Source organism: Pseudomonas sp. NPDC087598, assembly GCF_044743525.1.
Taxonomy (GTDB): Bacteria; Pseudomonadota; Gammaproteobacteria; order Pseudomonadales; family Pseudomonadaceae; genus Aquipseudomonas.
On record NZ_JBIUWQ010000015.1, the window covers coordinates 1 to 56,027 of the forward strand.

At 60.2% G+C, this 56,027-nt stretch carries 54 protein-coding genes (1 of these 54 running past the window's edge); 25 read left to right on the forward strand and 29 right to left on the reverse strand.

Annotated features, from left to right (window positions below; translation table 11 throughout):
• From ACIOWE_RS10995 to bfr, 3 genes are all read left to right on the forward strand, one after another.
• On the forward strand, positions 1-142 hold a 142-nt coding region (locus ACIOWE_RS10995; protein ID WP_397504654.1), incomplete at its 5' end, for a bL17 family ribosomal protein.
• A 240-nt stretch (positions 143-382) separates the two neighbouring features.
• The gene (locus tag ACIOWE_RS11000) at positions 383-1,837 is read left to right on the forward strand and encodes a catalase (RefSeq protein WP_401390904.1); all 1,455 of its coding nucleotides are present in this window, start codon (positions 383-385) and stop codon (positions 1,835-1,837) included.
• Positions 1,838-1,986: 149 nt separating this feature from the next.
• Positions 1,987-2,451, forward strand: coding sequence for a bacterioferritin (bfr, locus tag ACIOWE_RS11005; protein ID WP_103303763.1), 465 nt, complete (start codon positions 1,987-1,989; stop codon positions 2,449-2,451).
• A 65-nt stretch (positions 2,452-2,516) separates the two neighbouring features.
• Here bfr and uvrA read toward each other — a convergent pair whose 3' ends face one another.
• Positions 2,517-5,351 carry an excinuclease ABC subunit UvrA gene (gene uvrA / locus ACIOWE_RS11010; RefSeq protein WP_401390907.1) on the reverse strand — a complete coding sequence of 945 codons (2,835 nt, stop codon included), beginning with the start codon at positions 5,349-5,351 and terminating at the stop codon, positions 2,517-2,519.
• A gap of 191 nt (positions 5,352-5,542) precedes the next feature.
• Between uvrA and ACIOWE_RS11015 the strand changes: the two genes are divergently transcribed.
• The 3 genes from ACIOWE_RS11015 (at position 5,543) to ACIOWE_RS11025 (ending at position 8,960) form a co-directional block, all read left to right on the forward strand.
• Positions 5,543-6,940, forward strand: a complete 1,398-nt coding sequence (locus ACIOWE_RS11015) for an MFS transporter (protein WP_401390910.1) — start codon at positions 5,543-5,545, stop codon at positions 6,938-6,940.
• Between the two features lie 9 nt (positions 6,941-6,949).
• On the forward strand, positions 6,950-7,477 hold the full coding sequence (locus ACIOWE_RS11020) for a single-stranded DNA-binding protein (RefSeq protein ID WP_201236607.1): 528 nt from the start codon (positions 6,950-6,952) through the stop codon (positions 7,475-7,477).
• A 277-nt stretch (positions 7,478-7,754) separates the two neighbouring features.
• Positions 7,755-8,960, forward strand: coding sequence for an acyltransferase family protein (locus tag ACIOWE_RS11025; protein WP_401390914.1), 1,206 nt, complete (start codon positions 7,755-7,757; stop codon positions 8,958-8,960).
• A gap of 76 nt (positions 8,961-9,036) precedes the next feature.
• On the opposite strand, the gene ACIOWE_RS11030 is transcribed toward ACIOWE_RS11025, so the two are convergent.
• The 6 genes from ACIOWE_RS11030 to ACIOWE_RS11055 form a co-directional block, all read right to left on the reverse strand.
• Complete coding sequence (locus ACIOWE_RS11030) at positions 9,037-10,194, reverse strand: glutathionylspermidine synthase family protein (RefSeq protein WP_401390915.1); 1,158 nt, start codon at positions 10,192-10,194, stop codon at positions 9,037-9,039.
• 2 nt (positions 10,195-10,196) lie between these two features.
• Entirely contained in the window at positions 10,197-10,892 is a 696-nt protein-coding gene (locus tag ACIOWE_RS11035; RefSeq protein ID WP_401390917.1) for a DUF1190 domain-containing protein, read from the reverse strand.
• 17 nt (positions 10,893-10,909) lie between these two features.
• Complete coding sequence (locus tag ACIOWE_RS11040; protein ID WP_103303757.1) at positions 10,910-11,335, reverse strand: DUF350 domain-containing protein; 426 nt, start codon at positions 11,333-11,335, stop codon at positions 10,910-10,912.
• Between the two features lie 15 nt (positions 11,336-11,350).
• Positions 11,351-11,989 (reverse strand): DUF2491 family protein, encoded by a 639-nt coding sequence (locus ACIOWE_RS11045; protein ID WP_401390920.1) that lies wholly within the window; start codon positions 11,987-11,989, stop codon positions 11,351-11,353.
• A 207-nt stretch (positions 11,990-12,196) separates the two neighbouring features.
• On the reverse strand, positions 12,197-12,895 hold the full coding sequence (locus ACIOWE_RS11050; protein ID WP_401390923.1) for a PspA/IM30 family protein: 699 nt from the start codon (positions 12,893-12,895) through the stop codon (positions 12,197-12,199).
• Between the two features lie 17 nt (positions 12,896-12,912).
• A complete protein-coding gene (locus ACIOWE_RS11055) occupies positions 12,913-13,494 on the reverse strand; it encodes a YjfI family protein (protein WP_401390926.1) in 582 nt (193 codons plus the stop codon).
• Positions 13,495-13,984: 490 nt separating this feature from the next.
• Here ACIOWE_RS11055 and ACIOWE_RS11060 point away from each other — a divergent pair, with 490 nt between their 5' ends.
• Both ACIOWE_RS11060 and ACIOWE_RS11065 read left to right on the forward strand, forming a co-directional pair.
• A complete protein-coding gene (locus ACIOWE_RS11060; protein ID WP_401390929.1) occupies positions 13,985-15,094 on the forward strand; it encodes a DUF3182 family protein in 1,110 nt (369 codons plus the stop codon).
• On the forward strand, positions 15,084-15,842 hold the full coding sequence (locus ACIOWE_RS11065) for an alpha/beta hydrolase family protein (protein ID WP_401390932.1): 759 nt from the start codon (positions 15,084-15,086) through the stop codon (positions 15,840-15,842). Before ACIOWE_RS11060 ends, ACIOWE_RS11065 begins: the two co-directional genes overlap by 11 nt.
• A gap of 219 nt (positions 15,843-16,061) precedes the next feature.
• Here ACIOWE_RS11065 and ACIOWE_RS11070 read toward each other — a convergent pair whose 3' ends face one another.
• The 5 genes from ACIOWE_RS11070 to ACIOWE_RS11090 all read right to left on the reverse strand — a co-directional run bounded on the left by ACIOWE_RS11070 (position 16,062) and on the right by ACIOWE_RS11090 (position 21,416).
• Positions 16,062-17,048, reverse strand: a complete 987-nt coding sequence (locus ACIOWE_RS11070; protein WP_401390935.1) for a lysylphosphatidylglycerol synthase domain-containing protein — start codon at positions 17,046-17,048, stop codon at positions 16,062-16,064.
• Positions 17,045-18,319, reverse strand: a complete 1,275-nt coding sequence (clsB, locus tag ACIOWE_RS11075; protein WP_401390938.1) for a cardiolipin synthase ClsB — start codon at positions 18,317-18,319, stop codon at positions 17,045-17,047. The genes ACIOWE_RS11070 and clsB overlap by 4 nt, the downstream gene beginning before the upstream one ends.
• On the reverse strand, positions 18,316-19,113 hold the full coding sequence (locus tag ACIOWE_RS11080; protein WP_401390940.1) for an endonuclease/exonuclease/phosphatase family protein: 798 nt from the start codon (positions 19,111-19,113) through the stop codon (positions 18,316-18,318). The genes clsB and ACIOWE_RS11080 overlap by 4 nt, the downstream gene beginning before the upstream one ends.
• Positions 19,110-20,036, reverse strand: coding sequence for a DUF72 domain-containing protein (locus tag ACIOWE_RS11085; protein ID WP_401390943.1), 927 nt, complete (start codon positions 20,034-20,036; stop codon positions 19,110-19,112). The genes ACIOWE_RS11080 and ACIOWE_RS11085 overlap by 4 nt, the downstream gene beginning before the upstream one ends.
• Positions 20,037-20,213: 177 nt before the next feature.
• The gene (locus tag ACIOWE_RS11090; RefSeq protein WP_401390946.1) at positions 20,214-21,416 is read right to left on the reverse strand and encodes an MFS transporter; all 1,203 of its coding nucleotides are present in this window, start codon (positions 21,414-21,416) and stop codon (positions 20,214-20,216) included.
• A 358-nt stretch (positions 21,417-21,774) separates the two neighbouring features.
• On the opposite strand from ACIOWE_RS11090, the gene ACIOWE_RS11095 reads away from it, so the two are divergent.
• Positions 21,775-23,874 (forward strand): mechanosensitive ion channel family protein, encoded by a 2,100-nt coding sequence (locus ACIOWE_RS11095; RefSeq protein WP_401390949.1) that lies wholly within the window; start codon positions 21,775-21,777, stop codon positions 23,872-23,874.
• 115 nt (positions 23,875-23,989) lie between these two features.
• Here ACIOWE_RS11095 and ACIOWE_RS11100 read toward each other — a convergent pair whose 3' ends face one another.
• On the reverse strand, positions 23,990-28,420 hold the full coding sequence (locus ACIOWE_RS11100) for a DEAD/DEAH box helicase (protein WP_401390951.1): 4,431 nt from the start codon (positions 28,418-28,420) through the stop codon (positions 23,990-23,992).
• 344 nt (positions 28,421-28,764) lie between these two features.
• Between ACIOWE_RS11100 and ACIOWE_RS11105 the strand changes: the two genes are divergently transcribed.
• Together ACIOWE_RS11105 and ACIOWE_RS11110 are read left to right on the forward strand one after the other, a co-directional pair.
• Positions 28,765-29,649 (forward strand): sugar nucleotide-binding protein, encoded by an 885-nt coding sequence (locus tag ACIOWE_RS11105; protein ID WP_137216613.1) that lies wholly within the window; start codon positions 28,765-28,767, stop codon positions 29,647-29,649.
• Positions 29,642-30,571: an NAD-dependent epimerase/dehydratase family protein gene (locus ACIOWE_RS11110; protein WP_401390955.1), complete on the forward strand. Its 930-nt coding sequence runs from the start codon at positions 29,642-29,644 to the stop codon at positions 30,569-30,571. Before ACIOWE_RS11105 ends, ACIOWE_RS11110 begins: the two co-directional genes overlap by 8 nt.
• A 242-nt stretch (positions 30,572-30,813) precedes the next feature.
• Here ACIOWE_RS11110 and ACIOWE_RS11115 read toward each other — a convergent pair whose 3' ends face one another.
• The 8 genes from ACIOWE_RS11115 to ACIOWE_RS11150 all read right to left on the reverse strand — a co-directional run bounded on the left by ACIOWE_RS11115 (position 30,814) and on the right by ACIOWE_RS11150 (position 37,223).
• Entirely contained in the window at positions 30,814-31,512 is a 699-nt protein-coding gene (locus ACIOWE_RS11115; protein ID WP_201236624.1) for an OmpW family protein, read from the reverse strand.
• Positions 31,513-31,736: 224 nt separating this feature from the next.
• A complete protein-coding gene (locus tag ACIOWE_RS11120) occupies positions 31,737-32,255 on the reverse strand; it encodes a DUF3299 domain-containing protein (protein WP_401390958.1) in 519 nt (172 codons plus the stop codon).
• An 11-nt stretch (positions 32,256-32,266) separates the two neighbouring features.
• Positions 32,267-33,532: an ABC transporter permease gene (locus ACIOWE_RS11125; protein ID WP_401390961.1), complete on the reverse strand. Its 1,266-nt coding sequence runs from the start codon at positions 33,530-33,532 to the stop codon at positions 32,267-32,269.
• Between the two features lies 1 nt (position 33,533).
• Positions 33,534-34,244 (reverse strand): ABC transporter ATP-binding protein, encoded by a 711-nt coding sequence (locus ACIOWE_RS11130; RefSeq protein ID WP_201236627.1) that lies wholly within the window; start codon positions 34,242-34,244, stop codon positions 33,534-33,536.
• Positions 34,245-34,382: 138 nt separating this feature from the next.
• Complete coding sequence (locus ACIOWE_RS11135) at positions 34,383-34,976, reverse strand: DUF2796 domain-containing protein (protein ID WP_401390965.1); 594 nt, start codon at positions 34,974-34,976, stop codon at positions 34,383-34,385.
• Between the two features lie 158 nt (positions 34,977-35,134).
• Positions 35,135-35,701 (reverse strand): hypothetical protein, encoded by a 567-nt coding sequence (locus ACIOWE_RS11140; RefSeq protein WP_401390968.1) that lies wholly within the window; start codon positions 35,699-35,701, stop codon positions 35,135-35,137.
• On the reverse strand, positions 35,698-36,645 hold the full coding sequence (locus ACIOWE_RS11145) for a CHAP domain-containing protein (protein ID WP_401390971.1): 948 nt from the start codon (positions 36,643-36,645) through the stop codon (positions 35,698-35,700). The genes ACIOWE_RS11140 and ACIOWE_RS11145 overlap by 4 nt, the downstream gene beginning before the upstream one ends.
• The gene (locus tag ACIOWE_RS11150; RefSeq protein ID WP_401390974.1) at positions 36,642-37,223 is read right to left on the reverse strand and encodes a PAAR domain-containing protein; all 582 of its coding nucleotides are present in this window, start codon (positions 37,221-37,223) and stop codon (positions 36,642-36,644) included. Before ACIOWE_RS11150 ends, ACIOWE_RS11145 begins: the two co-directional genes overlap by 4 nt.
• 134 nt (positions 37,224-37,357) lie before the next feature.
• On the opposite strand from ACIOWE_RS11150, the gene ACIOWE_RS11155 reads away from it, so the two are divergent.
• Entirely contained in the window at positions 37,358-37,714 is a 357-nt protein-coding gene (locus ACIOWE_RS11155) for a hypothetical protein (protein WP_401390977.1), read from the forward strand.
• Positions 37,715-37,754: 40 nt separating this feature from the next.
• Here the strand turns inward: ACIOWE_RS11155 and trxA are convergent, their stop codons facing one another.
• The 3 genes from trxA to ACIOWE_RS11170 all read right to left on the reverse strand — a co-directional run bounded on the left by trxA (position 37,755) and on the right by ACIOWE_RS11170 (position 39,930).
• The gene (gene trxA, locus ACIOWE_RS11160; RefSeq protein ID WP_401390980.1) at positions 37,755-38,627 is read right to left on the reverse strand and encodes a thioredoxin; all 873 of its coding nucleotides are present in this window, start codon (positions 38,625-38,627) and stop codon (positions 37,755-37,757) included.
• 188 nt (positions 38,628-38,815) lie between these two features.
• On the reverse strand, positions 38,816-39,469 hold the full coding sequence (locus ACIOWE_RS11165) for a class I SAM-dependent methyltransferase (RefSeq protein ID WP_401390983.1): 654 nt from the start codon (positions 39,467-39,469) through the stop codon (positions 38,816-38,818).
• Complete coding sequence (locus ACIOWE_RS11170) at positions 39,466-39,930, reverse strand: YbaY family lipoprotein (RefSeq protein WP_103303777.1); 465 nt, start codon at positions 39,928-39,930, stop codon at positions 39,466-39,468. Before ACIOWE_RS11170 ends, ACIOWE_RS11165 begins: the two co-directional genes overlap by 4 nt.
• Before the next feature lie 128 nt (positions 39,931-40,058).
• On the opposite strand from ACIOWE_RS11170, the gene nrdR reads away from it, so the two are divergent.
• The 12 genes from nrdR to ACIOWE_RS11230 all read left to right on the forward strand — a co-directional run bounded on the left by nrdR (position 40,059) and on the right by ACIOWE_RS11230 (position 49,036).
• The gene (gene nrdR / locus ACIOWE_RS11175) at positions 40,059-40,523 is read left to right on the forward strand and encodes a transcriptional regulator NrdR (RefSeq protein ID WP_401390986.1); all 465 of its coding nucleotides are present in this window, start codon (positions 40,059-40,061) and stop codon (positions 40,521-40,523) included.
• Positions 40,520-41,653: a bifunctional diaminohydroxyphosphoribosylaminopyrimidine deaminase/5-amino-6-(5-phosphoribosylamino)uracil reductase RibD gene (ribD, locus tag ACIOWE_RS11180; RefSeq protein WP_401390989.1), complete on the forward strand. Its 1,134-nt coding sequence runs from the start codon at positions 40,520-40,522 to the stop codon at positions 41,651-41,653. The genes nrdR and ribD overlap by 4 nt, the downstream gene beginning before the upstream one ends.
• 47 nt (positions 41,654-41,700) lie before the next feature.
• Positions 41,701-42,366 (forward strand): riboflavin synthase, encoded by a 666-nt coding sequence (locus tag ACIOWE_RS11185; RefSeq protein ID WP_201236634.1) that lies wholly within the window; start codon positions 41,701-41,703, stop codon positions 42,364-42,366.
• A 31-nt stretch (positions 42,367-42,397) separates the two neighbouring features.
• Complete coding sequence (gene ribBA / locus ACIOWE_RS11190; RefSeq protein WP_065259547.1) at positions 42,398-43,489, forward strand: bifunctional 3,4-dihydroxy-2-butanone-4-phosphate synthase/GTP cyclohydrolase II; 1,092 nt, start codon at positions 42,398-42,400, stop codon at positions 43,487-43,489.
• A 226-nt stretch (positions 43,490-43,715) separates the two neighbouring features.
• A complete protein-coding gene (ribE, locus tag ACIOWE_RS11195; RefSeq protein ID WP_003228649.1) occupies positions 43,716-44,192 on the forward strand; it encodes a 6,7-dimethyl-8-ribityllumazine synthase in 477 nt (158 codons plus the stop codon).
• Complete coding sequence (gene nusB, locus ACIOWE_RS11200) at positions 44,189-44,689, forward strand: transcription antitermination factor NusB (RefSeq protein WP_201236635.1); 501 nt, start codon at positions 44,189-44,191, stop codon at positions 44,687-44,689. The genes ribE and nusB overlap by 4 nt, the downstream gene beginning before the upstream one ends.
• A gap of 18 nt (positions 44,690-44,707) precedes the next feature.
• Positions 44,708-45,673, forward strand: a complete 966-nt coding sequence (gene thiL / locus ACIOWE_RS11205; RefSeq protein WP_401390993.1) for a thiamine-phosphate kinase — start codon at positions 44,708-44,710, stop codon at positions 45,671-45,673.
• Entirely contained in the window at positions 45,670-46,173 is a 504-nt protein-coding gene (locus ACIOWE_RS11210; RefSeq protein ID WP_201236637.1) for a phosphatidylglycerophosphatase A, read from the forward strand. Before thiL ends, ACIOWE_RS11210 begins: the two co-directional genes overlap by 4 nt.
• 37 nt (positions 46,174-46,210) lie before the next feature.
• Positions 46,211-46,948 carry a substrate-binding periplasmic protein gene (locus ACIOWE_RS11215; RefSeq protein WP_401390997.1) on the forward strand — a complete coding sequence of 246 codons (738 nt, stop codon included), beginning with the start codon at positions 46,211-46,213 and terminating at the stop codon, positions 46,946-46,948.
• Positions 46,949-47,202: 254 nt separating this feature from the next.
• Complete coding sequence (gene ribA, locus ACIOWE_RS11220) at positions 47,203-47,820, forward strand: GTP cyclohydrolase II (RefSeq protein WP_103303726.1); 618 nt, start codon at positions 47,203-47,205, stop codon at positions 47,818-47,820.
• Positions 47,817-48,236, forward strand: a complete 420-nt coding sequence (locus ACIOWE_RS11225) for an MFS transporter (protein WP_201236639.1) — start codon at positions 47,817-47,819, stop codon at positions 48,234-48,236. The genes ribA and ACIOWE_RS11225 overlap by 4 nt, the downstream gene beginning before the upstream one ends.
• Positions 48,236-49,036, forward strand: a complete 801-nt coding sequence (locus tag ACIOWE_RS11230) for a cobalamin-binding protein (protein WP_401391000.1) — start codon at positions 48,236-48,238, stop codon at positions 49,034-49,036. The genes ACIOWE_RS11225 and ACIOWE_RS11230 overlap by 1 nt, the downstream gene beginning before the upstream one ends.
• Positions 49,037-49,186: 150 nt before the next feature.
• On the opposite strand, the gene ACIOWE_RS11235 is transcribed toward ACIOWE_RS11230, so the two are convergent.
• The 5 genes from ACIOWE_RS11235 to ACIOWE_RS11255 all read right to left on the reverse strand — a co-directional run bounded on the left by ACIOWE_RS11235 (position 49,187) and on the right by ACIOWE_RS11255 (position 55,456).
• Positions 49,187-51,070 carry a TonB-dependent receptor domain-containing protein gene (locus ACIOWE_RS11235; RefSeq protein ID WP_401391003.1) on the reverse strand — a complete coding sequence of 628 codons (1,884 nt, stop codon included), beginning with the start codon at positions 51,068-51,070 and terminating at the stop codon, positions 49,187-49,189.
• Between the two features lie 138 nt (positions 51,071-51,208).
• The gene (gene dxs, locus ACIOWE_RS11240) at positions 51,209-52,876 is read right to left on the reverse strand and encodes a 1-deoxy-D-xylulose-5-phosphate synthase (protein WP_401391006.1); all 1,668 of its coding nucleotides are present in this window, start codon (positions 52,874-52,876) and stop codon (positions 51,209-51,211) included.
• A gap of 91 nt (positions 52,877-52,967) precedes the next feature.
• On the reverse strand, positions 52,968-53,855 hold the full coding sequence (gene ispA / locus ACIOWE_RS11245) for a (2E,6E)-farnesyl diphosphate synthase (protein ID WP_401391009.1): 888 nt from the start codon (positions 53,853-53,855) through the stop codon (positions 52,968-52,970).
• Positions 53,852-54,094, reverse strand: a complete 243-nt coding sequence (locus tag ACIOWE_RS11250) for an exodeoxyribonuclease VII small subunit (protein WP_003228627.1) — start codon at positions 54,092-54,094, stop codon at positions 53,852-53,854. The genes ispA and ACIOWE_RS11250 overlap by 4 nt, the downstream gene beginning before the upstream one ends.
• A gap of 228 nt (positions 54,095-54,322) precedes the next feature.
• Entirely contained in the window at positions 54,323-55,456 is a 1,134-nt protein-coding gene (locus tag ACIOWE_RS11255) for a Fic family protein (protein ID WP_401391012.1), read from the reverse strand.
• A 277-nt stretch (positions 55,457-55,733) separates the two neighbouring features.
• On the opposite strand from ACIOWE_RS11255, the gene ACIOWE_RS11260 reads away from it, so the two are divergent.
• On the forward strand, positions 55,734-56,027 hold the start of the coding sequence (locus ACIOWE_RS11260) for a YfaP family protein (RefSeq protein WP_201236645.1). The gene runs 498 nt beyond the window's last position; the window shows 294 of its 792 coding nt (coding positions 1-294); the start codon lies at positions 55,734-55,736; its stop codon lies off the right edge, out of view.

Below are 56,027 nucleotides of genomic sequence, written 5' to 3' on the forward strand. Positions count from 1 at the left end.
CCTGGGCAAGCGTTATGCTACCCGTGAGGGTGGCTACCTGCGCATCCTCAAGTGCGGTTTCCGCGCTGGCGACAACGCGCCTATGGCGTACGTCGAGTTGGTTGATCGTGCTACTGCTGGCGAAGCTGTATCCGCCGAGTAAGACGTCAGTCTGAAACAAAGAACCGGGCCTAGTGCCCGGTTTTTTGTGTCTGCAAGAAAATGCGCTGTTCGTACAAGCTTCCGACACCTTTCTGTTGTCACTATGTGCTGGGAAACATAATTAGTAATTATCTATCGATGTCTGCAAGTTAATGAATTTGTGGCTGTCACATGGATGATCAATACTTCCCAGCAAGCCGATTAGCCGGCAGTTTCAAGACTGACAGAGGAAGAAGAACGTATGAGCCAGATCAAAACGCTTACGACCGCCAGTGGCGCACCTGTCGCTGATAACCAGAATTCTCGCTCCGCCGGCCCTCGTGGCCCGTTGCTGCTCGATGACTTTCATCTTATCGAGAAGCTTGCTCACTTCAACCGTGAAAACATCCCTGAGCGTCGTGTACACGCTAAAGGCTCGGGTGCTTACGGTACTTTCACTGTCACTCAGGACATCACCCAATACACCAGCGCCAAGCTGTTCGAATCCGTCGGTAAGCAGACTCCGACGTTCCTGCGGTTCTCCACCGTGGGTGGTGAGCGTGGTTCCGCTGATACCGAGCGCGATCCACGTGGCTTCGCATTGAAGTTCTATACCGAAGAAGGCAACTGGGACATCGTCGGCAACAACACGCCGGTGTTCTTTATCCGTGATCCGCTGAAATTCCCGGACTTCATCCATACACAGAAACGCCTCCCACAGAGCAATCTGAAAAGTGCGCAAATGATGTGGGATTTCTGGTCGCATTCGCCTGAAGCATTACACCAGGTGACCATTCTGTTCTCCGATCGCGGCATCCCGGACGGCTACCGTCACATGCACGGCTTTGGCAGTCACACTTACAGCCTGATCAGTGCTCAAGGCGAGCGTCATTGGGTCAAGTGGCACTACAAGACTAAGCAAGGGATCAAGAATCTCGCGCCAGCCGACGCAGCACGCTTGGCGGGCATCGATCCTGATTACGCACAACGCGATCTTTTCGAAGCCATTGAGCGCGGGGACTTCCCAAAATGGCGCGTGTGCATCCAGATCATGACCGAAGCCCAAGCGGCGGCGCACTACGAGAACCCGTTCGACGTAACCAAGACCTGGTCGCAGAAAGAATTTCCGCTGATTGAAGTCGGTGAGCTTGAACTGAACCGTAATCCGCTCAACTACTTCGCCGAAGTCGAGCAAGCCGCATTCGGCCCAAGCAACATGGTGCCGGGCGTCGGTCTGTCGCCAGATCGCATGCTTCAGGGCCGCGTGTTCGCTTACGCCGATGCGCACCGCTACCGTGTCGGTACCAATCACCAGCAACTTCCGGTCAACGCACCACGCAGTCCGGTGAATACCTACCAGCGCGATGGCTCGATGGCTTTCGGCAGCAACGGTGGTGCAGCGCCTAACTACGAGCCGAACAGCTATATCGAATCGCCGAAGCAAGCGCCGCATTACGCTGAACCGGCGTTGGCGCTGAGCGGTGCGGCGGATCGTTACGATCACCGTGAAGATACCGATTACTACAGCCATGCCGGCGCGCTGTTCCGTCTCATGAGCGACGATCAAAAAGCGCTGTTGGTGAGCAACATCGCTGGTGCGATGGGCGGTGTTTCCAGTGATGTCGTCGATCGCCAGTTGCAGCATTTCTACAAGGCCGATCCGGCGTATGGAGAAGCAATCGCAAAGCTGCTCAACGTACAGCTTAACGAAGTCTAAACGAGAAGCAGAACCGCCCTCATTTGGGCGGTTTTTGCGTTATTTAGGCTGCTTTTCTAAGAATATCTTCGCTTTTATTGCGCTAAGTGAGTGACCTTCCAGTCATGTTGGTTCAAACTACAGACTTTCAAGCAGGGAGATGTAGGGCGATGCAAGGCCACCCAGACGTTATCGATTACCTCAACACGTTGCTGACCGGCGAACTGGCCGCGCGTGACCAATATTTCGTTCATTCGCGGATGTATGAGGACTGGGGGTTCACCAAGCTCTACGAGCGAATCAACCATGAAATGGAAGAAGAGGCCGGTCACGCTGATGCGTTGATGCGCCGCATTCTGATGCTTGAAGGCACGCCACGCATGCGTCCGGACGATCTGGATGTCGGCACTACCGTGCCGGAGATGCTCGAAGCGGATCTGCGCCTCGAATACAAAGTTCGCGCCGCGCTGTGCAAAGGCATTGAACTGTGCGAACTGCACAAAGACTACGTCAGCCGTGAGATCTTGCGGGTTCAGCTCAACGACACTGAAGAAGATCATACCTACTGGCTGGAAAAGCAGTTGGGCCTGATCAAGCTGATCGGTCTCGAGAACTACCTGCAATCCCATACCTGATTGCTGCAGTTACAAAAAAGCCCCTGTTACTGATGAAGTGACAGGGGCTTTTTCATGGCCGGCGTTTAAGCCCGATCGCGGATCAGCAACGGCTTGAGGTAATGGCCGGTGTGAGATTGCTTCATCTCGGCCACTTGCTCTGGCGTGCCGGTGGCAATGATCTGCCCACCTTTTGAGCCACCCTCCGGACCAAGATCCACCAGCCAGTCGGCGGTCTTGATCACGTCCAGGTTGTGCTCGATCACCACCACGGTGTTGCCGTGATCGCGCAGGCGGTGCAGCACATCGAGCAATTGCTGGATGTCGGCGAAGTGCAAACCGGTGGTCGGCTCATCGAGGATGTACAGGGTCTTGCCGGTGTCGCGTTTGGACAGCTCTCGAGACAGCTTGACCCGCTGCGCTTCACCGCCAGATAGAGTCGTGGCCGACTGCCCGAGCTTGATGTACGACAGGCCGACATCCATCAGCGTTTGCAGCTTACGCGCCAGCGCCGGCACCGCGTCAAAGAACACCCGGGCTTCCTCGATGGTCATCTCGAGGGTTTCGTGGATGCTCTTGCCCTTGTATTTGATCTCAAGGGTTTCGCGGTTGTAGCGCTTGCTCTTGCACACGTCGCACGGCACGTAGATGTCCGGCAGGAAATGCATTTCCACTTTGATCAGGCCATCGCCCTGGCATGCTTCGCAACGACCACCCTTGACGTTGAACGAGAAACGCCCCGGGCCGTAACCACGGGAGCGCGACTCAGGCACGCCAGCAAACAACTCACGGATCGGCGTGAACAGCCCGGTGTAAGTCGCCGGGTTGGAGCGCGGGGTACGACCAATCGGGCTCTGGTCGATATCGACGACTTTATCGAGATGCTCCAGACCTTTGATGCTGTCGTGCGCCGCCGCTTCCAGCGTAGTCGCGCCATTGAGTGCAGTGGCGCTCAGCGGGAACAGCGTGTTGTTGATCAGCGTCGATTTGCCCGAACCGGATACGCCAGTCACGCAAGTGAGCAAGCCGATCGGGATCTCGAGATCGACGTTGCGCAAGTTGTTGCCGCGCGCGCCCTTGAGGGCCAGAACCTGCTTCTTGTTGCGCGGTGTGCGCTTGGCCGGCACTTCGATCTTCACCCGGCCCGACAGGTATTTGCCGGTGAGGGAGTCCGGATGGGCCATGACTTCGGCCGGCGTACCTTCGGCAACGATCTGACCACCATGCACACCGGCGCCCGGTCCGATATCCACGACATAGTCAGCCAGACGAATCGCATCTTCGTCATGCTCGACAACGATCACCGTGTTGCCGATGTCGCGCAGATGTTTGAGCGTGCCGAGCAGTCGGTCGTTATCGCGCTGATGCAGACCAATGGACGGTTCGTCGAGAATGTACAGAACACCTACCAGGCCGGCACCGATCTGGCTGGCCAGGCGAATCCGTTGTGCCTCGCCCCCGGACAGCGTGTCAGCACTGCGATCCAGCGACAGATAATCGAGCCCGACGTTGACCAGGAACTGCAAACGCTCGCGGATTTCCTTGAGGATCTTGTCGGCGATCTCGCCGCGACGGCCAGTCATCTTCAGCTCGGCGAAGTACTCACAGGCATCGCCGATCGGCAGGTTGGTGACCGCCGGCAGCGTTTTCTCGCCCACCCAAACATGCCGTGCTTCACGACGCAGACGGGTGCCACGGCAATCCGGGCAGGATTGGGTGCTGAGGAACTTGGCCAGTTCTTCACGCACGCTCGCCGATTCGGTTTCGCGGTAGCGGCGCTCAAGGTTGGGCACAATGCCTTCGAACGGATGCGAGCGTTTGACGATATCGCCACGGTCGTTCAGGTATTTGAAGTCGACGTTCTGCGAGCCGCTGCCGTGCAGGATGAACTTTTGCTGATCGGCAGGCAGTTCGTTGAACGGCACCTCCAGACTGAAGCCGTAATGAGAGGCCAGTGAGCCCAGCATCTGGAAGTAATAGACGTTGCGCCTGTCCCAGCCGCGAATCGCGCCTTCGGCCAGCGTCAGGTCACCATTGACCAGTCGTTTGATATCGAAGAACTGTTTAACGCCGAGGCCATCGCAAGTCGGGCAGGCGCCGGCCGGGTTGTTGAAGGAGAACAGCTTCGGTTCCAGCTCGCTGATCGCATGACCGCAGATCGGACAGGCGAAACGCGCAGAGAAGATCATTTCTTCGCCCGGCTCGTCGTCCATCGGTGCCACCAAGGCGATACCGTCGGCCAGTTTCAGTGCGGTCTCGAAGGACTCGGCCAGACGTTGCTGCAAGTCGGCGCGGACCTTGAAACGGTCAACGATCACATCAATCGAATGCTTCTTCTGCTTATCCAGTTTCGGCAGCTCGTCGAGCTCGCAGATCCGGCCGTTGACCCGGGCGCGGACGAAGCCCTGCGCACGCAGCTCTTCAAACACCGACAGATGCTCGCCTTTACGCTCGCGAATCACCGGGGCGAGCAGCATCAGTTTGCTGCCTTCCGGTTGGGCCAGCACCAGGTCGACCATCTGGCTGACGGTCTGCGCTTCCAGCGGAATGTCGTGGTCCGGGCAGCGCGGCGTACCGACGCGAGCATAGAGCAAGCGCAGATAATCGTAGATTTCGGTGATGGTGCCGACCGTGGAGCGCGGGTTGTGCGAGGTCGACTTCTGTTCGATGGAGATTGCCGGCGACAGCCCTTCGATGGTGTCGACGTCGGGTTTTTCCATCATCGACAGGAACTGCCGGGCGTAGGCCGACAGCGATTCGACATAGCGGCGCTGGCCTTCGGCGTAAAGCGTGTCGAACGCCAGGGACGACTTGCCGGATCCGGACAAGCCGGTGATGACGATCAGTTTGTCCCGTGGCAGGGTCAGGTCGATGTTCTTCAGGTTGTGGGTACGGGCCCCACGTATCAGGATCTTGTCCAAAGTGGCCTCGCTCGGCGGGCGTCGAAAACGTAGGAGTATACGGGCAAATACTGGATGGATGCACACTATCAAGCGCAGCGTTTTTTGCGCTGCATGAATAGAGTTTCATCTATGCGTGGCAAAGCGTCGCGATATACCCCGTCTTTCGATGGGACTGGTAGAATCGCCGCCGGTTCACACGAGGTTTTTCCATGCACGATCCCCACAGCGAACGCATGAGTGGCAGCGAGACCCGCGCGGCGAGCGGTCTGGCCCTGGTGTTCGCCTTCCGTATGCTGGGCATGTTCATGGTGTTGCCGGTATTGGCAACCTATGGGATGGATCTGGCGGGCGCGACCCCGGCCCTGATCGGGTTGGCCATTGGTGCTTACGGCCTGACCCAGGCGATTTTTCAGATACCGTTCGGGATCATTTCCGACCGTATCGGCCGCCGCCCGGTGATTTACTTGGGGCTGATCGTTTTCGCCCTCGGCAGTGTGCTGGCCTCCCAGGCCGACTCTATCTGGGGCGTGATCGCCGGCCGGATCCTGCAAGGCGCCGGAGCGATTTCTGCGGCGGTTATGGCGCTGCTCTCCGACCTGACTCGTGAACAGCACCGCACCAAAGCGATGGCGATGATCGGCATGACCATTGGCCTGTCGTTCGCGGTGGCGATGGTCGTTGGGCCGTTGCTGACCCGTGCATTCGGTTTGTCCGGCCTGTTCCTGGCCACCGGCGGCATGGCGCTGGTCGGTATCCTGATCATCATGTTCATGGTGCCCAAATCCACCGGGCCTCTGCAGCATCGTGAGTCCGGTGTGGCGCGTCAGGCCTTGATGCCGACACTCAAGCATCCGGACCTGCTGCGCCTCGATCTGGGCATCTTTGTGTTACATGCCATGTTGATGTCGAGCTTCGTCGCGCTGCCTCTGGCGCTGGTGGAAAAAGCCGGTTTGCCCAAGGAGCAACACTGGTGGGTCTATCTCACCGCGCTGCTGATTTCGTTCTTCGCCATGATCCCGTTCATCATCTATGGCGAGAAAAAACGCAAAATGAAACGAGTTTTGCTTGGCGCCGTCATGACGCTGATGCTCACTGAGCTATTCTTCTGGCAGTTCGGTGACAGCTTGCGGGCGCTGGTGATCGGCACGGTGGTATTTTTCACCGCGTTCAATCTGCTGGAAGCCTCATTGCCGTCGCTGATCAGCAAGGTTTCACCGGCGGGCGGGAAGGGCACGGCCATGGGCGTGTATTCCACCAGCCAGTTCCTCGGTTCGGCACTCGGCGGGATTCTCGGTGGCTGGCTGTTTCAGCATGGCGGTCTGTCGGTTGTGTTCCTCGGATGTGCCGGTCTGGCTGCCATCTGGCTGGCCTTTGCTGTTACCATGCGCGAACCTCCCTACGTGACGAGCCTGCGCTTGCCGTTGTCGCCCGAGGCGATCCGCGAAGCGGGTCTGGTCGAGCGCCTCAAGGCCCTCGTGGGGGTAACAGATGCAGTGATAGTTGCTGATGAAGCGGCTGTTTACATCAAACTGGACAAAGAATTAGTGGATCGCGACACCCTCGAACGCCTGGTGAACAACCCGGCCGAGGCTGCTTGCGGCGCTTAGGAGAACGTTATGGCCCGTGGGGTTAACAAAGTCATATTGGTCGGCACTTGCGGCCAGGATCCCGAAGTTCGCTACCTGCCTAACGGTAACGCCGTGACCAACCTGAGTCTGGCCACCAGCGAACAATGGACCGACAAGCAAACCGGTCAGAAGGTCGAGAAGACCGAATGGCACCGTGTGTCGATGTTCGGCAAGGTCGCCGAAATCGCTGGCGAATACCTGCGTAAAGGTTCGCAGGTCTACATTGAAGGCAAGCTGCAGACCCGCGAGTGGGAAAAAGACGGTATCAAGCGTTACACCACCGAAATCGTGGTCGACATGCAAGGCACCATGCAACTGCTCGGTGGCCGTCCACAACAGGGCGACCAACAAGGCGGTGGCAACAACTACCAGCAGTCCGCTCCGGCCGCTCCACGCCAACAGGCTCAGCGTCCGCAGCAGTCGGCTCCGCAACAGCGTTCGGCCCCGGCTCCACAGCAGGCCGCACCGCAACCGGCTCCGGATTTCGACAGCTTCGATGACGATATCCCGTTCTGATACCCGCTTGAGCCGTTGTCTGGCTTGAGTACAAAACCCCCGCATTGCGGGGGTTTTGTCGTTTTGGCGGACTGAAAATGCCTCTGTCATCGACGCCACGTCACGGTGAATGCGCTCGCCCGCTGCAAACCGTTGGCATTAAAGTTTCGGGGAGGCCCTTGAAGGCGAGGGCAAGCCGTTCCATGATCCGTCCCGACAACGGGCAGGCGTGTTCATTTCACCCGCAACAGATCCTGTCGATCAGGCGCCTGGTCATTCACAACAACAAGAGAATTCGATGAGCAGTATCAAGAATAAGGAAATCGAGTATCTGCGTGGCGCGGCCATCGTCATGACGATCTTTACCCATCTGCCGCAACTGCTGCCGTTCTACGATATGTACATCCTGAAGGTGTTCAGCATCTATTCGCCATGGACCGGGGTGGATCTGTTCTTCTGCATCTCGGGTTATGTCGTCAGCAAGGCTTACCTTGATTACTTCGACAAAAACCGTGAGCAGAACCGGTTCGGCCTTGCAGCCACGTCCTTCTGGATCAGACGGGCCTATCGTCTTCTCCCGACAGCCTGGCTGTGGGTGCTGATACCGTTGGCGTTTTCCATATTTTTCAACCAGTCGAACGCCTTTCAGTCCTGGTTCGACAATCTGCGCAGTTTTACCGCAGTCGCCACCTTCACCGGCAACCTGGCGAACCTGCACGGCACGCTTCTGGGGCCTAACTCGGTGTACTGGAGCCTGGCGCTGGAAGAGCAGTTCTACTTCATCTTTCCGTTGTTTCTGCTGTTGGTCACGTCGACGCGCTGGCGTCTGATCATCTTGCTGGCGCTGATTGCCTTGCAGTTCGGCTTTGACCGTAACGGCTTCGGCGCGCCGCCTGCGCCCCTGCTGTTCTCGTTCCGAATGGACGCCATGATGTGGGGGATCGTGCTCTGCTTGTTCTCACGATCCTCGCTGTACAAGGAAATCGAACCGGTCGCCCTCGGCGGCAGCCTCCTCAAGCGCTTGGGGGTTACGCTGTTTCTGCTGTACATGCTGGGCGCTATCTCGGGTCAAATGATCAACGTGCCGATCGCATTTGGTCTGGTGGCGGTGACTACGGCGATCACGGTGTGGCTGGCCAGTTATCAGAAGGGCTACATCTATTGCCCGGCGCTGTTGCGTGGGCTGTTCGAATGGCTGGGATCGCGTTCCTATGCGTTGTACGTCGTGCACATCTTCGCTTATCACCTGAGTACCGAAATCTGGACGCGTGTTGCTGCTGCCAGTGGTACGACGCTGGGCCCTGGATACACCCTTGAGCTCGTGATCACGTCGTTGTTGATCATGCTGGTGTGCAGCGAATTGAACTATCGGTTTGTCGAAACACCGTTGCGTCGTCGGGGAGCGGAGATCTCCCGTCGCCGAATGGCCGGGGTCGCCTCAGCGGAACCCGCCAGGCAAGAAGTCCCGGCGCAGGTGCCAACGCGTACAACTGAACTGTCGTAGCCCAGGCAGACACAAAAAAGCCGTAGCGCCTCAACGCTACGGCTTTTTCATGGGCGCATTTGTTGCGCCTGGATGATCAGTCGAGGATCAGATGCGGCAGAAACCGGCTCGAATCCTTGGTGATCAGACTGTTGTCCTCACGAACGCCAATCCCCGCCGCCTGATCGCCAATCACCCAAGAGCCGATCAGCGTGTAGCTGTCATCGAACTTCGGCAGCGGCGCAAATTCCTGCAGGATGAACGGCGCATCGGTATAAGGCCCGTCTTCTTTGACGATCAGCCCGTCAGCGGTTTGCAGCTCGATGTTGGCGCCTTCCCGGGAAAAGTACGGTTTGCGCACCCAGCCCTTGGGCACGGCGCTGGCCGGGTTCGGATCAAGGTGCGCCGCGAGCAGATTGGGATGGCCCTTGTGCAGCTCCCACAGCAACGGTAACGCGCCTTTGTTCGACAGGATCGCCTTCCACGGCGGTTCGAAAAACTGCGTGTCGCAGTCGGCAATCGCCGCGCCGAACGGTTCGTGGAAGATGAACTCCCAGGCGTGCAACTTGAACAGGTGCGGGATCCAGCGATCCTCAAGGTCGACAAAGCGCCCGGCAGCCGTCAGGCCAATGTCTTCGATGTCGATGTGCCGCGATTCGATGCCGACCTTTTCCGCGATCAGGCGCAGGTAGTCCGTGGTGCCTTTGTCTTCAACCGAGTCTTTCATCGACGCGAAATAGAACGGCCGCTTCAGTTGCAACTCGGCGAAGGCCTGATGCAGCTTGGTGTCGATGCTGTTGAACTGGTCGGCATGGCGCGGCAGTGTGCCGCGCTCGATGCACTGCTCCAGCCAGCCCCACTGGAACGCCGCCGCTTCGTAAAGGCTGGTCGGGGTGTCGTAGTTGAGCTCCAGCAGTTTTGCCGGGCCGTTGCCGCTGTAGGAAAAGTCCATGCGTCCGTACAGATGCGGATGACCTTCCAGCCAGGAAGTGCGGATCATGTCGTAGTACGACGCCGGAATGCTCAGGCGATCCAGCAGCTCCTCGCTGTGCACGACGCGATCGACAAGGTCCATGCACATCTCGTGCAGTTCGGTCGTCGGATCCTCCAGATCGTTTTCGATCTGCGCGAGGGTGAACTGGTAGTACGCGCGCTCGTCCCAGTAGGGCTCGTCGTCGATGGTGTGGAACATGAAGCCGAGGCTTTCGGCGGTCTGTTTCCAGTCCGGGCGCTCGGCGCAGTGGATCTTTTTCATCGTCAGCTGCTCGATCGACCGGAACTGCTGCCCCAGCCACCCCAACCGCTGCGGGCGCTGGACTGACTGCCAAAGCCGCCGCGGGAGGTCGACGATGCAACGTTCACCGGTTTGCTTTTACTGCTCTCGTAATCCGGTTGACTGCGCGGCGCCGATTCGATTTTGCGGTTTTGAGTCGAGGTGTCGTAGGTCTGCCGCGTATCGCGGTCGCGGTAAACCGTGCGGTTCGAGTTGTTGCTCATCGCGTTGCCGACCAACCAGCCGCTCAGCCAGCCATTCCCGCCACCACCGCCACCGGAATAGTGCGTGGTGGTTTGGGTCGCGTGCGTCGTGGTCGTGTCATCCGCCGGCATTGGTGCATCGGCAATGGCGTCGAGGTCCTGCGCGGCTTCAGCTTTCTGGGGGACTTTGAAACCGCCGAGTTTCGGCACGAAGCGGCCATCGGGATTTTTCTGACACCAGTTGGCGGCGAAATCCTCGTCGCACTTGGTCTTGTCGTCGTACGCCGGGGCGATACGCCGGTGTTCGGTCAGTGCCGCAACATAGGCGTTCGAGCAGACATCGGCGGCCACCTCGGCATCGACGCATTGCTCGACGCTCTGGAAGTTGCGTGGCTGATCCACCGCCGCCGCTTCGCCGGAAATGGCCATGGCCACCGACGCCGCGAGGGACAACTGAACGTATTTGCTTCGTTTCATCTAGGGCTTCCTGCCGATCAGTTGGACGGTGTCATGCACGCAGCGTTGAGCATGCCGACGCTGATCGCCACCGCGGCCACGTAGATGCCGGAGGCAATTTCACCGTTGGCGATGCGCTGGGAGGTGCCCTTGAGCACCAGGGTCGTGGCGAGGAATGCCAACAGTTGCACAACCGCGGCAATCACCGCCCAGAGCACGAAGTCGAGGACGTTGACCGAAAAGGCAATCACGTTGCTGGCGGGAATGGCGAAACCGATGATCGCGCCCGCCAAGGCGATGGCGGCAGCAGTGTTGCCGGCACGGATCAGCTCGAATTCTTTGTGCGGGGTGATGCGCGTGTAGACAAACTGAAACAGCATGAACAGCAGCACGGCGCCGATCAAGTAAACGACGAAACCGGTCAAAGCGGTCTTGTTCAGGGAAACGGCCAGCACTTCCAGCATGAAAAACTTCCTTTGTTAAATGGAGCTCAGGTCAGTCGTGTACAACGAAATGCCCAGCGAGGTGCTCAGGCTGACGGTGCCTTCTTCGTCCTGTTCAACCGAGAACAGCAACAGCTCGCGGCGATCGGTCAGGCCGGTCTCGCGGGCGTACAGCATCGAATGGTGCTGGATGGTGTAACTCTCGTCGGGATTGACCACTTGCTCGGTCAACGGCACCAGTTCGGTCTGACCTTGTTCGGTGCCCCACTCACGGGTGTATTCGGTGCCCTCGTGGGTGTAAGTCGGCAGGCCGATCGAACTGTTGGGGCCGGCCAGGCGCTGCAGTTCGGCGTCACTGTTGACGGTCACGTAACTGAGGTAGTTGAACAGGATGACCGATTCGATCTGATCGTCGCCGGTGACGTGGATCTGCAACCAGAAATCTTCGTCATTCATGTAGTAGCGACGCAGCTTGTTCGATTGGCCGAGGTCGACCCAGCCGGCGCTCCAGATCGCCTGATCGACAGGTACGCGTACCGAGCTCGAGCCATCAAGCAACAACGTCAGGGTCGAATCGAACCTGACACCTTTGCCTTGCGCCATGCCGAGTGGTCCATCGGCGACTGTAGGCGCTGGCGCAGCGGTAGTGCCCAGCAAGTCTTTAAACCATCCCATGGGTACATTCCTTGAGGCGGGTGGAGGTGTTCGTCGTAAAAAAGCGCCGCTAGTGTACCGGGCTGCACGACGAACGAGCAGGCCAAATACAAATGTTGCGAGCCCAAAAAACCTGTACGAGCTGCCGCAGGCTGCGATCTTTTGATCTGGCTTGTAAAAACAGAATCAAAAGATCGCAGCCTGCGGCAGCTCCTACAGAGCCAGGTGCTACTGAGCGGACTTCTGCTTCAGGCGCTCAAGGATTGCGTTCGCGCTGCCTTCGTTCGGCGTGATCCCGGCGTCGCGCAATTTGCGCTCCAGGTCGTTGCCGGTCGACGCATCAGCCAACTCGTCCGCCGCGCTCAGCTCGGCTGCCCGTTGCTGCTGTTTGGCTTGCAGACGGTTGAGGGTGCCGACCGCGGTTTCCAGTTTGCCGTTGGCGCCGCCGCTGGCAATGGACGCGCTGACCTGAGCCTTTTGCACGCTGTCACGGGCCTTGGCCATGTCCACTTGCTGGCGCAGGCTCTTGATCCGTGCTTCGGCCTTGTTGATGTCCTTGCGCATGTTTTCGGCGTAGGTGCCGAATTCGTCGCTCAGTTTTTTCTCGGCATCGAGGTCATTGGTCAGGGTCGAAATCGCTTCGGCAACTTCCATCGCCAGGTCTTCACGACCGGCGTTCAGGGCGGCGACAGCCTTGGCTTCCAGATCCTTGATCTTGGCGTCGTACTCGCTCACGCGGTCGGCGGCCAGTTTGTGCTTGGCCATGATGGTGACCAGTTCGCGGCGGGCGTTCGACAGCGCGGTGTCGGCGTCACGGATTTCCTGGTCGAGGATGCGCAGGGCCTGTTGATCGACGATGGCTTCGCCGACTTCATTGGCGCCGCCGCGCAGTGCGGTGAACAACTTGCTCCAGATGGACTGAGTCATTGGATATTCCCTGTTGATTACTTGAAGAAGTGTTCGAAGGCTTCGCTGGCGCGCTGCACGTTGTCGACCAGGGTTTTTACCTCGGTGACGACGTTGGTCAGGCTCGAATCGGCGCTGAGGGCGCCAAACATGTTGTAGACAGTCTGTCCGTTCGGCATCGACTCGATACCGATGGACGACAGTGGGAACATTTCCCGGCTGCGCAGCACGGCATCGTTGAAGGCGCGCACGTCGGTGATCGAATCGATGTCCACCAGCACGGTGTCGACGATGATCTGGGCGCCGGCCAGGGCAATGTGAATCGGCAGACCGCCGAATTCATTCATTTCCAGTTTGATGCTGGGTTCGGAACTCTGGATCAGCGACAGCGTGATCTCCTGCGAAGCCACCTCATCCAGTGCCTTGAGGGCGTTGAAGAGGCTATCGATGTTCCAGTTGTTGCCTGCGCTCATGTAATTCTCCGACATGAATGAGCCAGCCAGAATCGGTTGGCGTAGCTGTTGCTCCATTTGCTTGAGCACGCTTCGGTTTTCGGGAAGCACCCAAGTTTCGTGTTTCACATAACCGGCAGCGGCCAGGCCCGCGCGCATCTGCTTCATATAGAAGCTCGACGGTTTCTTCGCGGACGGTTTCGAGCGCTCTCCCTTCGGGCTCCCTGACTTAGTCGCGGGGGAGGGGCTTTTCATGGCAATGACTCCGTTATGAACATCTCACGCGTGAGGCACACTACAACCAATTCAAAATGCCATCAATGGCTCACGCGTGAGATTTTTTCGGCGTCCGCAAAAACGCCAGAAAGGTCTCAGGCGTAGGGTTTTGCAAAAGTGAGTATCCGGGCGGTTTGGTGTGACTCCACCAGTCAAAACACCGCTTTCGGGAGCAAGCCCCTCCCACAAATGGATCTGTGGGGGGCTGTGGATCGTGCAATTTGCCGGGGTTTTGCAGGCGGTCGTGCAGATTGAAACAGGCGTGATGCCAGCACGTTTTCGACAAGCTTCTGATTCCTCGATGATTTTCCCGGCGCGCCCGTTGGCCTGATCTCTGCACCCCTCTGCACTACATTCACCGCGCCGCTGAAAGGGGAAACGCATGACCCCGACACTCCGCAAGAAAACGGTCGTTGCTCACTCCGTGCGTGCCGCCGCGCCCCAGCATGAAGTGCAGACCAACAAGGCTCTGGCCCGATGGCTGGCGCAGATTCTCGGGCTCAAATTCGGCGGCAGCTACGACCCTGAAAAACATCGCGGTCGTGATCTGTATCTATTACCGACGCAGACGATAGTCGGCGCGGCCAAGGCTCACGAGCTCGGCATCAAAGGACCGGATGATCTGTGGGGAGGTTACGTCGAACACGATTTCATCTGCACCAAAGCCATCAGCCATGGCCTGCGCAGCCACCTGGCTCAGGCGCCGAAAGGCTGGTCGCCGCTGTTTTCCGAACGCGTGCGCAACGTGGTGCTCGACGGTCTCAGCGTGTTTTCCCTCGAGGATGCGCGGCCTGCTGCCGAGCATTTGCTTTACAGCGGGTCGATTCGGTTGAAGCCGGTTCACGCCTGTGCCGGTCGCGGTCAGGAAGTGATCAAAAGCCTCGACGCCTTCGATGAAATTCTTGCCCGGCCAGAAGCCGAGCAGCTGTTTCGCGAGGGGGTGGTGCTGGAGCAGGACTTGAGTGAGGTCATCACTCACAGCGTCGGCCAGTCATTCATCGGCGACAAGGTGCTCAGCTACTGCGGTGATCAATACTTGACCGAGGACGCCCACGGCGAAGAAGTCTACGGCGGCTCGAATCTACTGGTGGTGCAGGGCGGCTACGAGGATCTGCTGGCGCTGGATCTGCCCGACGCTGTGCGCCTGGCCATCGAGCAGGCGCAGGTTTTCGATGGCGCCGCCGATGAAGCCTACCCGCGCTTCTACGCCTCGCGACGCAACTACGACATCGCCCAGGGGTTGGACAGCAATGGCAAAACCCGCAGCGGCGTGCTCGAACAATCCTGGCGCATGGGCGGCGCCAGCAGCGCTGAAGTGGCGGCGCTGCAAAGTTTCGTCAATGACCCGACGATGCGCGCGATACGCGTGTCTTCGGTGGAAACCTATATCGATCAGCCGCTGCCGGCGGAGGCCATCGAGGTGTATCGCGGCCCGGCCGAGAACAGCGAATTTCTCCTCAAATACGTAACGGTCAAATCTTATGACGGCTAGAAGCGAAAGCATTCAAATCGACATTGATGACGAGCAGATGAGCGGGACCTTTCTCAGTCCCAAATCCAAGGTGCCGGGGGTGTTGTTTGTCCACGGTTGGGGCGGTAGTCAGGAGCGTGACCTTGAGCGCGCCAAAGGTATCGCCGGACTGGGTTGTGTATGCCTGACCTTCGACTTGCGCGGCCACACGGGCGGCACCGGGATCTCATTGAGCCGAGTGACACGCGAAGACAATCTGCGCGATCTGCTGGCGGCCTACGACCGCTTGCTTTCGCACCCGGCGCTCGACACGTCGGCGATTGCTGTGGTCGGTACCAGTTATGGCGGTTATCTGGCTTCCATACTGACGTCTTTGCGCCCGGTGCGCTGGCTGGCACTGCGGGTCCCGGCGCTGTATCGCGACGAACAATGGCACACGCCCAAACGCGATCTGGACAAGGCTGATCTGCGTGATTATCGCGGCACACTGGTGCGTGCAGACACCAACCGTGCATTGCACGCGTGTTCGCAATTTACCGGGGATGTCTTGCTGGTCGAATCGGAAACCGACGACTACGTACCGCACGCGACGATCATGAGTTATCGCGCGGCGTGCCAGCAGACGCACTCGCTCACCCATCGGATTATCGATGGCGCGGATCATGCGTTGAGCGAGCCGGTTTCGCAGCAGGCTTACACATCGATTCTGGTGGACTGGATTACCGAGATGGTCGTGGGTGAGCGGTTGAGCATCATTCAGTCTTCATGAGTTGTGGTGTTCTCCAAACCGCCTTCGCGAGCAGCTTCGCTCCCACATTTGGAATGCATTCAACCTGTGGGAGCGAGCCTGCTCGCGAAGGGGCCATCAGCCTCAACAACAATTTCAGGAAGGTTTCTTCTCGATCCGCAGCGACTCCCACATTTGGAATGCATTCAACCTGTGGGAGCGAGCCTGCTCGCGATGGGGCCATCGGTCTCAACAACAATTTCAGGAGGGTTTCTTCTCGATCCGCAGCGACTTGGCCTTCGCCTCCACCAGCAAGTACATCACCAGCGTAATCAGCAACGGCAGCAGAAAATAAATCGCCCGATACGCGAGTAATCCCGCCACCAGACTGCCCCGCGAAGCCTCGTGTTGCAACAATGCCACAAACACCGCCTCCAGCACCCCGAGCCCCGCCGGTATATGGGTGATGACCCCGGCGATCGCACTGATCAACAACACGCCCAGTACCAACGGATAGTCGAGTTTGCTCGGCAGCAAGGTGAAAATCACCGCCGCCATCAGCGACCAGTTCAACGCTCCGAGCAGCAACTGCAACACCGCCATGCGCAGCGACGGCAGATGGATTTCCACGCCACGAATCGACCATTCACGGCGCTTGGAAAACTGACACGCCGCGAGATACCCGGCGCTGATCAGCAGCAACAGCACACCGATGCCTTGCAGCGCCGTGGTGCTGATTTTCCAGCCAGGCGGCATGCTTACCAATCCGCTGCTGAACACCACGCCGGCGATGGTCATGTAGCCGAACCAGTTGGTCGCCAGGCTCAGGCCGAGGATCTTGGCGATGTTGCTTTTGCTCACGCCGAGGCGCGAATACAGGCGATAACGCATGGCGATGCCGCCGACCCACGCGCTGAGATTGAGGTTGAACGCGTAGCTGATGATCCCCACCGGCAGGATCTGTTTCCAGGTCAGGTCTTGGCGAATATAGGTGCGGCCGATCAGGTCGAAACTGGCGTAGGTCAGAAAACTCAGCAGCGTCACGCTGGCGGCGATGATCAGCGTGCGTACTTTGAAGTCGGCAAGAGTTTGCAGCACTTCCGTCCATTCGATGCGCGTGGCGAACATCGTTAACAAGACTATCAATGCGAGAAAAAACAACAGCGTCAATGGACGCTTCCAACGGCTCCATTTCGAGTGCGTCGCGGGCGCCGAATGGCCGGACGATTGCGCTTCGGAACGGCTCATGAGCGCTCACCTCGAAACGGCTTGAGCCTCGGTTTGTGCGCCGGCAACCAACCAGCCATCGCCGGGAAATGCCGCAGAAAGTGGAACACCAGAAAACCCACGGTCATGTGCCAGATCCGCCCGCGTGGCGACTTGCTCGCGTCCATGGCTTTGCAGTGGTTCTGGCTCAGGTCTTCGAGGCGCTCGAACAGTTGCTGGTTGAATGCGCGATCACGGATCAGCACGTTGGCCTCGAGATTGAGCGACAGGCTCAAAGGGTCGAGATTGCTCGAGCCGACGGTGCTCCATTCCTCGTCCACCAGCGCGACTTTGCCGTGCAGCGGGCGCTGGCAATATTCGTGAATCTGCACGCCGGCCTTGAGCAGATAGTCATAGGTCATGCGTGCCGCGAGTTTCGCCACCAGCATGTCCGGCTGGCCTTGCAGGATCAGCCGCACTTCGACGCCGCGCCGTGCCGCGTTGCGGATTTCGCGCAGCAGGCGATAGCCGGGGAAGAAGTAAGCGTTGGCAATGACCACCCGGCGTTTGGCCCGGCGCAGGACCTGCAAATAGACGTCTTCGATATCGGTGTGGTGCTGGTCGTTGTCGCGAAATACCAGACGTACCTGACCGTCATGATCGTCGAACGCCATTTCCGCGCGGCGTTGTCGGCGCCGTTGCCACCAGAATCTGGCCCGCCCCGGGCGACCGCTTTGCAGCAGGGCAAAATGATGGATGTCTGCTACGGCCGGACCCTGTACTTCGACCGCGTAATCCTGCTTGGCTTCCGGCCCGAAATCGGCCAAGTGATCGCCGGAAAAGTTGATTCCGCCAATGAACGCAACCAAGCCGTCGACCACGACAATCTTGCGGTGCAGACGGCGGAACCAGTTGGTCCGAAAGCCCAGGTGTTTCGGTGCCGGATCGAACATTTGCAGGTGTACGCCGGCTGCGCTCAACGCCGTCAGATAACCGGTGCTCAACTCACCACAGCCGAAACCATCGAGGCTGACCGTTGTGCGCACGCCACGCTGTGCGGCGTCGATCAGAATCTCCTGCAATTCGGCACCGACCTTATCTTCGAACACGATGAAGGTCTCAAGCAGGATCTCACTCTTCGCCGCACGCATCGCTTCGAACACTCGCGGAAAATATTCCTCGCCGTTTTCCAACAGCTCGACACGGTTGTTGCCCTGCCAGCGGTACTCGACATCGACGTGGCCGGGCTCGCGGACCGGCGGGTTGATGCTGATCGGTTCCACGGCGGATTTCTCCAGCGGCGCGCTGCTCATAGTTCGATCTCCACCGATAACGGTGCGTGGTCGGAAAGGTGCGACCACGGCCGGTTCGCCAGGACTTTCGGCTGGCGGGCCTTGAGGTTGCGCACGTAGATACGGTCGAGCCGCAGCGTCGGCAGGCGCGCGGGAAAGCTACGCGCCGGTTTGCCCTGATGCTCGGCGAACACTTCGCGCAGGCCGCAGGGTTTGAGTTGCGCATCGGCGCGCTGGCGCCAGTCATTGAAGTCGCCGGCAACGATCACCGGCGCGTCATCCGGCAGTTCGGCCAAGCGCTGCATCAACAGATCAAGTTGTGCATTGCGATGGCTTTCGCGCAGACCCAGGTGCACGCAGATCGCATGCACTTCAACGCCATCGCCGGGCAGGCGCAGCACGCAATGCAGCAGGCCACGGTTCTCGTGGCCACTGATCGAGACATCGAGATTGTCGTGACGGATGATCTGGAATTTCGACAGCAGCGCATTGCCGTGATCGCCCTCCGGGTAAACCGCGTTGCGCCCATAAGCGAACTGCGGCCAGAGGCTGTCGGCGAGGAATTCGTATTGCGGCATCTTCGGCCAGTTGTCGTAACGCTGAGGATGGTGTTCGTGGGTGCCGTGGACTTCCTGCAGAAACACCACGTCGGCGGCCACGCTGCGCACCGCTTCGCGTAACTCCGGCAGGATGAAACGGCGGTTCAGCGCGGTGAAACCTTTGTGGGTGTTGACCGTCAGCACGGTGAAGCTGCGCACGGATGACGCGACCTCGGCGCCTTCGTCGGTAAAACCGACCGGCTCTGGAATGCTCATGCCAACACCCCTTCGTCTGCGGGTTCACCGGGGGTGGTGGCGAGGTCTTCATCGAGGTCGAATCGATGCAACAGATCGCGTGCGTCGTATGGCGCACGGACTTTGACGTCGTTGTCGAAATAGCAGAACACTTCACGGGATTTTCGTGCACGGGGTTTTACGCGAGGGGCGATCAAGTGCGCGTCTTTCGGTTGCTGGCCGTGGTGCCAGGCGTCGATCCGTTCGGCCCAGCGTTTGAGCGCTGGCGCGGTATAGCCGCTGGCGTAGAGTTCTTCGGCGCCGTGCAGGCGCAGATAGACGAAGTCGCTAGTGAGGTCTTCGCGATACGGCCATTTACCGACAGTGTCGGCGATCACCAGTGCGGTGTTGTGGCGTTTCAGCAAGCGCACGAAGTCAGGGTCGATGAAGCTGTCGTTGCGGATTTCCACGGCGTGACGCAGTGGTTTCTTGCCGTAAGCCTTCAGGCTGGCGTGGCCGTGCAGGTGGGAATCGTGCTGGCGGGCGAGGGCGGCGGCCGCTTCCGTGTCGTGGGGTAGCAGGGCGAGGAAGTGTTCGAAGCGTTCGGCGTCGAATTTGAAGTTGGGCGGAAATTGCCAAAGGATCGGGCCAAGCTTTTCCTTCAACTCCAGCACCCCGGAGGCGAAGAAGTTCGCCAGCGGTTTTTCGATCTCGCGCAAGCGGCGGATGTGAGTGATGAAACGTGGCGCCTTGACGCTGAAGACGAAGTCAGCGGGCGTTTCGGCGTACCACTGGGCATAGCGTTCGGGCCGTTGCAGGGCGTAGAACGATCCATTGATTTCGATGCTGTTGACTGCGCGCGAGGCGAACTGCAATTCGCGCTTCTGCGCCAGTCCTTTCGGGTAGAAATCCCCGCGCCACGGGGCGTAGCGCCAGCCGGAAATACCGATGTGAATCGTCGCCATGCCGCCCTCCCGTTAAAAGTCCTCGTACAGCCTCTGTCTGTTGATGACTGCGCACGGTTCGGGAAAGTTTCGACGGCGTTACGGACGGCATATTTGCTTTCACATCAATAACCGGTTGATCGCACACCCCCGTCGGAGCAGCCTGCGGCAGCTCCGACGGGGGGAATCAGTGAGTCATCAGTGGCCGGTGATGACGCGCGAAGTACTTTCGGCGTAGGTCGGGCCGAGGCGATCCAGACGTCCGCTCCAGGCGGTCAGCGCCAGTGCCATCAGCACCACCAGACCGCCGATCCACGCCGTGTGAATCAGGCCGATGTGCTCGACGATCAAACCGCCGCCCCACGCACCGCCAGCAATCCCCAGATTGAACGCTGCAATGTTCAGACCCGATGCCACGTCTACTGCATGCGGCGTGTGATGTTCGGCCTGACGCCCGACATACACCTGCAACCCCGGCACGTTACCGAACGCGACCGCGCCCCAGACCAGCACCGTGGCCAAGGCCAGCCATGGATTGCCAGCGGTAAAAGTCAGCACGAACAGTACGGCGGCGAGCAGGGCGAAGATGATTTTCAGCGCGCTGATCGGCCCGCGTTTGTCGGCCAGTTTGCCGCCCCAGATGTTGCCAGCCGCGACTGACACGCCGTACACCAGCAGTACCAGGCTGACGGTGCTGGCGCTGAAACCGGAAATGTCCTGAAGGATCGGTGCCAGAAAGGTGAAGGCGATGAACGAGCCGCCGTAACCGATCGCGGTCATCGCATACACCAGCAGCAATCGCGGCTGTTTCAGCACCTGCAACTGTTGCAGCAGCGACGCCGGTTTGCTGTGAGTGATGTTGTTCGGCACATAAATCAGGCTGCCGATGAACGCAATCACACCCAGCGCCGAGACGGCGAGGAAGGTTTCCCTCCAGCCGAAATGCTGACCGATAAATGTGCCCAGGGGCACTCCGGTCACCAGGGCGACGGTCAGGCCGGTGAACATGATCGCAATCGCGCTGGCGGCTTTTTCTTTTGGCACCAGACTGGTGGCGATGGTCGAACCGATCGAAAAGAACACGCCGTGGGCGAGACCGGTGACGATCCGTGCCAGCACCAGCGATTCATAACTCGGCGCGAGCCAGGCCAGCAGGTTGCCGAGGGTGAACAGCACCATCAGCGACAGTAGCAACAGTTTGCGCGGGACTTTGCCGGTGAGTGCGGTCAGCACCGGCGCGCCGATGGCCACGCCCAGTGCATACAGGCTGACCAGCAGGCCGGCGGAAGGAAGGCTGACGCCGAGATCGGCGCCGATGGTCGGCAACAGACCAACGATGACGAACTCGGTCGTCCCGATGGCAAAAGCGCTGAGGGTCAGCGCGAGCAAGGCAATGGGCATGACGGCACTCCGGTAGAGGTTTGGATGGAGCGCAGTGTCGGGGTTTGGGTTGTGCGGAAAAATAGGGGGATTGGCATTTGATATTTGTCTTGAGCGCAAAGATCAAAATAAGACGCTGACCCCTTGTGGCGAGGGAGCTTGCTCCCGCTGGTCTGCGCAGCAGACCCAAAACCGCCAGCGCACAGTGTCAGGAAAATCATCTTGGCAGGAAAAAGGGCCGCTTCGCGCCCCAGCGGGAGCAAGCTCCCTCGCCACAAAGGTTGATGGAGTGTACGAAAGCTTATTCCTGGCAAAAACCGAACTTGTCCGCCATTCACCGATCAGTTCCTTACAGGTTCAGCCACGGGAGATCGGAGTTTTGATCAAGTTCAGGATCGCCATTCTGCTGGGAGCACTGCTGTTTCTCGGCGCCAACGAACTCGAAGCCGCGACGTTGCCGGGCGTTCCGGCCGCTGCTGAAGAGCCGGCCAAACCCGAGCCGATTGTGCAGGGTGGTCTGCTCGGTGCCATCAGTTCGAGCATCGATGACGTTCAGGACAAACTCGATCTCAACGAACATCTGGTCGATGCCTGGCGCCTGCGTGCCGATCGCGCGGCGGACGAGGTCGACAAACTGGTCAACCAGCCGTCGAATCGTTCGGGCTGGAGCGTTGCCGGGGATTTCCTGACGTTGTCCGGCACCTGGCTCGGCAGTTTTGCGCTGCTCACGGTGCTTGGCAGTCTGTTGGCCAAACGCCTGCGTGAGGGCCGCTGGTTTCGCACTCGTCAGCGCAGTCAGGATCTGCTCGGCTACCTGTTGCCGTATACCGTGCCGGCACTCATCTGCCTGCCGCTGACCCTGTACGTCAGCCATTTCCTGCAAGCTTCGGTAGGGCGTGCGCTGGCACTGTGTCTGGCCTACGCCACCAGCAGCGGGATCTTTTCCACCTCGATGTTGTTGTGCGTGGTGGTGATGTTCAACGTTGGCCACAAACGCCCGGCAGCCAAAATCATCCGTGACTACTGCCCGCACCCGCTGTTCCTGATCGGCTTTCTTGCTGCCCTCAGCGATGCGCTGACCAGCCCGCAGATCGCCCGGCAACTGGGCGGTAACATCACCAGCAGCATTGCGGTGTTCACCGGGCTGATCGCCTCGATTATTTTCGGTTTGCTGGTGATTCGCCTGCGTCGTCCGGTGGCGCATCTGATCCGCAATCGCCCGCTGAGCCAGCGGCTGAAACAGCCGTCATTACAGGAGTCGCTGCGGATTTTTTCCGGGCTGTGGTACTGGCCGATCGTGTTGATGGTGCTGGTTTCGGCGGTCAATCTGATCGGCATCGGCGAGGACAATCAAAAGGCACTGCGCTGCGCGTTGTTCACCACGGTGCTGTTGATCGGCACGGTGTTTCTCAGCACGATTCTGCAGCACCTGTTCAAGTCGCGAAAAGCCGAAGCGATCCAGCGCAGCAGCGCTTACAAGGAACGCTTTCTCAGCCTGCTGCATGCGTTGCTGCGGATCGTCATTGCGATTGCCTTCATCGATATTCTCGGGCGGATCTGGGGCGTGTCGCTGCTCGATTTTGCTCAGAGCAGCACGGTCGGCCGAGCGATCAGTAACGCGTTGAGCAGCATCGGCCTGATCTTCCTGGTGACGTGGTTGTTGTGGGTGGTGCTCGACACGGCGATTCAGGAAGCCCTGAAACCGCCGCTCAGCAAACGCGCGACGCGCCAGCCCAGCACCCGGGTGAAAACCATCCTGCCGCTGCTGCGCAACGCGATCAAAATCATCCTCGTGGTGATCTGCGCGATCACCACCATGGCCAACCTGGGGATCAACGTCGCGCCGCTGCTGGCCGGTGCCGGGGTGGTCGGCCTGGCCATCGGTTTCGGTTCGCAGCAACTGGTGCAGGACGTGATTACCGGGCTGTTCATCATCATTGAAGACACGCTGTCGATAGGCGATTGGGTGGTGCTCGATTCCGGGCATGCCGGCACAGTGGAAGGGTTGACCATCCGCACCCTGCGCCTGCGTGACGGCAAGGGTTTTGTGCATTCGGTGCCGTTCGGTCAGATCAAGGCTGTCACCAATCAATCGCGGCAATTCGCCTATGCTTTTTTCTCGGTGCAGTTCACCTATGACACGGATGTCGACAAGGCCATCGAGCTGATCCGCGAGACCGGCGATTCGATCCGCGAAGATCCGTTCCTCAAGTACAACCTGCAAGGGCCGCTGGATGTGTTTGGCGTGGACAAGATGGATTTGAACGGCGTGGTGCTGACGGCACAATTTCGAACGGTGTCGGGCGGGCAGTATGCGGTCAGTCGTGCGTTCAACCAGCGTTTGAAGAAGCTTGTGGATAACAACCCGACGGTACATTTCGCGCAGACTTATCCACAGCAGGTTTTGTTGCCGAAAAGGCCGAAAGAAAAGCCTGCGGAGCATTCGGCGGTCGTGGTGTCGCAGGAATCTCGGACCTAGCTGCAAGATAGTGCGCTGGGAGTTCCGGCCTCTTCGCGAGCAGGCTCGCTCCCACAGGGGAATAGTGTCTACTGTGGGAGCGAGCCTGCTCGCGAAAAGGTTAGCCGGAGCGACATCAATGCCGGATCAATTTAGTGCGCACCTGCTCCATATCAATCTGATCCAGCCCCAGCCAGATGTGCTGCTTGCCGGCAATCACCGCTGCCGCCGGCAAGCCATCCCGATACACCAGCCGGTTACTCGCCAGCGCCGGCACTTTCATCCCCGGCAATAACGTCCCGGCCAGATTCAACGGATCAACCCCGCACACCGCAATCAAGCTGCCGTCATGCGGTCGCCGCCGCACTTCACGCAGCAATGGAATCGCTTCGGGCAAGGCAAACTGTTCACCGGCCAAGCCACTGACAAACCGCCCACCCCGAATCTCGCCGCGAGCTTCCAGTCGGTGAAACGTGCGCAGCAACTCACGCCAGCTCGGCAGCCAATCGGCCTCACGTTCAAGGATTCGCCAGAACACCACGCCGTAGCGGCGCAGCAAGGTCATCGCGACATGCTCCAGGGTTTCGGCGGGGATGTTCGGCTGATCTACCGCCGGCCCACGCCGCAGCAACGCCCAGCGTCCGGCATCGTCCATACCGCCGACAAACGGGCCGCGTCCGCGCCGACTGCTGCGCTGCTGGCGCTTGCTCGCCGGGGTGATCAACGCACGCAGGCCAGCAAAGCTGTCGGCATTCACCAACCCTGCGCCGACCAGTTCCTGCAAGGCGATTTCCAGTTCGCTGCGCAGCAGATGCGCCTCATGAATCAGCTCATCGAAAAACAGTGCGCCGTGCTGACTCAAGGCCTCGAACACCTTCTGTGTTTTCGGCGACAGTTCGCTGACCGGCGTCTGTTCGGCCAGCGCACTCCACAGCCCGACCTGACTGCGCGGCAGCAGCACAATCGGCGTACTGCGCAACGCCGTGCCGCTGACTTTCTGGCGGGCACTGAGGCGCGTCCACACCAGTTTGCCGTTGCGGCACAAATCATCCAGCCAGCTCGGCGAGTAGTCCTTCAGTCGCGCCGGAAGGATGTCGCTGTCCCACGCCGACGCGGCCGCCGCATAGCCTTCGAACTGACCGGCAATCGCCGGCAGCACGGCGCTGCCCTGGCCTTGCGTGGCGGGCGATAAATGCTGCCAGTCGAACAGAAACCGCATGAAATCCTGCAAAGCCACCGGTTCGATTTCCCGGCGCAGACGCTTGACCGTGTAACGATGGATGCGTGCCAGCAAATGCCGCTCGCACCATTCCTCCTCTGCCGCGCCCGGTGTGAACCGGCCGCGCAAGACATAACCTTCGCGCTCCAGTTGCGCGAGTGCTTGATTGACCTGCGGTATGGGCAACGCGAGTGGTTCGGCAATCGCCGGCAAGGGCAGCGGACCGAATGCGCCGAGTCGGGCGCGGATCACCTCGACCAATGCCTCATCGAACGTCCAGGTTTCATCAAACCCGGGCAATGCTTCCTGCGGCGGTTGCAGCGTGGCCTGTGGATAAAGCGCTTGCAGGCACGTCAGACGCTCTCGTGCCAGCCACAACGAACGAGGCTGTGGATTTGTAGTGACTGTGAGGCCCTCTTCGCGAGCAGGCTCGCTCCCACATTTGGCGGTGTTCCAACTGGCTGAACGCGGTTGAATGTGGGAGCGAGCCTGCTCGCGAAGCTTTTCTTTTACCGTTACTCGCGGAACGACCAAGTGACAGGCACGACCGCTGGCAGTCAATGTGTCCAGCCATTCGCGCCAGTGTTCGCCATCCTGAACTTCAAGCTCGCTGATGCAGGCGAGGCTCATCAACGCCTCATGCATTTCATCGATATTGCTCGGCGTCGGCCAGGCTTCTTCACGCACCGCGTTGATCGCGTCCGCATCCAGTGCGCCGAGATCATCGGTAGATTGCGGATCGCTCCAGCGCCGGTTGATTACCGCTTGGGTGCGACGTTCTTCCAGTGGCGCATCATCGAGAAAGGTATAGGGGCGGGCGCTGAGAATCTCCGCCGCCAGCGGTGACGGCGCCGGCAGATCGCGGCTGATCAGACGCACCTCGCCATGCTCCATGCGTCGCAGCAGATGGAGCCAGCCCTCGCTGTCCATCGCCTCGTGCAGGCAATCGTCGAGGGTCTGTTCCACCAGCGGATGCTGGGGAATCTCGCGCTCGCCGGCGAGGTTTTCCAGGCAGGCAATCTGATCCGGAAACACACTGGCAATCAGGTCTTCGCTTTTCATGCGCTGCAACTGCGGCGCGACTTTGCGCCCACCGGTAAAGCGTGGCAGCGCCAGGGCGACCCCGGCATTCCAGCGCCAGCGCACGCCGAACAGCGGCGCATCGAGCACCGCTTGAATGAGGATGTGCTCGGCGCTGTTGCTGTGCAGGTAACGCCAGACGTCATCGAGCTCGAAACTGTGGCTGGTGGACAGCGACAGCACGATCGCATCTTCACTGGCCGCCGCCTGCAACTCGAAATTGAAGGTGCGGCAGAAGCGCTTGCGCAGGGCCAGACCCCACGCGCGATTGATGCGGCTGCCGAACGGCGAATGGATGATCAGTTGGGTGCCGCCGGACTCGTCGAAAAACCGCTCCATCAGCAAGGTATCTTGCGAGGGCAGGGCGCCGAGGGTCTGGCGTGCGCGGGCGAGGTATTCGACCAGTTGCTCGGCGCTGGCGCGGTTGAGGCCGAGCGTGTGTGTCAGCCAATCGAGCGCCGGTTGCAGATTAGCGGGGCTGGCGCCGAGCAACTCGTCGAGCGTCGCTTGCAGACGCGCCACTGCCGAGGACAGTTCATCGCTGCGCCCCGGCGCTTCGCCGAGCCAGAACGGAATGGTCGGCGGCTGACCTTGCGCATCCTCGACCCGCACCTTGCCGGTTTCTACCCGCAGAATCCGGTAGGAGGTGTTGCCGAGCTGGAACACGTCGCCGGCGATGCTTTCCACGGCGAAGTCTTCGTTGACGCTGCCGATGTTCAGGCCTTGAGGCTCCAGCATCACGCTGTAATCGGCGTTGTCCGGGATGGTGCCGCCGCTGGTTACCGCCGTCAGTTGCGAGCCACGCCGGCCACGCAAGGTGCGACTGACCGCGTCGCGATGCAGGTAGGCACTGCGAATGCCCTGGCGACCGTTGTAGCCTTCGGCGAGCATCGTCAGCAGGGCCTGATAGTGTTTTTCGTCGAGATCGCGATAAGGCGAGGCTTTGCGAAACATCGCCAGCAGCGCGTCTTCCGGCCATTCCTGACAACTCACTTCGGCGATGATCTGTTGCGCCAGCACGTCCAGTGGTGCTTCGGGGATGTGCAGAGTATCGAGTTCACCACGGCGCACGCAGTCGAGCAGGGCGGCGCATTCGATCAGGTCATCACGGGTGGTGGCGAACAAGCGTCCCTTGGGCGTGCCACCGACCTGGTGGCCGGAGCGGCCGACCCGTTGCAGAAACCCGGCGATGGAGCGGGGCGAGGCGATCTGGCAGACCAGATCGACTTCGCCGATATCGATGCCCAGTTCCAGCGACGCGGTGGCGATCAGCACTTGCAGTTCGCCACGCTTGAGCCGCTGCTCGGCGTCGAGCCGGAATTCCTTGGCCAGACTGCCGTGGTGCGCCGCCACCGCGTGTTTGCCGAGGCGCTCGCTGAGGTGGCGGCTCAGGCGTTCGGCAAGGCGGCGGGTGTTGACGAAAATCAGCGTGGTGCGGTGTGCGCGGGCAAGTTCGGCGAGGCGCTCGTAAACCAGTTCCCAGACATCGTTGGCCATGACTGCCGACAGCGGCACCGGCGGTACTTCGATCCCCAGATCCCGGGGACGCGCATGACCAATGTCGATGATTTCGCAGGGGCGATCGCTGCCGACGAGGAATTGCGCCACGGCTGCCACCGGTTTCTGCGTGGCGGACAGGCCGATGCGAGTCAGCGGCTCGCTGCACAAGGCTTGCAGCCGCTCCAGGCTCAGGGCCAGATGACTGCCACGCTTGCCGGCGGCCATCGCGTGGATTTCGTCGACGATCACCGTGCGCGTGGTGCCGAGCATTTTGCGTCCAGATGCCGAACCGAGCAGCACGTAGAGCGATTCCGGAGTGGTCACCAGAATGTGCGGTGCAGTTTTGCGCATGGCGGCGCGGTCTTTCTGCGGGGTGTCACCGGTGCGTACGGCGGTGCTGATTTGCAGTTCCGGCAGGTCCATCTGGCGTAACTGCCCGGTGATCCCGTCCAGCGGATTTTGCAGGTTGATCCGGATGTCGTTGGAAAGTGCCTTGAGCGGCGAAACGTAGACCACCAGCGTTTCGTCGGGCAGTCCGTCAGGGTTTTCCAGGCCACGATGGACGAGGTCGTCGAGCACGGCGAGAAATGCGGTGAGGGTTTTGCCCGAACCTGTTGGTGCGGCAATCAGCGTCGAGCGGCGCTGGCGGATCAACGGCCATGCGCGGGCCTGGGCGGCGGTAACCGTCGGGAAAGTGCTGCTGAACCAGACGCTGACGGCGGGGTGAAAGCCTGCCAGAGCCGCGTCCACGGGAAGGGGCAGATTCATGGGACAAGTTATGCGGGTGGGGGCGGGAAGATGCAAGTCTGTCTGGCTGATCGGTTATCCCTGTGGCGAGGGAGCTTGCTCCCGCTCGGCTGCGAAGCAGTCGCAAATTCAGCTGATGGGGTATTTCTGCTGCACCGCTTCGGTCGGATTCGGGAGTCCTTCGGCCTCCAGCGGGAGCAAGCTCCCTCGCCACAGGGTGTGCAAATGCCGGGGATGTACACTTTTGCGGATGACGGTTGCGCACTAAACCCGCAAAATGCAACGATTCCGGCAATTATCGACGACGGTTCCACAAGTACCGTCGCCAAAGCCATCGTTCCTATCAGACTGGGCCTGCTGACTCTATGCGAATGCGCCTTATGTTACTGGGCGGCGGAAATGCCCTTGGGCAGGCGCTGATTCGCCTCGGTGCGGAAGAAGACATCGGTTTCCTCGCCCCCCGCCCGCCCGAAGACGGCTGGGATGCCGCGAGCCTGACGCAACTGCTCGACGACACCCGTCCCGATGCGTTGATCAACCTCGCCTACTATTTCGACTGGTTCCAGGCCGAGACCGTCAGCGAAAGCCGCATGGCCGGGCAGGAACGCGCCATTGAACGGCTCGCCGAACTGTGCCAGCACCACAACATCGTCCTCGTGCAACCGTCCAGTTATCGGGTGTTCGACGGCTCGCGTGCCACCGCGTACAGCGAAAAAGACGAACCGGTGCCGCTGGGCCTGCGCGGTCAGGCGTTGTGGCGGATCGAACAAAGCGTGCGCGCGACCTGCCCGCAGCACGTGCTGTTGCGTTTCGGCTGGCTGCTCGATGACAGCCCTGATGGCACCCTCGGACGTTTCCTTGCTCGCGCCGAACAACCGGATGAATTGCTTCTGGCCGACGACCGCCGGGGCAATCCGACCCCGGTCGACGACGCCGCTCGGGTGATTATCTCGGTGCTCAAGCAACTCGATTGCGCAGCGCCGCTGTGGGGCACTTATCACTACGCCGGCCACGAGGCGACCACACCGCTGGCGCTGGGCCAGGCAATTCTCACCGAAGCGCGCAGCCTGCATGCGCTGGCCATCGAAGCGCCGACCGCCCAGGCCCATGCCGCGCGTCCGGACGCTGCCGAGGAGCCGCAACACGCGGTGCTCGCCTGCAAGAAAATTCTGCACACTTTCGGGATCAAGCCGCGCGCCTGGCGTGCCGCGCTCCCGGGCTTACTGGATAGGTTTTATCGCCATGGCTGAAGGCACTGTTTTAATCACCGGCGGCGCCGGTTTCATCGGCTCGCACCTGACGGATGCCTTGCTCGCCAAGGGCCATTCGGTGCGAATCCTCGACGACCTGTCGACCGGCAAACGCAGCAATCTGCCGCTGGATAATCCTCGGGTCGAGCTGATTGTCGGCGATGTCGCTGATGCAGCACTGGTTGCCCAAGCGGTACAAGGTTGCAGCGCGGTCGTTCACCTGGCAGCAGTCGCCTCGGTGCAGGCGTCGGTGGACGATCCGGTGAAGACTCACCAGAGCAATTTCATCGGCACGCTGAATGTCTGCGAAGCCATGCGTCTGGCCGGGGTCAAACGTGTGTTGTACGCCTCCAGTGCGGCGGTGTACGGCAACAACGGTGAGGGCGAATCGATTGATGAAGAAACGCCAAAAGCGCCGCTGACGCCTTATGCCTCGGACAAACTGGCGGGCGAGCATTACTTTGATTTCTATCGCCGCCAGCACGGTCTGGAGCCGGCGATTTTTCGTTTCTTCAATATTTTCGGTCCGCGTCAGGATCCGTCCTCGCCGTACTCGGGCGTGATCAGCATCTTCAGCGAGCGTGCGCAGAAAGGTTTGCCGATCACCGTGTTCGGCGATGGCGAGCAGACGCGGGACTTTCTCTATGTCGAGGATCTGGTTGATCTTCTGGTGCAGGCGATCGAAAAGCCTGAGGTGGAAGTCGGCCCGGTGAATGTTGGCTGGAACCAGGCGATGAGCCTCAAACAGATGCTCGCTGAATTGCAGAAGGTAGTTGGCGAGTTACCTGCTGTCAGTTACGGCCCGGCGCGCTCCGGTGACATCCGTCATTCGCGCGCGAACAACAAACGTCTGCTTGAGCGTTTCAAACTGCCGGCCCAGACGCCGATGAGCGTGGGGCTGGCGCGGTTGCTGGGAAGATAAAACGCAGAAACAAAAAGGGCGCCTTTGCAGGCGCCTTTTTTGTGGGCGGGGTATCGCTTTGACTCAGATGCGATCCCTGTGGCGAGGGGGCTTGCTCCCGCTCGACTGCGTAGCAGTCGCCAATCCAATCAGTGCGGTTTTTCTGAAGCACCGCTAGTGCCTGTTTCGGGGCCGCTTCGCAGCCCGGCGGGAGCAAGCTCCCTCGCCACATTAGCCCGCATTCACCACCACGCGAATGTTCCTTAGAACTTGTAGCCCAGACCCACCATATACACAAACGGATCCACATCGACGTTCACCCGTGCGCGAGTGCCCGGTGCAACGGCGTTGTTCTCGACGGTGGCGCGAGTATCGATGTCGATGTAGCGCACCTGGGCGTTGAGCATGATGTTGTCGGTCAGCATGTAGTCCGCACCGACCTGCCAGGCCAGACCCCAGGAGTTTTTCGCCTTGAAGTTGTCGAAACCGTTGGCACTGGCTTCGCTGCCGACGTGCTCGTCGTAGATCCAGGTGTAGTTGATGCCGCCGCCGACATACGGTTGGAACGGCGACTTCGAATCCAGCGGGTAGTAGACGACGCTGAGGGTCGGCGGCAGGTGTTTCAGGGTGCCGAGCTTGCCGTTGGCCGCAGGCAGCGCAGTGCCTTTGAGCTTGACGTCATGCTCGAACGGGGTGGCCGCCAACAGCTCGATACCGACGTGATCGGTGAGCATGTAAGCGAAGTTGAGACCCAGTTGAGTGTCGCTGCTCATGGTCGCCTTGCCACCCAGATTGGCGCCGCTCAGCGGACCCTGATCGACCTTGACGCTGGAGCTGTCGGCCTTCGGGTTGACGGTGATCGCACCGGCACGGATCAGGATGTCACCGGCCTCGTGGGCGTGGGCGAGCGGGGCTGCGAGCGCGAGAGCAAACAGCGAAGCGCTGAGCAAGGACTTGTTCATGGGGGCTCCGAAAGGACGTTAAAAATCTTTGATGTCCTATGGTACGAAGCCAACTGATACGGTCTTTTGACTCAGCTCAATGAAACAGTGAAGGGGTAGTTTTTTGTGGAACCTTTGCCGGCGCTATCGCGAGCAAGCTCACTCCTACAGGGAAACGCATTCCAAATGTAGGAGTGAGCCTGCTCGCGATAGCCATTGAACAAACAATCCAGAGTTACCGGGATTCACTCCGGCAGTTCATACACATAAATCTTGTCGGCATCCATCTGATACCCGGCATCCGCCAGTTCGCTGCTCGACGCCTTGACCTGCAACGGCCCCTCGACCCAGTACGGCTGATACAGCTCATCGAGCTTTACGCCGAGTTCGCTTTTCACATGCACGATCTGGTTCGACGGCGGTGGTGGTACGTGGATGCAGGCGCCGAAGTACGGCACCAGCAAAAAGTCCGTGGTACGTCCTTCCTCGTTGACTTCCAGCGGCACGATATAACCCGGCAGGCGAATATTCTGGCCGTCGAGGCTCTTCACCACAGGCGCATTCGGCATGTCCTGTTTGGCTGCCGGCGCCGACTCGGCGGACAGCGCATCGCTCATCTTCGACAGGTCGTGCAGCGGGGTCATGTTCGGCACTTCCGGCGCAGCGTCCGGCGGGATCATTTCCGACCACGTCAGGTCTTTTGGCGCCGCCGCCCAAACGGGCAGGGCGACCAGCAATAACAGCGCAAGCACGGCGCGGGGCATGGTGAACATCCTCATAAACGGATCGACAGGCCATCGGCCAAGGATTGGCGATACGCGCGCCAGGCCGGCACGCTGCCCATCAGCAGCGCGGCCGCCAGAATGCCACCGAGCAGCGTCCATTCATACTCGCTCGGCCACGCCAGCGGCAGGAACAAGCCGTAATTGGCCTGCACATACCCTTGTGCGGCGGCGATGCCGATGTACAACAACGCCAGCCCGGCGATTACCCCGGTCAACGCCAGGGCAAAGGCTTCCAGCACCAGCAGGCTCGCGATGTGCCACGGCCGTGCGCCGACCGAACGCAGGATCGCCATCTCCCGGCGCCGCTCGTTGAGGCTGGTGAGAATGGCCGTGAGCATGCCTATCAACCCGGTCAGCACCACAAACAGCGAGACCACGAACAAGGCTTTTTCAGCGGTGCTCATCAGGCTCCACAATTCCTGCAAGGCCACGCCCGGCAGAATCGCCAGCATCGGTTCGCCACGGAATTCGTTGATTTCGCGTTGCAGGGCAAACGTGGAAATCTTGCTGTTGAGGCCGAGCATGAACGCGGTGATCGCTTGCGGCGTCAGGTCCATGTTGCGTGCCTGATCCGCCGTGATCCGCCCGTTGCCCCGCGCCGGCACGCCGTTGTGCCAGTCAATATGAATCGCTTCCATGCCACCGAGGCTGATGTGCAGCGTGCGATCCACCGGGGTGCCGGTGCGCTTGAGAATGCCGACCACAGTGAACGGCTTGTCGTCGTGCTTGACCAGGCTGATCGCCGCCACGCCGTGGGCCAGCACCAGTTTGTCGCCGAGCTTGTAATGCAGCGCGTCGGCGACTTCGGCACCGAGCACCACTTCAAACGGATCGGTGGCGAAGGCGCGGCCATCGGCCAGTTCCAGATGTTGCTGGCGGCCGTACTGGTAGTGCTCGAAATAGGCTTCGGTGGTGCCCATCACTCGATAGCCGCGATGGGAGTCACCCAGAGACATCGGGATCGCCCACTTCACTTTCGGGTTGTTGGCGAAATGTTCGAAGCTGTCCCAGCGAATGTTGTTGGTCGCGTTGCCGATACGAAACACCGAGTACAGCAACAGATTCACCGAGCCGGAACGGGCGCCGACGATCAAGTCGGTACCGCTGATGGTGCTGGCAAAACTGGCTTTGGCCTCGGTGCGCACCCGTTCTACAGCGAGCAGCAGGCAGACCGACAGGGCGATGGCGAATGCGGTGAGCAATGCGGTGAAGCGGCGGTTGGCCAGGCTGGCCATGGCCAGACGAAACAAATACATCTCAGACCTCGGCAGACGTGGCGGCGCGATTGAGCTCGGCCAGGGACAGGTGACGGTCGAACAGTGGCGCCAGGCTCTGATCGTGGCTGACGAACAGCAGACTCGAACCAGCCTCGCGGCATTCGGCGAACAGCAGGCGGATGAAGTTTTCCCGGGCGTCGTAATCCAGCGCCGAGGTCGGCTCGTCGGCGATCACCAGTTCCGGTTGGCCGATCAACGCACGCGCGGCGGCGACCCGTTGTTGCTGGCCGATCGACAAGGAGTCGGCACGGCGGGCGAGGATGTTTTCATCCTTCAGACCCAAGTGGGCCAGCAGGGTGGCGGCGGCTTGATCGACGCTGCCGTGACGCTGTTTCGCCCGTTCAGCGCGCAATTTGGAGAAGTGGCAGGGTAACTCGACGTTTTCGCGCACGGAGAGAAACGGCAGCAAGTTGAACTGCTGAAAGATGTAGCCGGTGTGGTCGACGCGGAACGTATCGCGGGCGCCCGCGGAGAGTTCGGTCAGCTCCTGGCCGAGCAGGCGGATGCTGCCGCGATCCGGCTTCTGCACGCCGCCGAGCAGGCCGAGCAGGGTGGTCTTGCCGCTGCCGCTGGGGCCTTTGAGGAACAGGGTTTCACCCGGCTCCAGACGAAACGCCGGGATGTCCAGCAACGGCGGATGACCGGGCCAGCTGAAGCCCAGGTCGGACAGTTCGATGAGTGCTTGAGTCATTTGAAACCGGTCAGATAGTTGAGTGGCCCCTTTGTAGGAGTGAGCCTGCTCGCGATAGCGGTGTATCAGTCAGCACTGAGTCAACTGACAGTCTGCTATCGCGAGCAGGCTCACTCCTACAAGGGATCTTCACAGATTTCAGAATTTCAGTGCGGCAGCCTTGGCAGTCACTTCCGTGCCTTGCTGGCCGTTCGCGCTGATCAGTTGTACCTGAATTTTCTGAGTGGCCGGGAAGGTATTGAAGATGTTTGCCAGATCCAGCGTCTTCAGCGCACCGGGGGCCGCGCAGTTAAATTGATAGTGCGCATGGATTTCGCTGTGGTCGTGGTGATGCTCGTGACCGTCCTTGTCGGCTTCAGCGTCGTCGTGATCGTCGGCATCCGGCTTGTCACCGAACAACGGACTCTCCAGATCCTGGCTGACCACTTTGCAACCGGCAGCGGCCGGCAGGTTGAACAGCGCCAACGGCTTCTCAAGCTGAGCGCGAGCGGCGGCGACTTTGGCCTTGTCGGCGTCAGTGCTGGCAACGTGTTCGAAACCGACCAGGTTCATCGCCGGGCTTTCCAGCTCCAGCTCCAGGGTCTGGCCGTCGAGTGCGGCGTTCAGACGACCGACGCCATGTTCATGCGCGCCGAGGCTACCGTGTTCATGGTCGTGGTCATGCTCATCGGCAGCGTGGGCGATGGCCAGCGGCAACAGGGCAAACGGCAAAGCGAGCAGCAGACGACGCATGGCGGTCTCCGGAAAGTAAAGTGAAGAGTTTGTTATGTAATCTTATAACGAAAGTCCGCAGAGTTTGCCCGCGCGCTCCGCTTTGCGCAAGACATGACTGAGCACCGCCTGGGCCAGAGTCCGGGGCGGTGCTTAAATTGGAGGTCACACTTTTAGAGTCAGAAGCCTGCGCCGGGATAGTCGAACCAGTAATGGCCCGATAGCACATGCTTGAGCAGATCTGCGTTCAGCACGCTCGGCGCATCACGACTAAAACGCTCGCGCCAGGCTGGCAGCCACCAGTAGTTGATGGCTGTTCCGCGTGGAAGTACTACAAGTGTCATCACTTCCCGATCAATTTTTTCCTCTGCGTAGAATTGATGGGTGCGATCCATGAAGCCCATGTACTGACTGATCGGCAGCTGAAACATGAGTGCAGTGGTGAAAATTTTTTCGCTCTGACTGAAGGTTGGACTTCGCAGAATCTGCAACGCTTCGCAAACATAAGCCTGTGGTTGACCAGCGATTTTTTGGCCTTCGGGAGTAGAAAGTATGTCGAAACGGTCATCCAGATCTCGCCAGTCGATACGGCTATTTCCCTCAAAGTAATTGCGAATTACGGCGGTAAGCTGACCTGGCTCTATGTTTTTGGAAGTACAGGCTGAAAGGTCGGCAGGCGACCAAAGGCGCCATGCCACTATGAACAGAAGTGAAGCTGTCAGGATAATCCAGGAGAGTTGTTTCATTGTGGTTTGCTGTATTTGTAACGTCGAAAAATAGTGAAGTCATGGTCACTTTCCACCGCGTTGCCCGACGCATGACGAAAGCCTGCATCGTTGACTTCGACTTTCTCCCAGCCGGCGGAAATGCAGACGCCCTGAGTCAGGACAAAACCCACGTGCCCGCTGGCATCCGAGTAATTGACCGCATAAGCACCGACATCGCCCGGCAAAGGCGAACGTTCCACCTTCCAGCTATTGAGAAGTCGTCCACTGTCGGCCCATTCCCCCGCCAGCGGCGGACTGACCTTGGAGAAATACGGTAGGTATTTGGATTTTCCATGTTCAATCAACGCCACATTGACCCCGATCGAAGTCAGCACGTCATAGACAAAAAGATTGCATTTGTTCGTATTTGCCGGGAATTCCACGCTTTGCTTTAGTGTTGGATGCGCCAAAGATTGTTTGCTTTTGTTGCCTGCCCATTGCGTGGAACCTCGGTGTGAAAGCGCCTCCATCAATATTCGGCGCGGCATATCCTGGATGACCACTTTCACGGTGCGGGTTTCGTTTTTGCGTTTTACCCCGTACTCCACCTCGTAAAAGGTGTCATTGGAAACGACACCGCTTGTGGACAAGGGCACTTTCACCCACGGTGAAACGGCGACGATCGACAGGGATTTGCCTTCGGTCAGCGTGGCTGTATGCATCGCCTTTGTCGCTCCCGATGCACCGACGATCTGGACAGTAACGTCGTGGCTATCGCGGGTTTTTATCGATGGTAATTTTGTACCCGAGAGGGTGATGCCTGTTTGCCCCTTGTCAGAGATGAGCGAGTAAATGCGTGGTTTGTCATCGTTCTGAATAATGTTGTCGTCGATGATCGATCCATCCACCAGCATCTGAAACTTGATGCCTTTTGGTGGTTGCATCAGAAAGTCTTTAAAGATCAGTTTGATTTCCGATTTCATGACAGATCCTGTTGCAAGGGTTCTTCGTAGGCATAAAACGTCCACTCGGAATCTTCACCAACCAACAAGGTGTCGTAATCCGCGTGGTTTTTTACTGAGTGTTCGCAGCCTTCACCCGTGGCGCTGCAAGTGTTGTCTTGCAGGTCAGCCACCTTTTTCTTGTCCTTGAGTCTGTAGGACAGTCCGGGCTTTTCGGCGTCGCCCAGGCGTTCGATGATTACCTGTAGGTAACGATACGAAGACAGCGCGACAATCGGTGGGCCCATGTCGATAGGGGCAGGTCGCCCTATTCCGGCAAAACCACTGTGTTGTTGAGGCAGCAGTTTGTTGGACATGGGTGGGCAGCCGCAGGCGACATAGTCATCTACCAAAGCAGCGGGGCCAGCAGGCAATATCAGCGTTCTTTCGCCCACCGCTACGATCGGACCTTTGCCTGGGCCGCAAACTGGACAACTGGCGAGTTGTCCGATGGAGGCGATTATTTTTCCTTCGATATTGAGGTTTTCATTTCCCTCAAGTATCACGCCACCCGTAGAGGTCGGGCCTCCCTTGGAGGCCAGTTTTCGTCCTGAAGACATTGGGATCCTTCCCGCAAAAAAGAGATTACTGTAGTCGATTACCCAACAATTACCAGATGCGTTTGGCGCCTTTACTTGGCGTTACACAAGTCCCGTGGGAGCATGCAGGTCAGAAATGTGCGGGAGCGAACTCAATGTTGCGGATACGCGGAACCGTCGGTGACGTACCGGTGGATTTGACAGTAGAACTGGATGACAGCGATTGGGCGAAGCTGGGCTCGGCCCTTGGCGCACAGCCGCAGATTGCCCAAGCGGCGACCGCTTCGGCGCCAGCGGCGAAACCGCTGAATCAGGACGACGCGTTGTGGCAGGTTGCCAGGGATCTGTTGCGCAAGGCCGGCCAGCTCAGCGGGCCGGATCTGCTCGAACAACTGGAAGGACTGACGGGCAGCGCCGGTTCAGGCAAGCGTCTGCTGGTACGACTGCGCCACAGTTCGGACGTGAAAGTGGTGAGCGGCGGGGATACGCCGCTCTACAGCTGGATCGAATAGAACGCAGAAGCAAAAGATCGCAGGCTGCGATCTTTTGATCTTAATAAAGCGCAGCAAACATCTTGCGACGGTAAACGCCCACCAACGGATGATCGTTACCGAGCAACTCGAACACCTGCAGCAAGGTCTTGTGCGGCAACCCCTCGCCATAGCTGCGGTTGCGGATGAACAGCTTGAGCATCGCCTCCAGCGCGGCTTCGTATTGCTGACGAGCCAGTTGCTGAATCGCCAGTTGATACACCGCTTCATCGTCCTGCGGATCTTTCGCCAGACGCGCTTTCAGGTCGGCAGCGTCCGGCAGATCTCGGGCCAGACCCAGAAATTTGATCTGCGCCTTGGCCCCGGCCAGCGCGGCTTTGTGCTCATCGCTCTTGACTGCGTCGAGCACGGTTTGCGCTTCGTCCAGTTCACCGCGTTCGGTCAGGCAACGGGCGTAAAGGATCAGTGCCTTGGCGTTGGTGTTGTCTTCGTTGAGCATGACCACCAGCGCCGCTTCGGCATCGGCGTAACGACCATCATCAAACAAGGCCTGAGCCTGTTCGAACGGATCAGCAGCGGCCGGCGGTGGCATTTGCACATGTGGTTCAAGCAAGGCGCGTACGGCGGACTCCGGTTGCGCGCCGGCAAAACCGTCGACCGGTTGACCGTCCTTGAACAGCACCACGGTCGGCAGGCTGCGAATGCCGAAGCGAGCGACGATGTCCTGCTCGATGTCGCAGTTGACCTTGGCCAGCAGCAACTCGCCCTGATAACTCTCGGCAATGCCTTGCAGCATCGGCATCAGCGCCTTGCACGGCGCACACCATTCGGCCCAGAAATCCACCAGCACGGGTTTATTGAAGGAGGCTTCGATCACCGACTGGTCGAAATCGGCAGTCGTGGCGTCGAAGATGTACGGCGTTGGCTCACTCATGGAGGATCTCGTCAAAGCGTGGATGGGGCAACTATACGGCTTGGTGGGGGGTGGCCGGAAGTTAGAGATGAGTTGTCAGGCAGGACGCCATCGCGGGCAAGCCCGCTCCCACAGGGTTCTGGTGTCGTACACAAAATCCCGGTTCGACTCGGTCACTGTGGGAGCGGGCTTGCCCGCGATGCTTTTAGCTAGCGCCGCGCATGGTAAAGGCTGACATGTCGAAACTCTTCCGGCTCCGCCAGATCCGGCAAGGTCATCGCCTCGAGTATTTCAATACGCTCGTACAACGGATGACGAAAATCCCGGACTCGTGAGTCCGCCACCAGCGCTTCACGGCCACGGCTGAGAAATGCATCGAGCAATGGCAGATTCGCCCGGTCATACAATACGTCCGCCACCAGGATCAGATCAAAACGGTCCGCCTCGGCGAAGAAGTCGGTCGAGTAGCTCATCTGCACAGCATTAAGCTCGGCATTCGCCCGGCACGCGGCAATCGCCAGCGGATCCAGATCGCACGCCACCACCTCCAGCGCTCCGGCCTTGACCGCCGCGATCCCGGCAACCCCCGAGCCGGCGCCAAAATCCAGCACGCGTTTGCCGCGCACCCATTCGGGAAACTCGGCCAGATACCGCGCCACTGCCAGACCACTGGCCCAGCAAAAACTCCAGTAGGGCGGTTCGTGGAGGATTCGTTGGGTTTCTTCCTGGCTGAATTCGCGGCCCATATTGTCGCCGTCGATCAGCCATAGCTTTAAATCGGTGTCCGGCAACGTACAGGCCTTGAGTCTGGCGTCGCCGAGCAATTCCCCTAATGCCTGTTGCAGGTCGAGCGGTGCATTCATGGCGCTTTGACAAATTGCAGTTGGCCCAGCGCCTGCGTGGTCGGCTGAGTGATGGTCTGCGACGGCAGGTGCAGAATCAACTGGCCGGACTGGCTGGCGCGACCGCGCAGTTCAACGCGCGCGCCGGCCGGGAACGCGTCCGGGTTGAAGCGCAGGCGAAACGGCAAGATCTGGTTGTTGCCGATCAGGCTGGAACTGGCGAGCAATTGTTGCGGGCGATCCTTTTCATCGATGACCAGCAACGCCAGCTCGACCTCGGCACCGGCCGGTACGCCTTGCAGGGTGCCGCTCAATTCGCGCTGATAAGCAGGCAACGGGCCGAGGTCGGCAGCCTCCTTGGCTTTTTTCTGCGCCTGTTGTGGCGCCGGGCCTGGCGTCGGTGGCTGGGGCTTGGGTGCATCGCTGCCACAGGCCACCAGCAGGCTGAAAAGACTGAGCAAAACGAGCGGACGTAACGGCATTGGCAGCTCCGGCAAAATGAAATCCATGGATCAAACGATCATGCCGTTCTGTATACCGCAAACCCTATGGCTTGTCTTGCCACCGGGATGCGCTACCATGGCCCTCCCTTTTTTTGTTGCCAGCCACCATGCACTGTCCCTTCTGCGGTGCCAACGACACCAAGGTCATCGACTCGCGTCTGGTCGCCGAGGGCGAACAGGTGCCCCGCCGGCGTGAATGCCTGGCCTGCGGCGAGCGTAGCACGACGTGCGAGACGGCCGAACTGGTGGTGCCGCGCCTGATCAAAACTGCCGGCAGCGGCCCTCCGTTCGACGAAGAAAAACTCCGCGCCGGCATGCAACGCGCCCTGGAGAAACGTCCGGTGAGCGTCGAGCGCCTCGAATCCTCTCTGGTTCACATCAAGCACAAGTTGCGCGCCACTGGCGAGCGCGAGGTCAAATCCCTCGTGGTCGGTGAGTTGGTGATGGGCGAGCTGCAAAAGCTTGATGAAGTCGCCTACATCCGTTTCGCCTCGGTCTACAAGCGCTTTCAGGACCTCAACGAGTTCCGCGAAGAGATCGATCGTCTCGCCCGTGAACCGGTGAAAGAATGACCAGCGCCGCCGAGCAGGCCATCCTCGACGCCCACTTCATGGCCCGCGCACTGGAACTGGCGCGCAAAGGTCACTACACCACGCACCCCAATCCTCGGGTCGGCTGCGTGATAGTGAAGGACGGCCAGATTGTCGGCGAAGGCTGGCATGAACGTACCGGTGAACCACACGCCGAAGTCCACGCCTTGCGCGCCGCCGGTGAACAGTCCCGGGGCGCCACCGCTTATGTGACGCTTGAGCCTTGCAGCCACCATGGCCGCACACCGCCGTGCGCCGATGCTTTGGTCAATGCCGGGGTTGGGCGTGTGGTCGCAGCGATGCGCGATCCCAACCCGCAAGTCGCCGGCCGTGGTTTGCAGCGTCTGACGGATGCCGGTATCGCCACCGAAAGCGGCGTCCTCGAAGCCGAGGCCCGCCAGCTCAATCAAGGCTTCCTGAAGCGTATGGAACAGGGCCTGCCGTTTGTGCGGGTCAAGTTGGCCATGAGCCTCGACGGTCGCACGGCGATGGAGAGCGGCGAGAGCCAATGGATCACTGGGCCCGCCGCACGTTCGGCGGTACAGCGATTGCGCGCGCAGGCCAGTGTGGTGCTGACTGGCGCCGACACGGTGCTGGCCGATGGCGCACGCTTGACCGTGCGCGCTGACGAGTTGGGCCTGGATACCGAAAAAACCGCGCTGGCCATGAGCCGCCCGCCATTGCGCGTGCTGATCGATGGTCGTCTGCGGGTACCGCTCGACGCGCCATTCTTCAAGGCCGGCCCGGCGCTGGTCGCCACGTGCATGGCGGTCGAAGAGCAATACGCCAACGGCCCGGAATGCCTGATCGTGCCGGGCGATGACGGTCAGGTCGATCTGCATCAACTGCTGATTGAACTCGCCGGCCGTGGCGTCAATGAAGTGCTGGTCGAGGCTGGCCCGCGTCTGGCCGGTGCGTTTGCTCAACTCGGATTGGTCGATGAGTTCGTGATCTTCATCGCCGGCAAGTTTCTGGGGTCCTCGGCGCGTCCGCTGCTGGACTGGCCGCTGTCCTTCATGAAGGACGCCCCCGAGCTGAAAATCACTGAAATCCGCGCGGTTGGCGATGACTGGCGAGTCACTGCAATCCCTGTCCCGTCGGCGCGCGTATAATTCCCGGCCATCGCGTTAGCGCTGGCTTCGTTCTCAAGGAGAACCCCATGTTTACCGGCATCATCGAATCCATCGGCAGTATCCGTGCACTGACCCCAAAGGGCGGCGATGTACGGGTACATGTTGAAACCGGCAAGCTCGACCTGAGCGACGTCAAACTCGGCGACAGCATCGCGGTCAACGGCGTGTGCCTGACCGCCGTTGAACTGCCGGGCGACGGCTTCGCTGCCGACGTCAGCCGCGAAACCCTTGATTGCACGGCGATGAATGATCTGAAAAGCGGCAGCCCGGTCAATCTGGAAAAAGCCCTGACCCCGACTACCCGTCTCGGCGGTCACCTGGTCAGCGGCCACGTCGATGGTGTCGGCGAGATCGTCTCCCGTGCCGACAATGCCCGCGCCGTGGAATTTCGCATCCGCGCGCCGAAGGAACTGGCCAAGTACATCGCCCACAAAGGCTCGATCACCGTCGACGGCACCAGCCTGACCGTGAACGCAGTCGATGGCGCCGAGTTCATGCTGACGATCATTCCGCACACCCTGAGCGAAACCATCATGGCGTCCTACAAGCCAGGTCGCCGGGTGAACCTGGAAGTCGACTTGCTGGCGCGTTATCTGGAGCGCCTGCTGCTGGGCGACAAGGCCGCAGAGCCTGCATCCGGTGGCACCATCACTGAAAGCTTTCTGGCCCAAAACGGCTACCTCAAATCCTGAAGCTCTAAATTCGAAAGAAGGGGGGTGCCTTGTGGCGCTCAATAGCATCGAAGAACTGGTTGAAGACATCCGCCAAGGCAAGATGGTCATCCTCATGGATGACGAAGACCGCGAGAACGAAGGCGACCTGATCATGGCCGCCGAATGCTGCAAGGCCGAGCACATCAACTTCATGGCCAAGCACGCCCGTGGCCTGATCTGCATGCCAATGAGCCGCGAGCGCTGCGAAACCCTGAAGTTGCCGCTGATGGCGCCGCGCAACGGTTCCGGTTTCGGCACCAAGTTCACTGTCTCGATCGAAGCCGCCGAAGGCGTGACCACCGGCATCTCCGCTGCGGACCGCGCACGCACCGTGCAGGCCGCTGCCGCGAAAGACGCCAAGGCTGAAGACATCGTCAGCCCGGGCCACATCTTCCCGCTGATGGCTCAGGCTGGCGGTACCCTCGCTCGCGCCGGCCACACCGAAGCCGCTTGCGACCTGGCGCGCATGGCCGGTTTCGAGCCGAGCGGCGTGATCTGCGAAGTGATGAACGACGACGGCACCATGTCTCGCCGCGCCGAACTCGAAGCTTTCGCCGCCGAACACAACATCAAGATCGGCACCATCGCCGACCTGATTCACTACCGGATGATCCACGAACGTACCGTTCAGCGGATTGCCGAGCAGCCGCTGGACAGCGAACTGGGCCAATTCAACCTGGTGACCTATCGTGATTCCGTGGAAGGCGACGTGCACATGGCACTGACCCTGGGCACCGTTTGCGCCGAAGAGCCGACCCTGGTTCGCGTGCACAACATGGACCCGCTGCGCGACCTGCTGATGGTCAAACAACCGGGCCGCTGGAGCCTGCGCGCCGCGATGGCTGCGGTTGCCGAGGCGGGCAGCGGTGTGGTGCTGTTGCTCGGTCACCCGCTCGATGGTGACGTGTTGCTGGCGCACATCCGCGAAACCGGCGATCAGGCGGCGGTGAAAAAACCGACCACTTACAGCATCGTCGGTGCCGGTTCGCAGATCCTGCGTGACCTCGGTGTGCGCAAAATGCGTTTGATGAGCGCACCAATGAAATTTAATGCGATATCCGGTTTCGATCTGGAAGTTGTAGAATACGTGCCCTCCGAATAATGACCGGTTGTTTCCGACATTGTCGACTGAGATAAATTGTGGCGAGGGAGCTTGCTCCCGCTTGAGTGCGCAGCACTCACAAGAAGGGGCCGCTACGCAGCCCAGCGGGAGCAAGCTCCCTCGCCACAGGTAACCAGCAATGCGGTTTTTCCGGCCATGTATTTGTGGCTAATATCACTGAGGGATGCGTACGAGACGCGTCCCGGCTCTTTAAGAGAACTGACGAATGACCCTGAAGACCATCGAAGGTACCTTCATCGCCCCTAAAGGCCGCTACGCTTTGGTAGTGGGCCGTTTCAACAGCTTCGTCGTTGAAAGCCTGGTCAGCGGTGCAGTTGATGCCCTGGTTCGCCACGGCGTGAGCGAAAGCGACATCACCATCATCCGCGCACCTGGCGCCTTCGAAATCCCGCTGGTAGCGCAAAAAGTCGCCCAGAAAGGTGAGTTCGCAGCCATCATCGCCCTCGGCGCAGTCATTCGTGGCGGTACTCCGCACTTCGAGTACGTGGCGGGCGAGTGCACCAAGGGTCTGGCCCAGGTGTCGATGGAGTTCGGCGTACCGGTCGCTTTCGGCGTCCTGACCGTTGATTCCATCGAGCAAGCCATCGAACGTTCCGGCACCAAAGCCGGTAACAAAGGTGCCGAAGCTGCCCTGTCCGCTCTGGAAATGGTCAGCCTGCTGGCGCAGTTGGAGGCCAAGTGATTAGCGACGAAAGCGATCGTTTCAACCCGCGCGAACCGCGTCCAACGGACGCCGGCAAGCCTTCGAAAAGTGAAAAGCGCCGCGCTGCCCGTCAGCTGGCGACTCAAGCTTTGTACCAGCGCCACATGGCCAGTACTTCGCTGAACGAAATCGAAGCGCAGTTTCGCGTCGACAACGATTTCACCTTCGCCGATGCCAGCTACTTCCACGACATCCTGCACGGTGTTCCGGCCAGTCTGACCGAGATCGACGCTGCGTTGGCGCCGTGCCTGGACCTGACCATCGAAGAGCTGGACCCGGTTGAACTGTGCGTACTGCGCCTGTCGACCTGGGAACTGCTCAAGCGTGTCGATGTGCCGTACCGCGTTGTGATCAACGAAGGGATCGAACTGGCGAAAGTCTACGGTTCCACCGACGGTCACAAGTTCGTCAACGGCGTGCTCGACAAACTGGCCCCGCGCCTGCGTGAAGCTGAAGTGAAGGCGTTCAAGCGCTGATCCGCGCTTGATATCGCAATGGGCGAGTTTGAGCTGATCCGCAATTTCTTCGCCGCCGCGCCTTGTGCGCAGGGCGGCGAGGGCGTTGCACTGGGGATCGGCGATGACTGCGCCTTGCTCGCTGTTCCCCCCGGGGAACAGCTGGCAATTTCCACCGATACGCTGGTGGCCGGCGTGCATTTCGCCGACCCCTGCGATCCGTTTCTGCTCGGTCAGCGCTCGCTGGCCGTCGCGGTCAGCGATCTGGCCGCCATGGGCGCCACGCCCGTTGCCTTTACCCTTGCCCTGACTGTGCCGACGGTGACCGCCGATTGGCTGCAAGCCTATGCTCGTGGTTTGAACCGCATGGCACAAAGCTGCGGCGTCGCGCTGGTCGGCGGCGATACCACACGTGGGCCGTTGAGCCTGACCGTCACCGTGTTCGGTCGAGTGCCCGCCGGACAAGCCTTGACCCGCAGCGGTGCGCAACCGGGTGACTTGTTGTGCGTCGGCGGCGAGCTGGGCAATGCCGCTGGCGCGTTGCCGCTGGTGCTGGGCCAGCGCGACGCCGCAGCGGACATTGGCCAGCCACTGCTCGAGCATTATTGGTCGCCGCAACCGCAACTGGCCCTCGGCCAGGCATTGCGCGGCAAAGCCACTTCAGCGCTGGATATTTCCGATGGCTTGCTCGCCGATTGCGGTCATATCGCACTGGCATCGAAGGTGCGGCTTGAGATTGAACGCGAGCGCGTGCCGTTGTCGGATGCATTAGTGGCGTTTCTTGGCCAACGCGGCGCCGAGCGTGCAGCGTTGAGCGGTGGCGATGATTACGTGCTGGCGTTCACTCTACCGTCCGTCGAGTTGCCGGCATTGCTGGCCGGCGGTTGGCCGATCCACGTGATCGGCCGCGTCATTGAGGGGCAGGGCGTGGCGCTGCTGGATCGCGAAGGGCGCGACATCACCCCGCAAATCCGGGGCTATCAACATTTTCAGGAGACACCGTGACAGATCACCCGAAACAGGTTCCGGGCGAATTCGTGCCGCCGTCGGTCTGGCGCAATCCTTGGCATTTCCTCGCGTTCGGCTTTGGTTCCGGCACTCTGCCGAAAGCGCCGGGCACGTGGGGCTCGCTAGTTGCGCTACCCTTTATCCCGTTGTGGCAGATGTTGCCCGACTGGGGTTACTGGCTGATGCTCGGGATCACCATGCTGTTCGGCTTCTGGCTGTGCGGCAAGGTTGCCGATGATCTGCGGGTACACGACCACGAAGGCATCGTATGGGACGAAATGGTCGGGATGTGGATCACCCTGTGGCTGGTGCCGGAAGGCTGGTACTGGTTGCTCGCGGGTTTCCTGATGTTCCGTTTCTTCGACATTCTCAAGCCTTGGCCGATTCGCTGGATCGATCGGCATGTGCATGGCGGCGTCGGCATTATGCTCGACGACGTGCTGGCTGGTGTCTTTGCCTGGCTGGCGATGCAAGGGCTGGTGTGGCTGTTTACCTGATCCCAGGGGGCATCAGGGTTACGTGAGGGGACTAGGGATGGCTCGACGCTGGTGGGCGGTGGTGTTTTTTACCCTGATGGGGGCTGTGGCCAGTGCACAGAACGCTGCGCCGACACCTGCGGTCATCCATCTGGCCAGTGAAGACTGGGAAGATTACACCGCCGCCGATGGGCATGGCCTCGGCTGGGACGTGTTGCGCAAGGTATTCGAGCCGGCCGGGGTGAAACTCGACATTCGTACCGAGCCTTACACGCGTTCCGTGGGTCTGGCCCAACGCGGCGAAATCGATGCCTGTGTCGGCTCTTATCATGAAGAGGCCAGCGATCTGCTTTATCCACGCTGGAATTTCGATACCGATCATATCTATGCGCTGGGCCTTGCGAGCAATCCCGCACCGAGCCCGGAAACCCTGGGCAACTATCGACTGGCCTGGGTACGCGGCTACGACTACCAGAATTATTTGCCCAATGTGAAAAGCTTCAACGAAGTCATCCGGCGCACCGGGATCCTGTCGATGCTGACTCACAACCGCGTCGACTATTACATCGACGCGCTGACCGAAGTCGATTACGTGGTCGGCCGGGCCAAGGATCCGTCGCAATTCCGCAAGACCCATATCGCCGAACTGCCGCTGTACCTGTGCTTTGCCAATACCCAGCAAGCCCGCACGTTGATGGCGTTGTATGACCAGCGTATGGAGCAGTTGGTGAAGAGCGGCGAGTTGAAGCCGATCTTCGAGAAGTGGAAACAACCGTATCCGTTCGATGCGAACTGAGCGCAGATATTGTGTCCAGCACTGCCCCCCTGTGGGAGCGAGCCTGCTCGCGAAAGCGCTGGGTCAGGCAGCACAGAGATTGAATTTGCCGACGCCTTCGCGAGCAGGCTCGCTCCCACAGGGATCCGCAATGGCCGGGAGATATCAAACTTTTTGATCGTTATGCCCGACAATTCAGCCTAAGCGCCTGCCCAAAGCTGCTGTTACAATGCCGCCCAGCGAATCTTCAGACTTTTTAGATCAGGAGCACACCGGTGCCTGTCGTTTTTGTCGCCGCTTCCAAGCTGCCAACGCCTTTTGCGCAATTCACCATGCACGGTTTTCTCGATGAAGCCACCGGTCGCGAGCACGTTGTGCTGAGCCTGGGTGATTTCGCCGACGGTGCCCCGGTACTCGGCCGGTTGCACTCCGAATGCCTCACGGGCGATGCCTTGTTCAGCCAGCGTTGCGACTGCGGCTCGCAACTCGAAGGCGCGCTCAAAGCCATCGCTCGCGAAGGTCGTGGCGTATTGCTGTACCTGCGTCAGGAAGGGCGTGGCATCGGTCTGTTGAACAAGATCCGCGCCTACGAGTTGCAGGACGGCGGCGCCGACACCGTTGAAGCCAACGAGCGTCTGGGTTTCGCCGCCGACCAGCGCGACTACGCCATGTGCCTGCCGATGCTCGAACATCTGGGCGTCAAGTCGTTGCGTCTGATGACCAACAACCCGCGCAAGGTCAAAGCCTTGACCGACATGGGCATCACCGTCGCCGAGCGCGTGCCGCTGCACACCGGGCACAACCCGCATAACAAACTCTACCTGGCGACCAAGGCCAGCAAGCTCGACCACATGATGGGCAACGAGCATCAGGGCGAGGTCGACCGCGCGTGACCCGCGGTCAGGTGCGCCGGCGTCTCAGCGTCGACTGGTGGAAATACCTGGCGCTGGCACTGGTGCCGCTGTTCGTCCTCAACGCACTGTTCGGTCAGAGCGAAGGGATCATGCCGGTGCTGGCGATGCCGTTCTTTATCGCTGGCGTGGCATCGATGTTTGTCAGCCTGAAGTTTTTCGGCCGCTATAAACACGCACTGATCGCTACCCAGAAAGCCCTCGATACCCCTGAAGAACCTGCGGCGTGGATCGCTCTCGCGGCGCGCCGCCGCAGCGCCTTCCTTGCCGCTGCGTTGCCGGCGTGGATCGGCGCGCTGGCGGTGTTCGTCGGCCTCGAAGCGGTGCCGTTGATGCTGCTGGCGTTGTCCACGGCGGTGCTGTTCTACCTCTACCGTATTCCGCGTCAACTCGGTTGATGCGCCACCTCTGGCTGGCGGTTCTGCTGCTGGCCGTCAGCGGCCCGGCGCTGGCGAGTCTGCGCGTGGTCAGCCTCGCGCCTTCCCTGTCTGAAATCGTCGTTGAGCTGGATTCCGCCGATCTGCTGGTCGGCGTGCTGGATGCTGGCGAGCGCCCGGCGGCCATTGCCGGGGTGCCCTCCGTTGGCCGCTATGGTCAGCTCGACATGGAACAACTGCTCAGCCTCAAACCTGATCTTCTGTTGCTCTGGCCCGGCAGCGTCGGCCCGGCACAGCGTGATCAGCTCAAGCGTTTGAACATCCCCACATTCGTTGCCGAACCGCACAGCCTCGAACAGCTTTCCGCGCAGATCGAAGCCATTGCCGCTCGACTCGGCCGGCCTGAGCGCGGGGAGAAACTGGCGGCGGATCTGCGTAAACAACTGGACGATCTGCGCCAGCGCTATCGCCGGGCCGCGCCGCTCAAGGTGTTCTATCAAGTCTGGGACAAGCCGTTGTACACGGTGGGCGGAGGGCAGATCATCAGTGATGCGCTGGAGGTGTGCGGCGCGCGCAATGTCTTCGCTGACCTGAGTCTGCCGGCGCCGCAGGTCAGCATTGAAGCCGTGTTGCAGCGCAATCCCGAGGTGATTCTGGCGGGTGATCAGGCGCAGCTCGATGCGTGGAAGTCCTGGCCGCAAGTGGCGGCGGTGGCGCAGGGGAAATTGCTGTTGGTCACCGACAAAGGCCTTGAAAGACCCAGCGGGCAGATGATCGATGCGACAGCCAAGCTCTGCCGCCTGATTCAGCCACACCAGTAACCTGTGGTGAGGGGATTTATCCCCGACCGGCTGCGCAGCAGCCGTAAACCGGTGAACTCAATGTGGTTGATCACTGATGCGTCTGTTTTTGGGGCTGCTTCGCAACCCATCGGGGATAAATCCCCTCGCCACAGTTGATGGAAGTTGATCTTAGAGCTGGGGAGTCCAGGTGACGCCGAACATCCACGCCCGGCCTTCCTCGCGATAGCCATACTGACTGCCGTCATAGCTGTAATTCGCCCGGCTGTAACCCTTGTCCAGCAGGTTATCCACCTTCAGGTCCAGCTTGATCTCATGGTTCAGCGCCCAGCTGCTGCGCAAGCCGAACAATGCGTAACCGGCCAACGCCTGCGTATTGTCCTTGTCGTCGTAGCTGCTGCTCACCGCCTGCCAACTGGCGCCGAGGCTCAGGCGATCGAATTGCCGATCCAGATCCCAACTCAGCGTCCGCCGCGCACGCCGCGCCAGGGTATGGCCGGTGTCGCGGTCGCGGGGATCGATGATCGCCACGCCAAGGTTGCTCTGCCAGCCGAACAGTTCCTGTTTCAACGCGGCTTCGAAGCCGTTGATTCGTGCCGAGGCGACGTTTTCCGGCCGTGAGTTACTGCCGAAGATAATCGCGTCTTGCAGATCCGTACGATACAGCGACGCCTCCAGACGGCTGCTGTCGCTCAACTGGCTACGCCATTGCAGCTCGTAGCTTTTCGAAGTTTCCGGTTTCAAGTTCGGGTTGCTGAAATCCGGGTAATACAGGTCGTTGAAGGTCGGTGCGCGGAAGCCTTCGCTGTAGCTGAGCAACAAGTCGTTGTCCGGGTTCAGCGGCAGGGTGAAGGTGCCGCTCCAGGTGTTCTGGCTACCGAACTGCTGGTTATCGTCATGGCGCAGACCCAGCTCGGTGGAAAAACTGTCGGCCTGATATCGATGCTGAATGAAAGCGGCGCGGTTCCAGCGGCTGTCTTCGTCGAACGCGGTACTGCTGTTGACCCGATCTTCATACCAGTCGCCGCCAAGTATCAGGCTGTTGCGTGCGTCGAGCGTCAGGTCATTCTGCCAGTTCACCGAGTCGCGATAGGTGTTGAACACCGTGCGTTCGTCGCTGAGCTTGTCGAGGGTCTTTTCGCGGTTCTCGGTGTGGCCGAATTCGACGCGGGTTTTCCAGGTTTCGTTGACCCGGGCATCGATGTAACTGCTGACGCTGCTGACGTTGAAATCGCTGTAGGGCTGCTGCTGGACCGATTCGAGGGTGTTCATGTCGAAGCGGCCGAACGGGTTGTCGAACTCGCTTTTGCCACGGTTATCCAGCAGGTTGGCACCGATTTCGACGTCATCGGTCAGCGCATGGCTGAGGCTCAGGCTGACGGACTTGTTGCGGTAGGCGTCATGATCGCCATCGCTGGGATACGACTCGTGGGTGCGATCAATGCCGGCCGTTTCATCGAGACTGGCGCCAAGGTTGAAGCGGGTTTTGTCATCGCCGCCAGACAAACCGAGGCTGCGCTCCCAGGTCTGGTTACTGCCAAACCCGATGTGCAGGCGTGGCTGTAAGCCTTGTTCACTGCCACGGCGGGTGAAGATCTGAATCACCCCGCCAATCGCATCGCTGCCGTAAATCACCGAACGTGAACCGCGCAGCACTTCGACGCGCTCGATCTGTTCGATGTTCAGGTGTTGCAGATTGCTGTCACCAGAGGTCGAACTGCCGATGCGCTGACCGTCGACCAACACCAGACTTTGCGCCGATTGCGTGCCACGAATGTAGATGCCCGGCAGACTGCCGCGCCCACCGGTCTGCGCCACTTGCACCCCCGGCACGCGCCGCAGCAGGTCCGGCACATCGCTCGGTTGCAGGCGGTCGATATCTTCGCGGGTGAACACCGTGTTGGCTGCGCTGCTGTCGTTGCGTGCTTCGACCTGGCGGTTGGCGCTGATCAGCGTGTCAGGCAGCTTCAAGGCCTGGTCGCGGTCGAAGGTGTCGGCGACGGCGCTGGCGGTTGGCAACAGGAAGAAGGGCAGGGCGAGGCGCGAGAGTTTCATCGGGCGTCCGTTGTCATTGTTGATATACGCAAAACAAATGTGGGAGCGAGCCTGCTCGCGAATGCGGTGTATCAGTCAGTGAAGATTTGACTGACAGTCCGCTTTCGCGAGCAGGCTCGCTCCCACAGGGTCTTGCGTTTATTTGTCGAATAAGGCCAGACGCTCGCGAATCGACGCTTCGATCCCGGCCTCATCCAGCCCGCACTCGGCCAGCATCTGCGCAGGCTTCGCGTGCTCGACGTAAACGTCCGGCAAGCCAAGGTGCAGCATCGACTTGAGAATATTCTCGCGTGCGAGAAATTCGCTGACCGCACCACCGGCGCCGCCCATGATCGCGTTCTCTTCGATTGTCACCAGCAATTCGTGGCTACCGGCGATCTCGCGCACCAGTGCTTCATCCAGCGGTTTGACGAAACGCATGTCGACCACCGTTGCATCCAGCTTCTCGGCGACTTTCAGCGCCTCGGCCAGTTGCACACCGAACACCAGCAGGGCGACTTTGCTGCCCTGACGACGGACGACGCCTTTACCGATTTCGATCGGCTCAAGATCTTTCTCGATGGTCGCGTTCGGGCCGCTGCCGCGTGGGTAACGCACCGCCGCCGGGCCGTTGTACAGGTGGCCGGTGGTGAGCATTTTGCGCAGTTCGTTTTCATCGCTCGGGGTCATGATGAGCATGCCCGGGATGCAACGCAGGTACGACAGATCGAAGCTGCCGGCGTGGGTCGGGCCGTCTTCGCCGACCAGACCGGCACGGTCGATGGCGAACAGCACGTCGAGGTTCTGCACCGCGACATCATGGACGAGCTGATCGTAGCCACGCTGCAGGAACGTCGAATAGATCGCCACCACCGGTTTCGCGCCTTCGCAGGCCATGCCGGCAGCAAACGTCACCGCGTGCTGTTCGGCAATCGCCACGTCGAAGTAGCGCAGCGGGAAGCGTTCGCTGAACGCCACCAGATCCGAGCCTTCCTTCATTGCCGGGGTAATCCCGACGAGACGTGGATCAGCCGCTGCCATGTCGCACAGCCACTCGCCGAACACTGCTGAATACTTCGGCCCACCCGCCTTTTTCGGCGCAGCAGCCGGAGCGTCGACAGGTTCGAGTTTGGTGATCGCGTGGTAACCGATCGGGTCGACTTCCGCCGGGGCGAAGCCTTTGCCTTTCTTGGTGACGATGTGCAGGAACTGCGGGCCTTTCAGATCGCGCATGTTGCGCAACGTGGCGATCAGGGTTGGCAGGTCGTGGCCGTCGATCGGGCCGATGTAGTTCCAGCCCAGCTCTTCGAACAGGGTGCCGGGAACCAGCATGCCTTTTGCGTACTCTTCGGTGCGACGGGCGATTTCCCAGGCGCCGGGCAGGCGCGACAGGACTTTTTTGCTGCCTTCACGCATGCTCGCGTAAGTGCGGCTGGAGAGGATCTTTGCCAGATAATTCGACAGGCCGCCGACGTTGCGCGAGATCGACATGTCGTTGTCGTTGAGGATCACCAACATGTTCGCGTCGACTTCCGGCGCGTGGTTCAGCGCCTCGAAAGCCATGCCAGCGGTCAGTGCGCCATCGCCAATCACGGCAATTGCCTTGCGATCACTGTTTTGCAGACGGGCGGCAATCGCCATGCCCAGCGCTGCACTGATCGAGGTACTGGAGTGGCCGACCGTGTAGAGCAATTCCAGGCGCAACTCATCAGCCAGGGTTTCCAGCTCGGCTTCGCCTAACCGGCGCAGGCCGTCCGGCGTATTCGCGCGGTCGAGCAGGGGCGGGGTCGGGCGCTTGCGGGGAAGCTCAGGCACCGTCGTGGGCATCAGGCGAATCGTTATAGGTATAAAAGATGCGGCAGTTTACCTGATGCATCGCCCCCTGCCCACGCGTTGGTCTTTTTTGGCTGATTCGCCGTCAGTTGCGGCGCTCGACGATATACCGGGCCAGCTCGCGCAAAGGCTCGGCTGCCGCGTCAAACGGTCGCAGGGCGTGCAGGGCCTGATCGCGCAGTTCCAGAGCATAGGCCTTGGCAGCGTCCAGACCGAGCAGGGCCGGGTAGGTCGGCTTGTCGCGGGCGATGTCGGCGCCTTGGCGTTTGCCAAGAGTTTCGGTATCACTTTCGACGTCGAGGATGTCGTCCTGCACCTGAAAGGCGAGGCCGATGGCCTGTGCATAAGTCTGCAGGGCTTTGAGTTCATCCTTCTCGGCACGGCCGCTGGCCAGGGCGCCGAGTCTGACGCTGACCTCGATCAACGCGCCGGTCTTGTGTCGATGCATCTGTTCGAGGGCTTTCTTATCGAGCTTGAGGCCGACCGAACCGAGGTCGATGGCTTGACCGCCGACCATGCCGGCTGGGCCTGCCGCGTGCGCCAGCGCCGTGACCTGTTGCAGGCGGGTGTCCGCGTCGAGGTTGCTCAGGCGTGGGTCGAGCAGGGCGCTGAAGGCCAGACTCTGCAAGCCGTCACCGGCGAGAATCGCGCAGGCTTCATCGAATTTCTTGTGGGTGGTCGGCTGGCCGCGACGCAGATCGTCGTCGTCCATCGCAGGCAGATCGTCGTGAACCAGCGAATAGGCGTGGATCAGCTCGACCGCGCACGCTGCGCCGTTGGCTTGCTCAGGCTTGCCGCCGAGGGCTTCGCATGCGGCGTAGGCCAGCAGCGGGCGCACGCGTTTGCCACCGTTCATCACGCTGTAGCGCATGGCTTCATAGAGGCGCGCCACTTCCGGCAGCGGGGCGTTGAACAGGGTTTCCAGGGCCGCGTTGACCCGGGCCTGGCTGGTCGCCGAATACGCTGCAATCATTCTGGCTGTTCCGCGTCGAAGGGTTCCTCGGCGAGTTCGCCATCACGCTCCAGCAGCACTTGCACCTTCTGTTCGGCTTGCGCCAGCGCTGCCTGGCAGTCACGGGTCAGGCCGATGCCCTGCTCGAAAGCGGTCAGCGAGTCTTCCAGCGACAATTCACCGTTCTCCAGACGCTCGACCAGTGTTTGCAGGTCGGCGAGGGACTGTTCGAAATCCAGTGCAGCTTTTTTGCGGGCCATGGCGGCGATTTCCGGTTGACGTTAAACCGGCGCGACACTAGCAGATAGGGGGGTTATGGGCAAATGAGCAGGGTCTTCCGACACCCTACCAGTGGCGAGGGGATTCATCCCCGATGGGTTGCGAAGCGACCCCCAGCGTTCCCAGAACACACCGAATTTTCGGGTTTTACGACGACTGCGTCGCCGAACGGGGATAAATCCCCTCGCCACAGTGATCTTCTTATTGCTCTAGGTTGGGTAGCTGATCTGATACCGCGTGCTGCGTCCGCCGCCTGGAAGTCGTTGCAGACAGCCTTTTTCCACTAACTCTGCCAAATGCCGGGTCGCTGTTGCCTTGGAGACCTTGGCCACCGCCAGATACTGCGCCGCGCTGATGCCCTGTTCAAAACCGCGCTCACCACCATCGAGCAAGCGGTTGAGCACTTTGATCTGCTCCACCGACAGCTCGGATTCGCGGTGCGCCTGCCAGAAACGCGCCTTGCCCAACACACCTTCAATGCGGGCGATAGCCTGTTGCAGGCTACGCAGCAACGTTTGCAGGAACCATGTGAGCCAGTCAGTTATGTCCAGCGTGGCTTTCTGACTGGATTCGAGGATTCGGTAATAGCCGGCGCGATCGTCGAGAATGCTGGCCGACATGGCATAAAAACGGATTGCCCGGGCTTCACCCTGGGCCAGCGCCAGATCGGTAATGGTACGGGTGAGTCGGCCGTTGCCATCGTCGAACGGGTGCAGTGTGACAAACCAGAAGTGCGCGATGCCGGCGCGCAGCAGAGGATCGAGTCCAGCTTCATGCTCACTGGTCTCGAACCACTTGAGGAAACGCTCGAGTTGCTGCTCAAGGCCTTGTCTTGGCGGGGCCTCGAAGTGCACGGTCGGACGCTCGATCCGTCCGGAAACCACTTGCATCGGCTCATCACCGCGCAGCGCAGCGACATTGATTGCGCGTGAGGAAAGACCATTTTCCTGTTCTGGAAACAGCAGCGAATGCCATTCCAGCAAACGCTCCAGCGTCAACGGCTCTGCGAAACGCCGGGTGGCATCGAACATCAGTTGCGCAAGGCCTTCACTGCGTGGACTGACGTTATCGTCATCAGCCGTTTCCAGGCCGAGGCGCCGCGCCAGTGACGAGCGCACGGAGCCGACATTCAATTGCTCACCCTCAATGGCCGAGGAGGTCACGATGTTTTGCAGCAAGGCATCAAGTTCGGACTGAGCGCTCAGGGAATTGCTCACTGAGCCGGCCATGCCCAGCAATTGGCCTTGCGCCTGCACACACTCGCGCAGCAACAGCGTGAGGCGGTCTGCCTGCCAGTTGAAGTCGGGCCAATCGGGTTGCTGCCAGATCCAGTGAGTCGCCATGAAGTGTGGTTCCTGAGCGCGTGAGCCGAATAGAAAGGCTATTCGGCTCATTTTGTGAGCCGAATATGACGCCTATTCGGCTCACCGTCTACCGGGTGCCGTGATTCCCACAACAAATCCAGATGTATCCGATTGTTAAAAAACTGCCGAATGGCTAATCTTCGCGCCTTCTACGACCCGGCAGTCACGGGTCTTTCAGACGAAACGCAGTTTTCACCGCTGTGAAGTACCGAGGATCGGGTGCAAGGTTTCGTTCAGGCATGGCAGGAGGCGTCACATGCGTTCATTTCTTATGCTGCTGATCGGGTTGGCCTGCGCGCCCGCGCTGCTGGCCGCGCCGACTGCCGAGTTGGCGGAACCGGTCGGTGGCTGGCGCTATCACGGTTTGCTCGATCGCACGGAAAACCCGCAAGTCGCCTACCCGACGCCGCCCATTGATCGCGGCATCCAGCGCAATCGCACGATGATCGAAGGCCAGCTCAAGGCCATCGGCCACATGCGCCCGCCGCACAGTCTCGCCGTCAACGGCAATCCACTGAATCTGTACACCGACGACCAGGGCCGTTTCGCC

What these genes read in the sequence shown, in the direction of transcription:
- ACIOWE_RS11255 (WP_401391012.1), bottom strand. Translation starts at nt 55,456, where the DNA reads ATGGCGACTCACTGGATCTGGCAGCAACCCGATTGGCCCGACTTCAAC.
- ACIOWE_RS11185 (WP_201236634.1), top strand. Translation starts at nt 41,701, where the DNA reads ATGTTTACCGGCATCATCGAATCCATCGGCAGTATCCGTGCACTGACC.
- ACIOWE_RS11145 (WP_401390971.1), bottom strand. Translation starts at nt 36,645, where the DNA reads ATGAAATCGGAAATCAAACTGATCTTTAAAGACTTTCTGATGCAACCA.
- ACIOWE_RS11130 (WP_201236627.1), bottom strand. Translation starts at nt 34,244, where the DNA reads ATGACTCAAGCACTCATCGAACTGTCCGACCTGGGCTTCAGCTGGCCC.
- ispA (WP_401391009.1), bottom strand. Translation starts at nt 53,855, where the DNA reads ATGATTGCAGCGTATTCGGCGACCAGCCAGGCCCGGGTCAACGCGGCC.
- ACIOWE_RS11115 (WP_201236624.1), bottom strand. Translation starts at nt 31,512, where the DNA reads ATGAACAAGTCCTTGCTCAGCGCTTCGCTGTTTGCTCTCGCGCTCGCA.
- ACIOWE_RS11025 (WP_401390914.1), top strand. Translation starts at nt 7,755, where the DNA reads ATGAGCAGTATCAAGAATAAGGAAATCGAGTATCTGCGTGGCGCGGCC.
- ACIOWE_RS11065 (WP_401390932.1), top strand. Translation starts at nt 15,084, where the DNA reads ATGACGGCTAGAAGCGAAAGCATTCAAATCGACATTGATGACGAGCAG.
- ACIOWE_RS11080 (WP_401390940.1), bottom strand. Translation starts at nt 19,113, where the DNA reads ATGAGCATTCCAGAGCCGGTCGGTTTTACCGACGAAGGCGCCGAGGTC.
- ACIOWE_RS11155 (WP_401390977.1), top strand. Translation starts at nt 37,358, where the DNA reads ATGTTGCGGATACGCGGAACCGTCGGTGACGTACCGGTGGATTTGACA.
- ACIOWE_RS11235 (WP_401391003.1), bottom strand. Translation starts at nt 51,070, where the DNA reads ATGAAACTCTCGCGCCTCGCCCTGCCCTTCTTCCTGTTGCCAACCGCC.
- ACIOWE_RS11055 (WP_401390926.1), bottom strand. Translation starts at nt 13,494, where the DNA reads ATGAAGCAGATGCGCGCGGGCCTGGCCGCTGCCGGTTATGTGAAACAC.
- ACIOWE_RS11035 (WP_401390917.1), bottom strand. Translation starts at nt 10,892, where the DNA reads ATGAAACGAAGCAAATACGTTCAGTTGTCCCTCGCGGCGTCGGTGGCC.
- trxA (WP_401390980.1), bottom strand. Translation starts at nt 38,627, where the DNA reads ATGAGTGAGCCAACGCCGTACATCTTCGACGCCACGACTGCCGATTTC.
- ACIOWE_RS11060 (WP_401390929.1), top strand. Translation starts at nt 13,985, where the DNA reads ATGACCCCGACACTCCGCAAGAAAACGGTCGTTGCTCACTCCGTGCGT.
- ACIOWE_RS11000 (WP_401390904.1), top strand. Translation starts at nt 383, where the DNA reads ATGAGCCAGATCAAAACGCTTACGACCGCCAGTGGCGCACCTGTCGCT.
- ACIOWE_RS11125 (WP_401390961.1), bottom strand. Translation starts at nt 33,532, where the DNA reads ATGTATTTGTTTCGTCTGGCCATGGCCAGCCTGGCCAACCGCCGCTTC.
- ACIOWE_RS11110 (WP_401390955.1), top strand. Translation starts at nt 29,642, where the DNA reads ATGGCTGAAGGCACTGTTTTAATCACCGGCGGCGCCGGTTTCATCGGC.
- ACIOWE_RS11150 (WP_401390974.1), bottom strand. Translation starts at nt 37,223, where the DNA reads ATGTCTTCAGGACGAAAACTGGCCTCCAAGGGAGGCCCGACCTCTACG.
- ACIOWE_RS11165 (WP_401390983.1), bottom strand. Translation starts at nt 39,469, where the DNA reads ATGAATGCACCGCTCGACCTGCAACAGGCATTAGGGGAATTGCTCGGC.
- dxs (WP_401391006.1), bottom strand. Translation starts at nt 52,876, where the DNA reads ATGCCCACGACGGTGCCTGAGCTTCCCCGCAAGCGCCCGACCCCGCCC.
- clsB (WP_401390938.1), bottom strand. Translation starts at nt 18,319, where the DNA reads ATGAGCAGCGCGCCGCTGGAGAAATCCGCCGTGGAACCGATCAGCATC.
- ACIOWE_RS11105 (WP_137216613.1), top strand. Translation starts at nt 28,765, where the DNA reads ATGCGAATGCGCCTTATGTTACTGGGCGGCGGAAATGCCCTTGGGCAG.
- ACIOWE_RS11050 (WP_401390923.1), bottom strand. Translation starts at nt 12,895, where the DNA reads ATGACTCAGTCCATCTGGAGCAAGTTGTTCACCGCACTGCGCGGCGGC.
- nrdR (WP_401390986.1), top strand. Translation starts at nt 40,059, where the DNA reads ATGCACTGTCCCTTCTGCGGTGCCAACGACACCAAGGTCATCGACTCG.
- ACIOWE_RS11215 (WP_401390997.1), top strand. Translation starts at nt 46,211, where the DNA reads ATGGCTCGACGCTGGTGGGCGGTGGTGTTTTTTACCCTGATGGGGGCT.
- ACIOWE_RS11040 (WP_103303757.1), bottom strand. Translation starts at nt 11,335, where the DNA reads ATGCTGGAAGTGCTGGCCGTTTCCCTGAACAAGACCGCTTTGACCGGT.
- ACIOWE_RS11250 (WP_003228627.1), bottom strand. Translation starts at nt 54,094, where the DNA reads ATGGCCCGCAAAAAAGCTGCACTGGATTTCGAACAGTCCCTCGCCGAC.
- ribE (WP_003228649.1), top strand. Translation starts at nt 43,716, where the DNA reads ATGACCCTGAAGACCATCGAAGGTACCTTCATCGCCCCTAAAGGCCGC.
- ACIOWE_RS11170 (WP_103303777.1), bottom strand. Translation starts at nt 39,930, where the DNA reads ATGCCGTTACGTCCGCTCGTTTTGCTCAGTCTTTTCAGCCTGCTGGTG.
- ribD (WP_401390989.1), top strand. Translation starts at nt 40,520, where the DNA reads ATGACCAGCGCCGCCGAGCAGGCCATCCTCGACGCCCACTTCATGGCC.
- ACIOWE_RS11230 (WP_401391000.1), top strand. Translation starts at nt 48,236, where the DNA reads ATGCGCCACCTCTGGCTGGCGGTTCTGCTGCTGGCCGTCAGCGGCCCG.
- ACIOWE_RS11090 (WP_401390946.1), bottom strand. Translation starts at nt 21,416, where the DNA reads ATGCCCATTGCCTTGCTCGCGCTGACCCTCAGCGCTTTTGCCATCGGG.
- ACIOWE_RS11100 (WP_401390951.1), bottom strand. Translation starts at nt 28,420, where the DNA reads ATGAATCTGCCCCTTCCCGTGGACGCGGCTCTGGCAGGCTTTCACCCC.
- bfr (WP_103303763.1), top strand. Translation starts at nt 1,987, where the DNA reads ATGCAAGGCCACCCAGACGTTATCGATTACCTCAACACGTTGCTGACC.
- ACIOWE_RS11015 (WP_401390910.1), top strand. Translation starts at nt 5,543, where the DNA reads ATGCACGATCCCCACAGCGAACGCATGAGTGGCAGCGAGACCCGCGCG.
- ACIOWE_RS11135 (WP_401390965.1), bottom strand. Translation starts at nt 34,976, where the DNA reads ATGCGTCGTCTGCTGCTCGCTTTGCCGTTTGCCCTGTTGCCGCTGGCC.
- ACIOWE_RS11085 (WP_401390943.1), bottom strand. Translation starts at nt 20,036, where the DNA reads ATGGCGACGATTCACATCGGTATTTCCGGCTGGCGCTACGCCCCGTGG.
- ACIOWE_RS11120 (WP_401390958.1), bottom strand. Translation starts at nt 32,255, where the DNA reads ATGCCCCGCGCCGTGCTTGCGCTGTTATTGCTGGTCGCCCTGCCCGTT.
- ACIOWE_RS11070 (WP_401390935.1), bottom strand. Translation starts at nt 17,048, where the DNA reads ATGAGCCGTTCCGAAGCGCAATCGTCCGGCCATTCGGCGCCCGCGACG.
- ACIOWE_RS11045 (WP_401390920.1), bottom strand. Translation starts at nt 11,989, where the DNA reads ATGGGATGGTTTAAAGACTTGCTGGGCACTACCGCTGCGCCAGCGCCT.
- ACIOWE_RS11020 (WP_201236607.1), top strand. Translation starts at nt 6,950, where the DNA reads ATGGCCCGTGGGGTTAACAAAGTCATATTGGTCGGCACTTGCGGCCAG.
- ACIOWE_RS11030 (WP_401390915.1), bottom strand. Translation starts at nt 10,194, where the DNA reads ATGAAAAAGATCCACTGCGCCGAGCGCCCGGACTGGAAACAGACCGCC.
- thiL (WP_401390993.1), top strand. Translation starts at nt 44,708, where the DNA reads ATGGGCGAGTTTGAGCTGATCCGCAATTTCTTCGCCGCCGCGCCTTGT.
- ACIOWE_RS11140 (WP_401390968.1), bottom strand. Translation starts at nt 35,701, where the DNA reads ATGAAACAACTCTCCTGGATTATCCTGACAGCTTCACTTCTGTTCATA.